At 69.4% G+C, this 53,964-nt stretch carries 52 protein-coding genes and 1 pseudogene; 26 read left to right on the forward strand and 27 right to left on the reverse strand.

Annotated elements, in window-relative coordinates; genetic code table 11:
- The 4 genes from ETD85_RS18165 to ETD85_RS18180 form a co-directional block, all read right to left on the reverse strand.
- Positions 1–1,320, reverse strand: a 1,320-nt coding sequence (locus ETD85_RS18165; RefSeq protein ID WP_138690911.1) for an IS256 family transposase, incomplete at its 3' end; no start/stop codon positions are given.
- 50 nt (positions 1,321–1,370) lie between these two features.
- Positions 1,371–2,075: an NAD(P)H-quinone oxidoreductase gene (locus ETD85_RS18170; protein ID WP_338087150.1), complete on the reverse strand. Its 705-nt coding sequence runs from the start codon at positions 2,073–2,075 to the stop codon at positions 1,371–1,373.
- A gap of 94 nt (positions 2,076–2,169) precedes the next feature.
- Positions 2,170–3,144 (reverse strand): alpha/beta hydrolase, encoded by a 975-nt coding sequence (locus ETD85_RS18175; protein ID WP_138690912.1) that lies wholly within the window; start codon positions 3,142–3,144, stop codon positions 2,170–2,172.
- A 286-nt stretch (positions 3,145–3,430) separates the two neighbouring features.
- A complete protein-coding gene (locus ETD85_RS18180) occupies positions 3,431–4,219 on the reverse strand; it encodes a helix-turn-helix domain-containing protein (RefSeq protein WP_138690913.1) in 789 nt (262 codons plus the stop codon).
- Positions 4,220–4,306: 87 nt separating this feature from the next.
- On the opposite strand from ETD85_RS18180, the gene ETD85_RS18185 reads away from it, so the two are divergent.
- Entirely contained in the window at positions 4,307–4,708 is a 402-nt protein-coding gene (locus ETD85_RS18185; RefSeq protein WP_240779215.1) for a nuclear transport factor 2 family protein, read from the forward strand.
- A gap of 273 nt (positions 4,709–4,981) precedes the next feature.
- On the opposite strand, the gene ETD85_RS18190 is transcribed toward ETD85_RS18185, so the two are convergent.
- The 3 genes from ETD85_RS18190 to ETD85_RS18200 all read right to left on the reverse strand — a co-directional run bounded on the left by ETD85_RS18190 (position 4,982) and on the right by ETD85_RS18200 (position 7,062).
- Entirely contained in the window at positions 4,982–5,407 is a 426-nt protein-coding gene (locus tag ETD85_RS18190; protein WP_206058388.1) for a VOC family protein, read from the reverse strand.
- A 536-nt stretch (positions 5,408–5,943) separates the two neighbouring features.
- Positions 5,944–6,291 (reverse strand): DUF6461 domain-containing protein, encoded by a 348-nt coding sequence (locus ETD85_RS18195; protein ID WP_138690915.1) that lies wholly within the window; start codon positions 6,289–6,291, stop codon positions 5,944–5,946.
- A gap of 33 nt (positions 6,292–6,324) precedes the next feature.
- Positions 6,325–7,062, reverse strand: coding sequence for an SDR family oxidoreductase (locus tag ETD85_RS18200; protein ID WP_138690916.1), 738 nt, complete (start codon positions 7,060–7,062; stop codon positions 6,325–6,327).
- 92 nt (positions 7,063–7,154) lie between these two features.
- On the opposite strand from ETD85_RS18200, the gene ETD85_RS18205 reads away from it, so the two are divergent.
- On the forward strand, positions 7,155–8,054 hold the full coding sequence (locus ETD85_RS18205; RefSeq protein WP_138690917.1) for a LysR family transcriptional regulator: 900 nt from the start codon (positions 7,155–7,157) through the stop codon (positions 8,052–8,054).
- Here the strand turns inward: ETD85_RS18205 and ETD85_RS18210 are convergent.
- Positions 8,051–8,308 (reverse strand): hypothetical protein, encoded by a 258-nt coding sequence (locus ETD85_RS18210; RefSeq protein WP_138690918.1) that lies wholly within the window; start codon positions 8,306–8,308, stop codon positions 8,051–8,053. The two genes, ETD85_RS18205 and ETD85_RS18210, sit on opposite strands and share 4 nt — an antisense overlap.
- 56 nt (positions 8,309–8,364) lie before the next feature.
- Entirely contained in the window at positions 8,365–8,823 is a 459-nt protein-coding gene (locus ETD85_RS18215) for a MarR family winged helix-turn-helix transcriptional regulator (protein WP_138690919.1), read from the reverse strand.
- A gap of 126 nt (positions 8,824–8,949) precedes the next feature.
- Here ETD85_RS18215 and ETD85_RS18220 point away from each other — a divergent pair, with 126 nt between their 5' ends.
- On the forward strand, positions 8,950–9,294 hold the full coding sequence (locus tag ETD85_RS18220) for a DMT family transporter (RefSeq protein ID WP_138690920.1): 345 nt from the start codon (positions 8,950–8,952) through the stop codon (positions 9,292–9,294).
- Positions 9,295–9,335: 41 nt separating this feature from the next.
- Complete coding sequence (locus ETD85_RS18225; RefSeq protein WP_138690921.1) at positions 9,336–9,656, forward strand: DMT family transporter; 321 nt, start codon at positions 9,336–9,338, stop codon at positions 9,654–9,656.
- A 27-nt stretch (positions 9,657–9,683) separates the two neighbouring features.
- On the opposite strand, the gene ETD85_RS18230 is transcribed toward ETD85_RS18225, so the two are convergent.
- Positions 9,684–10,793 carry an NAD(P)/FAD-dependent oxidoreductase gene (locus ETD85_RS18230; protein ID WP_138690922.1) on the reverse strand — a complete coding sequence of 370 codons (1,110 nt, stop codon included), beginning with the start codon at positions 10,791–10,793 and terminating at the stop codon, positions 9,684–9,686.
- 117 nt (positions 10,794–10,910) lie between these two features.
- Between ETD85_RS18230 and ETD85_RS18235 the strand changes: the two genes are divergently transcribed.
- Together ETD85_RS18235 and ETD85_RS18240 are read left to right on the forward strand one after the other, a co-directional pair.
- On the forward strand, positions 10,911–11,969 hold the full coding sequence (locus ETD85_RS18235; protein ID WP_138690923.1) for a LacI family DNA-binding transcriptional regulator: 1,059 nt from the start codon (positions 10,911–10,913) through the stop codon (positions 11,967–11,969).
- 129 nt (positions 11,970–12,098) lie between these two features.
- Entirely contained in the window at positions 12,099–13,481 is a 1,383-nt protein-coding gene (locus tag ETD85_RS18240; protein WP_138690924.1) for an amidohydrolase, read from the forward strand.
- 41 nt (positions 13,482–13,522) lie between these two features.
- Here the strand turns inward: ETD85_RS18240 and ETD85_RS18245 are convergent, their stop codons facing one another.
- Entirely contained in the window at positions 13,523–14,809 is a 1,287-nt protein-coding gene (locus ETD85_RS18245) for an alpha/beta hydrolase family protein (RefSeq protein ID WP_138690956.1), read from the reverse strand.
- 565 nt (positions 14,810–15,374) lie between these two features.
- Here ETD85_RS18245 and ETD85_RS18260 point away from each other — a divergent pair.
- Positions 15,375–16,214 carry a prephenate dehydratase gene (locus tag ETD85_RS18260; protein WP_138690925.1) on the forward strand — a complete coding sequence of 280 codons (840 nt, stop codon included), beginning with the start codon at positions 15,375–15,377 and terminating at the stop codon, positions 16,212–16,214.
- 75 nt (positions 16,215–16,289) lie between these two features.
- On the opposite strand, the gene ETD85_RS66855 is transcribed toward ETD85_RS18260, so the two are convergent.
- Positions 16,290–17,036: an aromatic-ring hydroxylase C-terminal domain-containing protein gene (locus tag ETD85_RS66855; RefSeq protein ID WP_276617230.1), complete on the reverse strand. Its 747-nt coding sequence runs from the start codon at positions 17,034–17,036 to the stop codon at positions 16,290–16,292.
- Positions 16,936–17,607: an FAD-dependent monooxygenase gene (locus ETD85_RS65800; RefSeq protein ID WP_240779216.1), complete on the reverse strand. Its 672-nt coding sequence runs from the start codon at positions 17,605–17,607 to the stop codon at positions 16,936–16,938. The genes ETD85_RS66855 and ETD85_RS65800 overlap by 101 nt, the downstream gene beginning before the upstream one ends.
- 261 nt (positions 17,608–17,868) lie before the next feature.
- Here ETD85_RS65800 and ETD85_RS18270 point away from each other — a divergent pair, with 261 nt between their 5' ends.
- Both ETD85_RS18270 and ETD85_RS18275 read left to right on the forward strand, forming a co-directional pair.
- Complete coding sequence (locus ETD85_RS18270; protein ID WP_138690926.1) at positions 17,869–18,570, forward strand: cytidylate kinase family protein; 702 nt, start codon at positions 17,869–17,871, stop codon at positions 18,568–18,570.
- Positions 18,571–18,741: 171 nt separating this feature from the next.
- Positions 18,742–19,521, forward strand: a complete 780-nt coding sequence (locus tag ETD85_RS18275) for a maleylpyruvate isomerase family mycothiol-dependent enzyme (RefSeq protein ID WP_138690927.1) — start codon at positions 18,742–18,744, stop codon at positions 19,519–19,521.
- An 85-nt stretch (positions 19,522–19,606) separates the two neighbouring features.
- Here the strand turns inward: ETD85_RS18275 and ETD85_RS18280 are convergent, their stop codons facing one another.
- From ETD85_RS18280 to ETD85_RS18300, 5 genes are all read right to left on the reverse strand, one after another.
- Positions 19,607–20,146: an LOG family protein gene (locus tag ETD85_RS18280; protein WP_138690928.1), complete on the reverse strand. Its 540-nt coding sequence runs from the start codon at positions 20,144–20,146 to the stop codon at positions 19,607–19,609.
- 132 nt (positions 20,147–20,278) lie between these two features.
- Positions 20,279–20,704 (reverse strand): hypothetical protein, encoded by a 426-nt coding sequence (locus ETD85_RS18285; protein WP_138690929.1) that lies wholly within the window; start codon positions 20,702–20,704, stop codon positions 20,279–20,281.
- A gap of 5 nt (positions 20,705–20,709) precedes the next feature.
- On the reverse strand, positions 20,710–23,130 hold the full coding sequence (locus ETD85_RS18290; RefSeq protein WP_170246734.1) for a PKD domain-containing protein: 2,421 nt from the start codon (positions 23,128–23,130) through the stop codon (positions 20,710–20,712).
- 195 nt (positions 23,131–23,325) lie between these two features.
- Positions 23,326–28,185 (reverse strand): DUF4132 domain-containing protein, encoded by a 4,860-nt coding sequence (locus ETD85_RS18295; protein WP_138690931.1) that lies wholly within the window; start codon positions 28,183–28,185, stop codon positions 23,326–23,328.
- Between the two features lie 176 nt (positions 28,186–28,361).
- On the reverse strand, positions 28,362–28,688 hold the full coding sequence (locus ETD85_RS18300) for a hypothetical protein (RefSeq protein WP_138690932.1): 327 nt from the start codon (positions 28,686–28,688) through the stop codon (positions 28,362–28,364).
- Between the two features lie 382 nt (positions 28,689–29,070).
- Between ETD85_RS18300 and ETD85_RS18305 the strand changes: the two genes are divergently transcribed.
- Complete coding sequence (locus ETD85_RS18305) at positions 29,071–30,321, forward strand: serine hydrolase domain-containing protein (RefSeq protein ID WP_138690957.1); 1,251 nt, start codon at positions 29,071–29,073, stop codon at positions 30,319–30,321.
- Positions 30,322–30,422: 101 nt separating this feature from the next.
- Here ETD85_RS18305 and ETD85_RS18310 read toward each other — a convergent pair whose 3' ends face one another.
- From ETD85_RS18310 to ETD85_RS18325, 4 genes are all read right to left on the reverse strand, one after another.
- Positions 30,423–30,749 (reverse strand): hypothetical protein, encoded by a 327-nt coding sequence (locus ETD85_RS18310; protein ID WP_138690933.1) that lies wholly within the window; start codon positions 30,747–30,749, stop codon positions 30,423–30,425.
- 29 nt (positions 30,750–30,778) lie between these two features.
- Positions 30,779–31,135: a hypothetical protein gene (locus ETD85_RS18315; RefSeq protein ID WP_138690934.1), complete on the reverse strand. Its 357-nt coding sequence runs from the start codon at positions 31,133–31,135 to the stop codon at positions 30,779–30,781.
- A 260-nt stretch (positions 31,136–31,395) separates the two neighbouring features.
- Positions 31,396–31,776: an STAS domain-containing protein gene (locus ETD85_RS18320; protein WP_138690935.1), complete on the reverse strand. Its 381-nt coding sequence runs from the start codon at positions 31,774–31,776 to the stop codon at positions 31,396–31,398.
- Positions 31,777–31,863: 87 nt separating this feature from the next.
- A complete protein-coding gene (locus ETD85_RS18325) occupies positions 31,864–32,223 on the reverse strand; it encodes an STAS domain-containing protein (protein ID WP_138690936.1) in 360 nt (119 codons plus the stop codon).
- 51 nt (positions 32,224–32,274) lie between these two features.
- Here ETD85_RS18325 and ETD85_RS66860 point away from each other — a divergent pair.
- Positions 32,275–32,583, forward strand: a pseudogene (locus tag ETD85_RS66860) (winged helix-turn-helix domain-containing protein); the annotation flags it as partial.
- Positions 32,584–32,827: 244 nt separating this feature from the next.
- Here the strand turns inward: ETD85_RS66860 and ETD85_RS63175 are convergent.
- Positions 32,828–33,148: a hypothetical protein gene (locus ETD85_RS63175; protein WP_170246733.1), complete on the reverse strand. Its 321-nt coding sequence runs from the start codon at positions 33,146–33,148 to the stop codon at positions 32,828–32,830.
- A 449-nt stretch (positions 33,149–33,597) separates the two neighbouring features.
- On the opposite strand from ETD85_RS63175, the gene ETD85_RS18335 reads away from it, so the two are divergent.
- The 3 genes from ETD85_RS18335 (at position 33,598) to ETD85_RS65810 (ending at position 35,793) form a co-directional block, all read left to right on the forward strand.
- Positions 33,598–33,900 carry a hypothetical protein gene (locus tag ETD85_RS18335; RefSeq protein ID WP_138690938.1) on the forward strand — a complete coding sequence of 101 codons (303 nt, stop codon included), beginning with the start codon at positions 33,598–33,600 and terminating at the stop codon, positions 33,898–33,900.
- A 364-nt stretch (positions 33,901–34,264) separates the two neighbouring features.
- Positions 34,265–34,768, forward strand: a complete 504-nt coding sequence (locus ETD85_RS18340; RefSeq protein ID WP_206058387.1) for a recombinase family protein — start codon at positions 34,265–34,267, stop codon at positions 34,766–34,768.
- A gap of 665 nt (positions 34,769–35,433) precedes the next feature.
- Entirely contained in the window at positions 35,434–35,793 is a 360-nt protein-coding gene (locus tag ETD85_RS65810) for an STAS domain-containing protein (RefSeq protein ID WP_240779217.1), read from the forward strand.
- Positions 35,794–35,872: 79 nt separating this feature from the next.
- Here the strand turns inward: ETD85_RS65810 and ETD85_RS63180 are convergent, their stop codons facing one another.
- Positions 35,873–36,016 (reverse strand): hypothetical protein, encoded by a 144-nt coding sequence (locus tag ETD85_RS63180; protein WP_170246735.1) that lies wholly within the window; start codon positions 36,014–36,016, stop codon positions 35,873–35,875.
- Between the two features lie 1,340 nt (positions 36,017–37,356).
- Here ETD85_RS63180 and ETD85_RS18360 point away from each other — a divergent pair.
- Positions 37,357–37,536, forward strand: coding sequence for a hypothetical protein (locus tag ETD85_RS18360; protein ID WP_138690940.1), 180 nt, complete (start codon positions 37,357–37,359; stop codon positions 37,534–37,536).
- A gap of 397 nt (positions 37,537–37,933) precedes the next feature.
- Here the strand turns inward: ETD85_RS18360 and ETD85_RS18365 are convergent, their stop codons facing one another.
- A complete protein-coding gene (locus ETD85_RS18365; RefSeq protein ID WP_138690941.1) occupies positions 37,934–38,839 on the reverse strand; it encodes a hypothetical protein in 906 nt (301 codons plus the stop codon).
- A 668-nt stretch (positions 38,840–39,507) separates the two neighbouring features.
- Here ETD85_RS18365 and ETD85_RS18370 point away from each other — a divergent pair.
- Entirely contained in the window at positions 39,508–40,083 is a 576-nt protein-coding gene (locus ETD85_RS18370; RefSeq protein ID WP_138690942.1) for a GNAT family N-acetyltransferase, read from the forward strand.
- A 1,462-nt stretch (positions 40,084–41,545) separates the two neighbouring features.
- Here ETD85_RS18370 and ETD85_RS18375 read toward each other — a convergent pair.
- Positions 41,546–42,232, reverse strand: a complete 687-nt coding sequence (locus ETD85_RS18375; RefSeq protein WP_240779218.1) for a FadR/GntR family transcriptional regulator — start codon at positions 42,230–42,232, stop codon at positions 41,546–41,548.
- A gap of 145 nt (positions 42,233–42,377) precedes the next feature.
- Here ETD85_RS18375 and ETD85_RS18380 point away from each other — a divergent pair, with 145 nt between their 5' ends.
- The 10 genes from ETD85_RS18380 (at position 42,378) to ETD85_RS18425 (ending at position 53,399) form a co-directional block, all read left to right on the forward strand.
- Positions 42,378–43,751, forward strand: coding sequence for an amidohydrolase family protein (locus ETD85_RS18380; RefSeq protein WP_138690943.1), 1,374 nt, complete (start codon positions 42,378–42,380; stop codon positions 43,749–43,751).
- A 17-nt stretch (positions 43,752–43,768) separates the two neighbouring features.
- The gene (locus ETD85_RS18385) at positions 43,769–44,101 is read left to right on the forward strand and encodes a cupin domain-containing protein (protein ID WP_138690944.1); all 333 of its coding nucleotides are present in this window, start codon (positions 43,769–43,771) and stop codon (positions 44,099–44,101) included.
- Positions 44,098–45,054: a cyclase family protein gene (locus ETD85_RS18390; RefSeq protein ID WP_138690945.1), complete on the forward strand. Its 957-nt coding sequence runs from the start codon at positions 44,098–44,100 to the stop codon at positions 45,052–45,054. Before ETD85_RS18385 ends, ETD85_RS18390 begins: the two co-directional genes overlap by 4 nt.
- 143 nt (positions 45,055–45,197) lie before the next feature.
- Positions 45,198–46,769 carry a bifunctional 3-(3-hydroxy-phenyl)propionate/3-hydroxycinnamic acid hydroxylase gene (locus ETD85_RS18395; RefSeq protein ID WP_170246736.1) on the forward strand — a complete coding sequence of 524 codons (1,572 nt, stop codon included), beginning with the start codon at positions 45,198–45,200 and terminating at the stop codon, positions 46,767–46,769.
- Positions 46,766–47,593, forward strand: a complete 828-nt coding sequence (locus ETD85_RS18400) for an alpha/beta hydrolase (protein ID WP_138690947.1) — start codon at positions 46,766–46,768, stop codon at positions 47,591–47,593. Before ETD85_RS18395 ends, ETD85_RS18400 begins: the two co-directional genes overlap by 4 nt.
- Positions 47,590–48,441 (forward strand): dioxygenase family protein, encoded by an 852-nt coding sequence (locus tag ETD85_RS18405; RefSeq protein ID WP_138690948.1) that lies wholly within the window; start codon positions 47,590–47,592, stop codon positions 48,439–48,441. Before ETD85_RS18400 ends, ETD85_RS18405 begins: the two co-directional genes overlap by 4 nt.
- Entirely contained in the window at positions 48,438–49,286 is an 849-nt protein-coding gene (locus ETD85_RS18410; RefSeq protein WP_138690949.1) for a fumarylacetoacetate hydrolase family protein, read from the forward strand. Before ETD85_RS18405 ends, ETD85_RS18410 begins: the two co-directional genes overlap by 4 nt.
- Entirely contained in the window at positions 49,283–50,770 is a 1,488-nt protein-coding gene (locus ETD85_RS18415) for a CoA-acylating methylmalonate-semialdehyde dehydrogenase (RefSeq protein ID WP_138690950.1), read from the forward strand. Before ETD85_RS18410 ends, ETD85_RS18415 begins: the two co-directional genes overlap by 4 nt.
- Positions 50,767–51,948 carry a CaiB/BaiF CoA transferase family protein gene (locus ETD85_RS18420; RefSeq protein ID WP_138690951.1) on the forward strand — a complete coding sequence of 394 codons (1,182 nt, stop codon included), beginning with the start codon at positions 50,767–50,769 and terminating at the stop codon, positions 51,946–51,948. Before ETD85_RS18415 ends, ETD85_RS18420 begins: the two co-directional genes overlap by 4 nt.
- The gene (locus ETD85_RS18425; protein WP_138690952.1) at positions 51,945–53,399 is read left to right on the forward strand and encodes a carboxyl transferase domain-containing protein; all 1,455 of its coding nucleotides are present in this window, start codon (positions 51,945–51,947) and stop codon (positions 53,397–53,399) included. The genes ETD85_RS18420 and ETD85_RS18425 overlap by 4 nt, the downstream gene beginning before the upstream one ends.
- A 16-nt stretch (positions 53,400–53,415) precedes the next feature.
- Here ETD85_RS18425 and ETD85_RS18430 read toward each other — a convergent pair whose 3' ends face one another.
- Positions 53,416–53,802, reverse strand: a complete 387-nt coding sequence (locus ETD85_RS18430; RefSeq protein WP_138690953.1) for a hypothetical protein — start codon at positions 53,800–53,802, stop codon at positions 53,416–53,418.
- Positions 53,803–53,964: the final 162 nt, after the last annotated feature.

Here is a 53,964-nt window from a genome sequence, read left to right on the forward strand (position 1 = left end):
GGTCGGGTGGAGCTGGGTGGGCGGGTGGAGTAGGGCTCGGCGCAGGTCGTGCAGGGTGCGCAGGCCCTTGCTGGTCATGGTGAAGCCGCGCCAGCCCCGTGAGGCGCGGTCCAGGACCGCCCAGACCAGGGACACGCAGCTGGTCTCGCCGGGGAAGCGGCCGATGACCTTGACGCGGCGGCGGGTCTCGCCGAAGGTGCGCTCGATGAAGTTGGAATGCCGCACGCGCTTGTGGTGCTCGAGCGGGAAGCGCAGGTAGGGGGTCAGGCTCTGACGGTCGGTGAGCAGGCACTTGACCGCTGCCGGATAGCGGCCGCCCCAGGTCTCGGCGAAGGCGTCGATGCGCCGCTGCACCCAGTCCACGAGGTGCTGGCCGGGCTTGACGTCATCGCCCAGCTCGCTGAGGTCGAAGATCTGCCAATAGGCGGCCTTCACCTCGGCCTGGTCGCCGGCGCTGACCTTGGCCAGCACATTGCGGGCGCGATGAACGAGACACCTTTGGCGCAGCGAGGGCGCGAACACCTGCTCAGCGGCGCTGATCAGGCCGGGCGCGCCGTCGGAGATTATCAGCAGCGGCGGTTTGAGGCCGCGGGCGATCAGGTCGGTCAGGAAGTCATGCCAGGCGTCGGTGGACTCGGCTGCGGCGGCGGCCAGGCCGACGAAGACGGGCTTGCCGGCGGTGGTGATGCCCCAGGCGGCCAGGATCGGCTCGGCCCGTTGCCCGTCGTGCATCTTGAAGTGCGAGGCGTCCAGGAACAGGTAGTCCAGCTCCACGCCGGTCAGATCGCGCCGGCACCAGGTGTCGTACTCGGCGACGATGGCCTGGCAGATGGTCGAGACCGTCGACTTGGACAGGGCGGCTTCCGGACCGAGCGCATCGGCCAGCGCGCCTTCGACGTCGCGTACGGACAGGCCGCGCACGAACGAGGCGATGACCAGGGTTTCCAGCGCGTGGGTGCGGGTGACGCCGGTGCCGAACAGGCGGGAGGTGAACTTGTCGGTGGTGCCGCGCAGCTTGGGCCGGGCGATGGTGATCGGCCCCGAGGTGGTCTTGACGGTGGTCGGGCAGTGCCCGTTGCGGTGGCCGGGTCGCACCAACGGCCTCTCATCGCCGCTGTCCGAGGCGATGGCGGTGGTGGCGCGCTGGTAGCGGGCGCGGCCGAGGAAGGCGTCCACCTCGGCTTCGACGGCGGTCTGGATGATCAGGCGGGCGCCGAGCCGGGCGACGTCCTCGATCACCTCGACCAGGTCACGACCTTCGGTGAACAGGGCGTCGATCTCGGCGCGGATGGCTTGAACAGGCGGTAGTGTGCGTGCCACGAGCGTAGGTCCTTGCGTAGTGCGAACTTTGGACGGTTCAGCACGGCAACCTACGCTCGTTCACTTTTACACCGCATCTCGGACGCGACCCGGGCGGCGTCGGCCATGGGCAGGGTCTGGTCGATGACGAGTCGAACGGCTCCGTTCTCGATCATCGGCCAGACCTGGCTGCGCACTTCGGCGACGATGGCGGCCAGGGAGCGGATGTTGCGTTCGAGGTACTGGCCGCCGATGACGTCGAGGATCACGTCATAGGGGCCGCGTGCGGTGAACTCCTGGGTGCGGTAGTCGATCGCCAGATCGGCGCCCAGCTCTCGTGCCCGGGTGGCCTTCTCGGGGCTGCCCACGGTGGTGATGACGCGGGCTCCCAGTGCCTTGGCGATCTGGATGGCCATGGTGCCGACGCCCCCGGCCCCGCCGTGCACGAGGAGGGTTTCGCCCTCCTGCAGCCGCGCGGTCATGACGATGTTGGACCACACCGTGGCGACCGCTTCCGGCAGGGCCGCCGCCTCGACCAGGCTGATCCCCTTGGGCACGGTGAGCAGTTGCCCCGCGGGGACGGCGACCTTCTGCGCATAGCCGCCTCCGGTCAGCAGCGCGCAGACCTCGTCGCCCACCTGCCAGCCGGTGACGCCCCGGCCGACGGCGCTGATGCGGCCGGAGACCTCCAGCCCCGGATACGGCGACGTCCCCGGCGGCAGCGGGTAGAGGCCCATGCGCTGCATGAGGTCCGCCCGGTTCAGGGCGCCGGCCACCCATTCCTCGGGCGGTCAAGCCGCGGGGCTGCGGCCCCGGGCCTGTTCGCACTGCGGCGGCGTCTGCGCCCAGGGTTGTGGATCTGCGGCTGCCTCAGCTGTCGTGCAGCGCCGTTCTCAGGGCGTCGATCGCGAGGTGGCGGGCGACGTTGGCGGCTCGGGTGTCGCGCAGGCTGTCCAGGAGGAGGAAGTCGTGGACCATCCCGGCCACCCGGACCGAGGTGACATCCACACCGGCCTCGCGCAGCTTGTTGGCGTACTGCTCGCCCTCGTCGCGGAGCACGTCGGCCTCGTCGGTGATGACCAGCGTGGTGGGCAGCCCCCGCAACTGCTCCAGGGAGGCCTGCAGCGGGGAGGCGTACACCTCGGCGCGCTTGGCGGGGTCGGGGGTGTAGGCGTCCCAGAACCACTTCATGCCGTCGCGGGTGAGGTAGTAGCCCTCGGCGAACTGCAGGTAGGAGGGCGTGTCGAAGTCGGCGTTGGTCACCGGGTAGAGCAGCACCTGGGCCTTCAGGTCGATCCCGCCGCGCTCCTTGTTCATCAGCGCGAAGACCGCCGACATGCAGCCGCCGACCGACTCGCCGGTGACGGCGACGCGTGAGGTGTCCAGGCCATGGTCCGCGCCGTGTTCCATGACCCACTGGCCCACGGCGTAGTTCTGCTCCACCTGGGTGGGATACGGCGCCTCCGGCGCCCTGTCGTAGACGGGAAAGACGCCCGCGGCGCCCGCGCCGACAGCCAGTTCGCGAAACAGGCGGTCGTGGGTCTTGTCGTCGCCGAAGACCCAGCCTGCGCCGTGGATGTAGAACACCACCGGCAGCGGGCCGCTCGCCCCCTTGGGCCGGATGATGCGGGTGCGGACCGTGCCCCACCGGCCGGCGTCCACGTCGACCCACTCCTCGTCGACGTCCGGACGAGGCACGCTGGGGTCGCTCTGCAGGCCGAGCAGGATCTCACGGCCCTTTTCCGGAGGCACCTCGTAGATCCGAGGGTGCGGGTCGGTCGCCTCGGCCAGCTCTTTCGCGGCGGGTTCGAGATACGGGGTGATCGGCGGTGGAATCTTGGTCATGTTCACTCCATGTCACGAGCGCATGCGTGCACTGTCGCGCGGCTTAATCGCCGCGACCGGTGATTGCCCCAGGACAAATTGGGACAATGACGCAAGTCCTACCCGTGCTGACGAACCAGTCCCTTCGCACTTCAAAGCGCATTCCAGCCGTTGGCGACTCTTTTGCTTTCGCGGCCTGATCGGGACGGGCACAGGCCGGCAGCGCGGCGACTATGGCAGCCAGGCCATCGCGGAGATCACCGGCGCCTTACGCACTCCAGGCTCGTGTATTCGCAGGCCAAGCGCCCTACCCTGCTGCTGATCTGGTCTCGGCGTCGGATCGGGTGAAGTAGGCGGCGCTTTCGGCGTCCGCCGGGTAATACGACTCGACCGCGACCTCGTCCAGGGTGATGTCCAGCGGCGTGCCGAACGAGGTGGTGGTCGAGAACAGCCGGATCTCCCGTCCGCCGAAGCGAAAGATCATCGGGATCGCGACCTCGGACTCGATCGGGTGGCTCGCGTCGTCGAAGCCGGGCGCCAGCAGCTCGTCGTAGAGCGCGGTGAGCTCGGGGTCGGGAGCCGCGGCAAGCTGCCGGCTGATCCGGGTACGCAGCAGCGAACGCACCTCGGCCAGGTTCACGATCCGGGGAGCGAGCCCGCGCGGATCCAGCCCCAGCCGCACCATGTTGATCGGCGGCCGGAGCAGGTCGGGGGCCACGTCCGCGAGGAACGGTTCGATGGCGCGATTGGTCATCACGATGTTCCAGCGGCGATCGATGACCAACGCGGGAAACGGCTCGTGGGCCTGCAGCACCCTGGCGATCGCGTCCCAGGCCGCCGACAGCGCCTCCCCGTCGAGCGGCCGCTCGGCGTAGCGGGGTGCGAAGCCGGCGGCGAGCAACAGCCGGTTGCGCTCACGCAACGGCACGTCGAGCTGCCCGGCGAGCCGGAGGATCATGTCGGCGCTCGGGTTGGACTTGCCGGTCTCCACCAGGCTCACGTGGCGGGCCGAGACGTCGGCGGCGATCGCCAGATCGAGCTGGCTGAGCCGCCGGCGATGCCGCCACTGCCGCAGCAGTTCCCCCACCGTGTACATGGCCGCCGATGCTACTCCTCAGGGAGCTGGACGCCATGAAATGCCAGTTCATCGACAGCCGTCGCGACGGCGGGAACACTGCTCACCATGACCGCACAGAGCATGACCACAGACAACAAAAGCATCGTCCGGCAGGCGCTGACGGCACTGGTCGCGACTGGTGACGTCGATGCGCTGGCGCCGTTGCTGAGCGACGACTTCGTCCATCACCGGCCGGACTCGACCTTGACCAAGGCGGAATGGCTCGCCGCCGTACGCGCCGCGCTCATCCCGACCGCCGGCCTGCAAGTCGAGATCCAGCACGTGCTGGGCGACGGTGATCGCGTCATGATGCACTCGCGCCGCTGGCTGCCCGGTGCCGAGCCCGGAATCGTGGTGGTCGACATCTGGCGGTTGCACCGTGGGCTGATCGCCGAAGCGTGGGAGATCATCGAGCCGGTGGCCCAGGCGTCCGCCCATATGACGTGGTGGGAACCCCTTGATCACTGACCCGGCCCCAAGCTCGAGGCCGTGAGCGCGCCGCCTGCACCGCGACCATCTGCCGGGGCCTGGCCGTCACGCTCCTGATCGGGCTTCCCTGGCTCCACCTTCAGTTTCGGCAACTGCGGCTCGCCGAACGGCGACCTCGCTGGCGATCATCTCGCCACGCTGAGCCCACCCGCGGCAGACCCGTTCGGCACCGGCGCCGCCCGCACCTGGAGCAAGTCGTTCCCCACCACCTACCCGCCACCGTCGGCCGCCTCGGCCCGGCCGCGGATGCTGTCAGTTGAGCTGCTCGGCCAGCGCGATGATGATCCCCTCGGGGCCGCGGACGTAGCAGAGCCGGTAGCTGTCCTCGTACTGGGCCAGCTCACCGACGAGTTCGGCGCCGTGAGTGCGCAGGCGGGCAATGACGTCCTCGATGTCGTCGACGGCGAACATGACGCGATGCATGCCCAGCGTGTTGTGCGGCGGGTTGTGCGGTCCGGGGTCGATCGCCGCCGGCGTGTGGTATTTCGCCAGTTCCAGCCGGCCGTGGCCGTCCGGGGTCCGTATCATCGCGATGTCACAGCGAACGCCGTCGAGTCCGACGGAACGGTCCGCCCAGGGGCCCTCGATCTGCGCCTTGCCCTCCAGTTCCATGCCGAGTTCTACGAAGAACGCAACGGCAGCCTCAAGGTCGTCGACGACAATGCCGACGTTGTCCATCCGATGGAGCGTCATGGTGGTTCTCCTTCGTCGCGCGACCCGTTGTGGGTCGGTGGTGAGTTCCCGGTACGTGGACATATCGGCGACCCTCCAGGTGCTCTCACCGCCAAGTCTGCTCAGGAGGTGTCACATGCGTCCAATGCCACTATTGGCGAAAATCCATAGACAACTTTAATGAATGCTTGATCTCGTCAGGCTCCGCGTCCTGACCGCGGCCGCCGCCCATCCCATGACCACCCAAAGGATGCTGTGCGAGGATCGAACTGCCCGCCGACCGCAGGAAGCGACGCGATCGCTCTCGTGCATGCGGGGTCTCCTGGGCACTCGCGAACGGTTGACGCGGGCAACCGTAGCCAGGGGGCGGTATATCGCGGGTCTGTCGCACGCTCGCCGCCTGCCCCCGCCGTCGCCGATGCCCGCGGCCGCCACGACGCGCCGATCGCCGGATCAGGGTGTCCCGCGATGAAGGTCTTCCTGCGGCAGGTCGGCAATCGCGCCCACCAGGAGTGGTCCGTTCAGCAGGTCGGCGGTGAACGTCATGCCGGTGAGGCGGGCCGCCATCGGAACATCCGCGCAAGACCGTGCTCGTACGGCTGGTCCCACTCCTCGTCCGAGCCCTCCTCCACCGGCAGGCCGAACTCGCGCATGAGGCCGACCAGCCGGTCGGTGTCGGCACCAGGGCGACGCTCGGGAAAGGTCGGATCGAAAGCCGTGATCAGTATGCCGTCCGCGACGTGGTGAAAGTAGTCGCAGGCGTATTCATGCCGTAGGACGGACACCACGTCGGTGCCGGCCGACAGTTGCGCCAGCGTCGGACCGTTCGTCCCCGACCAGCCGCACGGCTCCACCGCCGCGCACCCGTCGCCGGGTGCGGCCCTCGGCATCGAGGACTCGCGACAGTTGAACAGGTGACTCCATCACCACGGAATGACGCCGTCGTCCTCGAAGAACGAGCCGGTCGGGCCGCCGTCGGGCAGTGTGGCGAGCCGGATCGCGGTGGCTGCGCCCTGCTCGGGAGTACGGGGCCCGTGGAAGCCGGTGAAGTCGGTCGCGACCAGGCCCGGGCAGGCGGCGTTGATCAGGATGTTCGTACCGGCGAACTGCCGGGCGTACTGCACGGTGACGGCGTTGAGGAACGACTTCGACGGCGCGTAGGCCGCCATGATGGGGCCGATCTCGACGTCCGGGTCCGCCTGCCGGGTCAGGGAGGCGACGCTGCTGGAGACGTTGACGATGCGCGGCGACGTCGAGCGCCGCAGCAGCGGCAGCAGCGCGTTGGTCACCCGGATGACACCGATGACGTTGGTCTCCACGACCGCGCGGACCACGTCGAGGTCGAGCGTGGTCGGGTCCTGCACCCACCCAGGACCCACCTCTCCCGAGATGCCGGCGTTGTTGACCAGGATGTCCAGGCGCCCGGCCTGCCGTTCGACCAGCTCCGCGGCACCGGTGACGCTCTGGTCACCGGTCACGTCCAGCGGCACCCCGAATGCGTCCACCCCGGCGGCGCGCAGCTTCTCAACGGCGGTCTCGAGCCGGGCCCCGTCGCGGGCTCCCACGCCCACGCGGTGCCCGAGGGCGCCCAGCCCGGCCGCAATTTCGTACCCGATTCCCTTATTCGCACCGGTCACCAGCGCGATCTTCGTTTCGCTCATGCCGTCGATGCTCGCGCGCGGACAACAGGTGCATCCAACACCGATACGGTGGCCTGTCATACCCGGTAGGTATCACTGAGTATGCTGTGGCCGTGGACACCCTGGAGACCCGCGAGTTGAGGTACTTCATGGCCGTCGCCGAGGAGCTGCATTTCGGCCGCGCCGCCGAGCGCCTCGGCATGGCCCAGCCACCGCTGTCCCGGGCGATCCAGCAGCTCGAACGGCGCCTCGGCGTCTCACTGCTGGAACGTAACCGCCGCGGCGTCTCCCTGACCGGCGCCGGGGAGGTGCTGCTGCACGAGGGCCGCGCAGCCCTCGAAGCGACCGCCGCCGCCGCTCGCCGCACTCGTCGCGCCGGTGGCGCCGACCGGCCGGGCGGTCCCCGCAATCGCCTGGTGCTGGCATTGAAGGCCGCCGGGTCTCACGATTTGCTCCAGCAGCTTCTCGACGCCTACGCGGCCGAGCCCGATGCCGCCGAGATCGAGGTGCTGCCGTGCGGCATGTGCGAGCAGGCGGAGCTGCTACGCGATGGCCGCGCTGATGTGGCGCTCATGCACGCGCCGTTCAACTCCCTCGCCGGGTTCGACAGCGAGGAGCTGATGACCGAGGGACAGATCGCGGTCCTGCCCGCCCGGCACCCCCTCGCCGCGCGCAAGACTCTGTCCCTGGACGAGGTCAGCGACATCCCCGGTCTTCCGCTCGCCCGCTGGCCCCGCCACGGCACCTACCCGCCCGGCCCGGGCCCCGAGATCCACGACCAGACGCAGCTGGCCCAGCTGATCGCCCTCGGACGCACCGCGGCCGTCTTCCCCGACTCCGCCCGCGCCTGGCTGTGGGGCGAGCACGCCGCCGTCCCCCTGACCGACGCACCGCCTGTCGTCACCCACATCGCCTGGCCCGCGCACAGCCGCTCCCTCGCCCTCGCCGGGCTGGTCCGCACGGCCGCACAACTACGACCCTCCCTTGCCTTTCAGACTGGAGCGCGTCCCTAGTCCTCAGCGGTGAACGCGATCTTCAACGCGACCGGCAAGCGCGTTCGCGAGCTGCCGGTGATGCTCGACCAGCTGATGTAACGGCTGCTACCCCGCCGCACTGCGGCTGCCACGGCCGGCGAACACACGTACACCATCAGGCTGGTCGGGAACTCGGCGGTCGAGTCGGTGACCACCAGCCGCGTGGTCACCGTCCTCCAGCCGGCCGCGTAGCATCTCGACGACCGGGTGACGGCGATCCGGATCGCCGTCACCCGTGTCTCCCGTCCCACGGCGAAGGACCGCAGAGTCCCCGCGTGGGCGTAGGCGCTCAGCGCGCGGCGCCCAGCGCCGTGAGCGCGGCGGCGAGTTGCGGGTCCGCCTGCCTCGCTTCCTCCAGGGCGGCGGCCAGCGTCTCCTCATAGGTGCGGCTCGCCTCGGCATGTCTCGTCCGGCCCGTCTCGGTGATGACGGTGTAGACCCCCCGCTTGTCGTCCGGGCACAGATCCCGTACGGCGAAGTCCCCCATGCTCAGCCGCGCCACCAGGCGGGTCACCGAGCTCTGGTTGAGCCCGACCTTGTCGGCCAGCTCCTGCATGCGCAGCTCGGAGGTGGGGGAGGCGGCGAGATGGCCCAGCGCGCGGAACTCCGACAGGCCGATGCCGTGCCTGCGCTGCAGCGCGGCGGCGAGTTTGTTCTCCACCCGGGCGTGCAGGAGGAGGAGGTGCTGCCAGGTCGCGGCGAGGTCCGAGACGGGCGGCGCGGCAACCGGGGTGGGGGCGGGAGTCATGAGACCTCTTCGTGCTTACGACCTTCCCGATCTTTCCTGAGACCGGCTTGACAGAAGCATACATGTACATGCAACATTCTGTCTCGTCCAAAAACTTGCACGTACATACAAATAGGAGCACCCCACATGGCCTGGATCTACCTGCTCATAGCGGCCGTCTTCGAGGTCGTCTTCGCCCTCGCCACCAACGCCACCGAGGGCTTCACCCAGCTGTGGCCGTCCCTGCTCACGGCCGCGGCGGCGGCCGGCGGGATCTTCTTCCTGAGCCTGGCGCTCAAGACGCTGGACGTCGGCGTCGGCTACACCATCTGGACCGGCATCGGCTCGGTCGGCACGGTCGTGCTCGGCGCGGTGATCTTCGGTGAGGAGTTCACCGTCTGGAAGGTGCTGGCCTTCGTCCTGATCATCGGCGGCGTGCTGGGCCTCAAGCTCTCCGACCGCCTGACCGCCGAGAAGCCGTCCGCGGCCTGAACACCCTGTCTTGTCACTTCGCGCCCGAAGGAAACCCCATCATGGCCTGGATCTACCTCTCCATCGCGATCGTCTTCGAGATCGGCTTCGCCCTCGGCACCAACGCGACCAAGGGCTTCACCCGCCTCTGGCCGTCGGTCTTCACGCTGCTGTCGGCCGCCGGCGGGATCTTCACCCTGAGCCTGGCGCTCAAGACGCTGGACGTCGGCGTCGGCTACACCATCTGGACCGGCATCGGCTCCATCGGCACGGTCATCCTCGGTGCTCTCATCTACAAAGAGAAGATCACCCCCGCCAAGCTCGGCTCGTTCGCCGCGATCATCGGTGGCGTCGTCCTCCTCAAGATCGCCGCGGGGATCTGAGCCGCGACGCCATCCCGCCCGCCTGGCTCACCGAGCGCGCTCGCCTACGATCCGCCCCGGGCCGAACCGGGCCAGCCGGCTGTCACGCTCGCCGTGTGCGATCTCCAGTGCGGCGAGCCGGCCGAGCAGCGGCCCCAACGTTCCGCCGCTGTGGGTGACCAGCAGGTAGAGGCCGGGACGTCCCGGGACGTGCCCGACGACAGGGCGGTCGTCGCCTGGGATCGAGCGGTAGGCGACTCGCGCTCCTTCGATGGGGACGCCCGCGAGGCCCGGCAGGTACTTGACCGCGCGGGCGAGGATCTCCCTGCCGACATCAGGGACCGGGTCGAGCGCTCCGTCGATCGGCACGGCGCTGTCGAACTCCTTCGTACGCGCCATCACGCGCCCGGCGCCGTCGGGCCGGAAGTTGACGTCGGGGGTGTGCACCATCGAGGTCAGCACGACGGGCGCCGGGCCGGTGTAGATGTTGAAGCCGAGACTCGGGGCCATGGGGAGCTCGACGCCTGCCGTCCTGGCCACCTCGTCCGACCAGCGGCCGGCGCAGATCGCCACCACGTCGGCGCTGACGGTCGTGCCGTCCACCAGCGTGACACCCGTGATCCTGTCGCCGTCGATGATCAGGGAGGCGACCCGCGCGTTCGTGTGGATCTTCGCGCCGTGCACGGCGGCGCGGTGTGCCAGCGCACCGACGAGCTGCGTAAGGTCGGCCAGGCCCTCCCATGGGTAGTGGGCGACCTGTGTGACGTCGTCGGGCACCCTGAGGTAGGGCTCGATCTCGTTGACTCGCTTGGGGGAGAGAAGCTCGACCGGATACCCCCATGAGCGCAGGCGCTCGGCATGCGCACGCAGCTCATCGGTCCTGTCCGGAGTCGTCCACCTCAGGTTGCCGCTGGCGTGGTACCACGGGGCGTGGCCGAACTCCCGGGCGAGCGTGGCGTGTTCGGCCATGCCGTGGACGTTGAGGACGTGATATTCGAAGGGTTCCTTGCCGCCGGAGTTCAGCCAGCCGGCCCCCACCGCCGAGGTCGCTCCGCCGAGCCGGCCGGCCTCGAACAACTCCACGTCCGCCCTCTCGGTGGCGAGGCGGCAGGCCAGCGCGGTGCCCAAGATGCCGCCGCCAACGATGATCGCCTTCATCAGTTTCAGCCTCTACGGGATGGGTGTAACTAGTTTCATCATGACGCTCCGGATTCCGCAATAGGTCCCCGCGTTCGAGGGAGATTTCGCCCGCCTCGGCGGTGCTATGGTCAACGCGTGTCGACACGGCAGCCTGACGATGCCTCCATGCACGGGACGTCCTCGGTGCTTCGCCGCCGTCCGACCATCGCCGATGTGGCCCGGCTCGCAGAGGTGTCCACGGCCACGGTCTCCCGGGTGCTCAGCGGTGTGGCCAAGGTCAGCGCCGGGAAGCAGGCGCAGGTCCTTCGCGCGATAGAGCAGCTGGACTACAACCCGAGCGACCTGACGCGCGCGGTCTTCAGCGGCCGTTCCACCGGCGTCGGCGTGCTCGTGGCCGACATGCGCAACCCCTACTACGTGGACCTGGTGCGCGGGGTGGAGTCGGTCATCACCGAGGGTGGCGGGCTGGTGTTCCTGGCGAACGGCTCCCGCGACCCCGAGCGGCAGCAGGCCGTCCTGCGGGCGATGGACGCCCAGCGGCTCCGCGGGCTGGTGATCACCGCCAGCCGCGGCATCGACGAGGGCATCGTCCGCAGGATGGCGGACCGAGGTGCCGAGATCGTCTTCGTGACCCGGCCCGCCGGCATCTCGCACCCGCGCATCCACAGCGTGCGGGTCGATGACGAGGCCGTCGGGGCGCTCGCCTGGGGGCACCTGCGTGATCGCGGGCGCCGCAATGTCGCCGTGGTGATCCAGTCCCTGGACACCGTGACGCAACGCGCCCGCCTGCGCGGCATCCGGGACGCCGCGCGTTTGGACGGTGTCGACCTGGGCGACGACCGGGTGGTCGAGCTGCAGTCGCTGGACGAGCCGGCTCTCGGGCTGAACGCAGTGCTGAAAGCCCGGGGCAGCGCCGGACGCGGGCCGGTCGACGCGGTGTTCGCGGCCACCGGGATCGGAACGCTGCGCGCCTACCAGGAGCTGGTGGAGCTCGGCGTGCGGGTGCCGGATGACGTCGCGTTCGTCGGCTTCGACGACTTCCTCTGGGCCCCGTACCTGGCCTCCCCGCTGACGGTCGTCACCCAGCCGTCGCTCGAGATGGGAACGCGGGCAGCCCAGCTCATCATCGACGAACCGGGCACGGCAGTGGAGCACGTACTGGCGCCGGGCCTGACGGTGCGCGCCTCCACCTGACTGTCACGTCCGAGCCTTCCATGAGACATTTGAGCGTGGCATGAAACTAGTTACACAAAGCATCGGCCCCGCCGGCGCTGACGACCTCGCCTCATGCGCTTCTGACCACGCACCGAGAAAGGGACCCCCATGCTCATTCTCAACAACGGCCTCATCGTCAACGGGGACGGGCGCACGGCACCCTTCACGGGTTCGATCGTGATCGAAGGAAGCCGCATCGCGGCGGTCGGACCGGCCGGCTACACCGGCGGGGTCGGGGACGTGGTCATCGATGCCGGTGGCCGTCTCCTCATGCCGGGGGCCGTCAACCCGCACGCCCACGCCGTCGCACCGGGCCCCCGGTTCGCCAGCGGCACCCCCGGCGTCTCGGTGGAAGAGGCCCTCGGCAACCTCCGGTGCCACCTCGCTCAGGGCCACACGACCGTCGTCGACCTCGACGGCTTCAAGGTCCCCGAGGAGACCGCGCTGGTGCGGGGACGCCAGCCGGTACGCGTCGAGAGCAGCACGATCCACTTCGAGCCGATGTTCACCGCGGCCGACGCCGTGGACGGAGCCGGACTGGACGACGTGCACCGCGCGACGACGGCGCAGAAGATGGTTGCGACAGGCGCGGTGGTCATCGGTGAGGTCGGGGCGGGCATGACGCTCGGCGGCGGCGGCCAGGACTACATGTACATTCCCGCCGCCCTCGAAAAGGCCACCGGCGTACGGATCCTCCCGGCACAGGCCAAGGCGCTCAAGTACGCCGTGCTGGGCCGGCATGTCCGGCCGGGCAGCCCCGACCGTCAGAAGATCGCCGACCTGCTGCGACAGCAGGGACTGGCCGATCTCATCGGGGTCGACACCGTGATCACGCTGATCGAGGAGTCGGTGCTTCCGAGCTTCCAGGTCGCGCTGGACGGGCTGGTGGCGTCGGCCGACCTCGCGCTCGAACTCGGCGTGCCCACGCTGGTGCACAACTCCGCGCCCTCGGACGAGGCCGCCCGCGAGGCCGCGCGTATCGCCAAGGAGCTCTTCATCGGCGGCCACACGAATCACGGGACCTTCAGCTCCGAGGAGGCAGTGCGGAACGCACGGTGGATCAAGGAGCAGGGCGGCTTCGTCGAGATCGACACCTTCGACGCGTGGGGGCGCAGGGAGCTGCACGCGACCCCGGAGCACCTGATCGCGTTGGTGCAGGAGGGCCTGGTCGACATCATGGCCACGGACTACGCGGCCGGGCACTGGGACGGCATGTTCGAGATGGTCGACGCCGTCGCCCGCGTGGGGCTCGCGCCGCTGGAGCAGGCCGTCGCCATGGCCACCGGCAACGTCGGCAGGGCGCTGCCGCGGGTGGGCGCCGAGCGCGGCGTGCTGAAGGCCGGGCTGCTCGCCGACGTCGTCATATCGGCACCACGGAGTCCGGCTGAGGTATGTTGCGTCGTCATCGGCGGCGAGATCGCCCTCGCACGCGACGAGTTCGCGGCTCCCGGGACGAAAGCCCGCACCGCGGCCGGCTCGGCGCGAGGCTGAGCGCCTCCCGGTCGGCCGGCCGCGGTCGAAGGCGGGCTCGCCTACTCGATGAAGTCGATGTTCGGGTGCCGCGGCGATTCGCCGTCGAACAGGTGCCGGTCCCATCCGCGAAGGTGCAGATCGAAGAACGCGCTGATGTAGTCGCGTTGCGCGGCCAGCGAACGACGAGGATCGATGGTGCCGATGAGCGCCTCCCGCTTCTCCGGCGCCACGCGCGCGCCGAGTTGCGGCACGATGATCTGCAGATCGGTGTAGGCCATGTGCGTGCTGCCGCCGCGCAGGAGCAGATCCCGCTTCCAGCCTCGCTGGACGGCCCAGAAGTCCGCCCAGCTGCGGTCGAACTCGGGATGCCGGTGCGTGTGCTCAAGCGGTTTGCCGTTCTCGTCGAGGCCCTCGGCGCCCATCAGGAGGAACGGCCTGTCCAGGCCGCGTTTCGTGACCTCGCCCGGCACGTAAGGACTTCCCGGGGGGTAGCCGATCGCGGTGGCCATCGCGCCGTCCAGGTTGATCCCGGCGTCGACCCGGCGGTCGTGGACCATCGTCTCGCCCGCGGTGAACCCGCCGTAGGAGTGCCCGTAGGCGCCGACCCGGGACAGGTCGAGCGAGCGGCCGAGCCCGCGGGGGAGCGGCCGCTTCCCCGCGTCGGGGTTCACGCCCCGGGTGATCTTCGTGAGCTGGTCGAGGACGAACCGGCTGTCGGCGACCCGGGCGTCGAGCGCCTTCTTCTCGAATTCGGGGATGCCATCCCCGGACACCGCGAGCTCCAGCCGCCCGTCAGGGAATTCGACCGCCGCGCTCTCGTAGGTGTGCGAGAGCGAGACGACCACGTAGCCGTGGCTCGCCAGGTCGTCGACGATCGCGGTGTACGTCTCCCGCGGGAAGCCGAAGCCGGGGGAGAAGAGCGCGACCGGCTTCGGCGCGCCGTGGGCCACGGGGACGCCGGTCTCGGCCCTTCGCTTCGCCGATGCCCAGTCGATGGAGCCGGCCGGGAGCTCGAGGTAGTCCTCGCCCGCCAGCGCCTGGTCGATGACGGTGCTCATGCCGGGCGTGAGCCACAAAGCCCGCGGGCCCTCGGATAACCGGTCCGCCGGGTAGGCGACGGTGACCATGAGCTCCCGGCGCCGCTCCGGTTTCCACGGATCGGGGCGGGAGGGGTCGACGAGGTGGAGGTCGGTGGTGCCGACGTCGTACTGGCCGGTCAAGGCCGGCGCGCTGAGCTTGGCCTGCTCCGCCGCCGCGGCGGGAGCGGTCGCGATGAGCCCGCCCGCGAGCGCGAGGCCCGCGATCAGCGCCGAACCCCGCACCACCCTGGTGTGCCTGGATGACACTGCTGGAGTCCTTCCGGATCGGGGCGGCCAGCGGCCACCTGCCTTCGACTCTGACAGCGGCCCGGCACCACGCGCATCCTCCTTCGGATGGAGCCGTGCTCCTACCCGTGAAGGGCACGGGAGGCCGGCGCGGCTCAGGGTACGGCGCCACCGGGTCAAGCGGCCGGGACGGCCGTCTTGGTCAGTTAGCTCACCTGCCAGCGGCTGAGCGACCCAGGCCAGGCTCACGCGCTGCTCGTCTACACCGCCGTTCCCGGCAGCGAGAGCTACGAGAAGCTGCAGGTGCTGTCCACCATCTGCGGTGCGGCGTGGATGCCAGGCCATGCCGAATCGCCAGTGGTGGCAGCGGCAGCGGGATTTCCAGCAGGCGCAGTCCCAGCGCGCGCCACACCGGAGGCGGTCGACGCCCGCTGACCGAACCGGGTCGCCGCGTTCATGCCGGTCAAGGCCACGCCCCGGGGGTGGGAGATCGAGCGCGTACGCCCCGGGACGCGGCCACGAGCCTGGCGGGCGACACGGACCGTCGCCGGACGAGCCGCACCCGGCCGCATGGAAAAATGCCGGGGTGACCGCACGACGTATCGCCTACCAGGGTGAGCCCGGCTCGAACTCCCACATGGTGTGCAAGCACCACTACCCCGACTGGCATACGGTGCCGTGCGCGTCCTTCGAGGACGTGTTCGCGGTGGTGGAGAACGGGAAGGCCGAGCTGGCGATGATCCCGATCGACAACTCGATCGCCGGCCGGGTCGCCGACATCCACCACTTCCTGCCGACCTCGGACCTGCACATCATCGGCGAGCACTTCCTGCGCATCCAGTTCAACCTGATGGCGCCGCCGGGCGCGAGCCTGGACACGATCAAGACCGTGCACAGCCACGTGCACGCCCTCGGCCAGTGCCGCCGGATCATCCGCGAGCACGGCCTGGTGCCGGTGATCGCCGGTGACACCGCCGGCGCCGCGCGCGAGGTGGCCGAGGCGGACGACCCGACCCAGGCGGCGATCGCGCCGCCGCTCGCGGCGGAGATCTACGGCCTGCACATCCTCGCCCGCGACGTCGAGGACGAGGAACACAACACCACCCGATTCGTGGTGCTCAGCCCGGACTTCGTGCAGGCACCGCGCGGGCGGGGCCCGGTGGTCACCTCGTTCGTCTTCAACGTCCGCAACCTGCCGGCCGCGCTCTACAAGGCGCTCGGCGGGTTCGCGACCAACGGCATCAACATGACCAAGCTGGAGAGCTACATGGTCGGCGGCCACTTCACGGCCACCCAGTTCCTCGCCGAGGTCGACGGGCACCCCGAGGATCCCGGCCTGAAGAACGCGCTGGAGGAGCTGGCGTTCTTCACCACGGGCGTGAAGATCCTCGGGGTCTACCCGGCCGACCCGGCCCGCGCCAACTGAGCCGCTTCGGAACCGCCGGAAGATCGATCCCCCTGCCACTCGCCTTCTTCGCACGGCCGAACGATGGCCGGGGGATTACCGGGGTGTGCCGAACCAGCCGGAGAGTGCTTCTCGCAGCGCCGGCGTGGCGGTGTCGGCGGGTTCGTCGATGGATGCGGCCCAGGCGATGTGGGCGTCCGGGCGGATCAGCAGGGCGTCGGCCGGGCGGTGATCGGTCTTGGCGGTGTGGATGACGACGCGATCGTCCCATTCACGAGCGGTCCGGCGGAGGTCCGGGCGGTCGGCGAGGTCGAGGAGGACGGGCCGGGCGGCGTGCATGAGCTCGGCGACGCTGGCGATGCCCTGGTCGGTGTGCAGGGTGAGGTCGGGGGCGAAGGTACCGGCCAGCGCGTGCCCGCCGGAGCCCGGCATCGGGTAACGGATGTCGGAGCCGGCGACGAGCGCGCCCATCCGGCGCAGCGGCTGCTCGTCGATGAGCAGCTCCTGGAAGACCTCGCGGAGCGCTTCGGCGGCGGGGTCGTGCCCGCGCCGCAGCGCCACCTGGGCTCGGGTGTGCAGCATGGTGCGGGCGCCGGCGAGGTGGCGTTCGTCGTGGTAGGTGTCCAGCAGGCCGGCCGGCGCCCAGCCGTGGACGTCGGCGGCCAGCTTCCAGGCCAGGTTGACCGCGTCCAGCAGGCCGGCGTTGAGTGCCACCCCGGTGGCGGGGAACAGATGCGCCGCATCACCGGCCAGCAGGATCCGCCCGTGGCGGTAGCGTTCGGCCTGGCGGGCCTTGAAGGTGAACCGCGACAGCCGGCTCGCCTCTCCTACCGGCAGGTGCACGCCGAGCACGCGGGGTGAAACCCGCGCGGATCGTGCCGAAGCCCGGGCCGCTGAGATCGCCGTTGCCGAGCACGGTCACCTCATCGGGCAAGGTGACCTGAGCCAGCCGGTTGACCTCCGGATAGGCGGTGCCGGGGAACGGAATGCCGGCCCAGTCACGGACCCGGCTGCGTGCGCCGTCACAGCCCACGAGGTAGCGGGGGGTGACCTGGTACGGCCCGTCCGGACCCCGCACCTCCACGATCACGGCGGCATCGTCCTGGCTGACGTCGATCACCTCGTGCCCGCGGCGGATGTCGATGCCGAGTTCGTCGGCGCGTTCGTCGAGCAGCCGCTCCAGCAGCTGTTGCGGGAGCGGCAGGGCGTGCATCGGGGGATCCGCCAGCTGGGTGAGGTCCAGATGCACACCGCCGAACGGGAACCGGGGAGCCAGGACAGGGTCGGTGCAGGCTGCTCGGAATCGTTCCAGCAGGCCCCGGTAGCGAAGCAGCTCCAGGATCTGGCCGCCGAGACCGCCGGCCTTCGGGGTGTCCCGGCGTTGCGGCTTGCGCTCCAGGACCAGCGGTCGCACGCCGGCCAGGCGCAGTTTCGGCGGCCAGCATGAGACCTGCCGGGCCGGCGCCCACGATGATCACGTCGGTCATTCGATATTCCTCAAGTTCGGGTGCTTCAAGTTCGGGGAAGTCTCGCAGGATCGGTCATGACGGCAACCAGGCCGGTCTCCGCGCGCACCCGATCTCCAGCCTCGCGAGGTGCTGACCTCGTCGTACGCGAGCCGGCAGCCGCAGCCTGACCTGCGGTGCCAGACAGAGACACCGGGAGAGAGGCAGCAATGGACCAAGGCACCCGCGGCGAGCTCATCAGCCGGCTGGCCGAGGCGATCAGGTCCGTCACGACCGCGCACCCGCTGCGGGTCGCCATCGACGGGCCGCCCGCCGCCGGCAAGACCACGCTGGCCGACGAGCTCGCCGTCGCCCTGCGCGCGCAGGATCGCGACGTCATCCGCGCGACCATCGACGACTTCCTCTTCCCCCGTGCGCAGCGCTACCGACGCGGCCAGTACTCGGCCGAAGGCTGCTACTTCGACGCCCACGACCGCGCCGCACTGTGCCGGGTCCTGCTCGATCCGCTGGGCCCAGGCGGAGACCGAAGGTTCCAGCACGCGGTCTACGACAGAGACACCGACACCCCGTCGTCCCCGCCCTCCACGACCGCTCCCGCAGACGCCGTGCTGCTCTTCGACGGCGTCTTCCTCCTGCGCCCAGAGCTCATCGAGCGGTGGGACCTGCGGATCTTCGTGTCCGTCGCGTTCGAGCGGACGGTGGATCGCGCCCGGGACCGAGGCACAGCGCCGGCCGGGTCCACCGCCGGCACCGCCGAAATCGAACGGTCCTGGCGCGACCGCTATATCCCCTCCCAAGAGCTCTACTTCGCCACAGCCCGCCCGACCGACCACGCCGACATCGTCGTGTACAACGATCAGCTCCAACGGCCGGCCTGGGAAGTCCGGCCGCACTCACCGATACACAGGTAGTTGACGATTCCTCACGAGAACGACCGAGTCGGCGAGCGCCAGGTCGAGCCCCCTGCGTCTTGGTCCTCGCCACCGGAACAGCCCGCAAATCAACGGCTCCGGCTACGCTCGGCAGCGAGTGACCCGGCCCGCGAACTTCGGGAAGACCACAAAGCACTTGGAGGTGCAGCGATGGACCCATCCGCGTACTTGAAGGCCGTTGTCGAGCAGACGAGCACGTTAGCCGATTGGGTGCACGGCAGGGACGCGGCGACCCCGGTGCCGACCTGTCCGAAGTGGACGCTGGCCGATCTTGTCGACCATGTCGGCGGGACCCAGCGGATGGTCACCATGCTCGTGAGTGAGCAGATGACCGAGCCGAGCAGGGCGTTCGCCGGCTACGTTCCGGGTCCGGCCGATTCGGGTCAGTGGCGCGATTGGCTGAGCGACGGCGCGGCCGAGGCGCGACAGGCGTTCGCCGCGGTCACCGATGACACGCCGGTGTGGGATCCGTCCGGCGGCGCCGCAGGCGTGCCGTTCTGGTCACGTCGGCTGCTCGGCGAGGCTTGCGTGCATCGCGCGGACGCAGCTGCGGCGCTCGGCCTGCCGTACGAGCTGGCGCCGGAGCTTGCCGTCGCGGCCCTCGACGACTGGCTGGACACGATGACTTCCCGCGGCTACTGGGAGAACAAGCCGGGCTTCGCCGATGTGATGCGCGGGAGCGGTCAGACTCTGCATTTCCACGCAACCGACGCGCCAGGGGAGTGGGTGGCACGCCGGGAACCGGACATGGTGGTGCTGGAGCGCACGCACACCGAGGCGGACGTCGTGGTACGCGGCTCGGCCGTCGAGCTCCTGCTCGTGATCAGCAGGCGCCGCCCGCTGGATGCGGCTCCCACGCTGGAGTTGCAGGGGGATCGGGCGCTGCTCGACCACTGGATCGAGCACATGGACTGGGTCACCGAGGGCTGACCTGCGCTTGCCCGCAACCTCGCGCCGAGAGCTCCATGGATGAACGAGCCCGCGCGGGCGCTCGGCCGCCTGGCCTTTCCGGCGGTCAGTGGATGCCGAGCGACTCCTCCAGGTAGGCCATCGCCCCCACGGGTTCCTCGGCGAAGAAGACCAGGTCGGTGAGGGGGCGCGGGAGGAATCCCTCGGACTCCATCCGCTGGAACTGGAGCTTGAGCCCGTCGTAGAAGCCCGCTGTGTTCAGCAGCACGACGGGCTTCTCCGTCCGCCCGTGCTTCTTCAGCTCCAGGATCTCGGTGGCCTCGTCCAGCGTGCCGGTGCCGCCCACCATGATGACCACGGCGTCGGCCTTGTCCAGCAGCAGCCTCTTACGCTCGGCGAGGTCGGCGGCGACGATCATGTCGTCCACGCCGCGGCGCGCCTTGTCGACCAGGAACTCCACCGAGACGCCCGTCAACCGCCCGCCGGCCTCGTGCACCCCGTCGGCCAGCACCTTCATCAGACCCACGTCCGAACCGCCCCACACGAGCGTGTGCCCGCCCTTCCCGATCAGCTCGGCGAACTCGCGGGCAGGCCGGGTGTAGATCTCGGACAGGTCGGCGGCGGACAGGAAGACGCAGATGTTCATGGGGACCACCGTAAAGGGTGTCCGCTGCGAAGAGGACAGTGGTGGTACGGGGGATCGGACCTGCGCCCAGGTCAGGAACCCGCGGTTGGCGTCGGTCAGGGCGGAGAGGTACTCCGGTCATGCGTCACATGGTCAGCCGCCCGGTGTACCGTTCCCCGCCTCTCCCGAGCCCGCCACGGGCCAGAGCTGGAAAAGGTAGGACCGGTCGCCGGTCCGGCGGGCCCGCAGGCGGTAGGTCCCCGGGCCGCCGAGGTCGAGCCAGGGCGCGTCCGGCTCGACCAAGGGGTTGACCTCCAGCTCCCCGCTATCCAGCCGTACCAGCGCCTCGTCCTGTGACGGCCCCGGAGGGGGCGCGTCCCACAGTTCGACCACGACCGCCGCTTCGTGCGGCGACCCGTCCTGGCTGACCACCGTGATGACGTTGCGCCCGGTGAACAGCCAGCGGGACGGGTCGCCGAAGACCGGCACGGCCTCCTGGGGGCCACCATCGTCGAGCAGGTCGAAGCTCTGGTGGTCCACCAGGACCGTGGTCTCCAGCCGGTTCAGCAGGTTAGCCATGGTTACTAGTTATGCGCCTGGACCGAGCCGTTCGCCAGTTCCTGCGGGCGTGCGGCGTCCAGGTCGTAGCTCGCTCCCTTGACGTTGTCGTAGTCCACCGACGACTCGGGGTAGGCGCCTGCCGACAGCGGCCAGACGACCACACGGAATGCGTCGGGTGAGCCGTCGTAGGCGTAGGCGACGAAGCCGCGGCCATCCGAGGTCTCGCCCTTGAAGGCGATCTTGTCGTCCGGCGTGACGACCAGCCACTCCAGCGACGCCGAGTCCACGTCGATGCCCTGTTGCACCCGATAGGAGAGCTTGCCGTTCGACGGGGCGGGGCCCTCGTCGTGTGGCAGGTACTTCGGGTTGAACTGGACGTGCGCCTTGCCGTCCGGGGTGGCGAGCTGGCCGCCCGCGGTGGCGAACCCGGCTTCCGGATCGTAGACGATCACCATGACGTCCTTGAGGTCGGTGCCGGTGTCGTCGTCGGTTACCTCGGTCTTGATCGTGTACATGCCCGGGTGGGCGTAGGTGTGCGTGCTCTCGCAGGTCAGGTCGGCTCCGGCGTAGGTGCTGCTGGTGCCGTCGTCCCAGTCGGTCACGCAGTTGTGGGTGTCGTTGGCGCCCGGCTCACTGTAGACGGCCTGCAGCTTGACCGGGGTGCCCGCGCGGAACACCTGCCACGGCTTGGGCTGGTGGATGCCTGGCGTGTCCGGCGGAGTGGTGGGTTCGTCGTCGGCCGCTGGAGTGGTGGGTTCGTCGTCGGCCGCGATCACCGGGCGCGGGCCCATGGCCGGTGCGACGTTGCTGAGCCGTACCGTAGCGCTGTCGCTCACCGCCGGGTTGATCCCGTCGCTGGCCGTCAGCGTCGCGGTGAACGTGCCGTCGTCGGTGCAGGCCACCGACGTGGCGCCGCTGCTGGCGTTGGCGAAGGAGCAGGTCGCGCCCGGGTCCACAGCCGGACCGGGGGTGAAGCTCCAGCTCACGTGCGGCGTGCCGGATTCGGGGTCGCTGGCGCTGCCCTGGAGCGCGATGAACGCGCCCTCGTCGCCGGAGATGTCCGGGCCGGCGTTGACGGTCGGCGGCAGGTTGACCGGCGGAGTGCCGCCACCGCCCGGAGGCTCGTCCTCATCCGGCGGCACGGCCTCGCACGCGTCGGAGCCCTCCTGCGGGGTGTCCTTGATGTGCACGTAGAAGCCGTCGGAGTGGTAGAGGATCCGGTCGTCGCGGTAGTACCGCTTGAGCGCGTTGCCCGCGCACCCGTTCACGGTCTTCTGCACGCCGAGGACGGAGAACTCCCAGTTGAGGTTGGACGCGCCCTCAACGGTGGTTGCGAAGGGATACTCGTCGCACTCCTGCCCCTTGGAGGTGTCGTAGTCGCTCTTGGGGATCTGCGCGCACGCCCTGTCCTTCTCGCGGCCGTTGGCCGTCCACACCGGCCCCTGGTACGGCACGCGGTGCAGCGCGAGCAGATCGTCCCGGTTACCGGGGTGGAACTTGCCCGGGATCAGCTTGATCCCATCCTGTTTGGGATAGGTCTGCCACGGCTGCCCGTCCCGTACGCAGAACGGCTCGGCCTGCGCGCACTGGATGTGCCTGGCCACCTCGGCGACCCTGGTGTCCTGGACCGAGTACTGCAGGTGCGGGATCACGTCGTCGAAGATGCACGCGCCGCGCCGCATCTTGCCGAAATAGTCGGCCGAGTCGCAGCGGATGTTGTGCTTCTCGGCCGGCAGCCCCGGCAGCGTGACGTTCCAGGAGTCGATGATGTAGCCGTCGAAGGCCCATTCGTGCCTGGCGATCTGGTCGGTGCCCACGGTCGGCAGCGAGGTGATCGACCAGGAGGTCCAGCCGTCGTCCCAGTCCTTGAGCTGCTTGCCGGTGTGCGCGTAGCTCTGCTCGCAGCCGCTGGCGCCGCCCAGGCAGCTGATGCGCTGGAAGAGCATGGATTCGGGCCGGATGTAGCCCTTGGTCGTGGGCCAGTAGACGGCCTTGCCGGCTTTGAAGAAGACGGTCACGCCGCGGGTGCGGTCGTCGCGGCCGTAGGCGACGGCGTCGAAGTCCATGGTCACCGTGGACATCAGCCGGCCGCCGACCACGCGGCCCGCGGAGAGCTGGTATCGCTGGCACCACATGAACCGGTTGTAGACCCGGCCGGTCGAGTCCCTGGCGTCGTCGCTGTCGAGACAGTCCTCGACGTCGGGCCCGGTGGGCTCGGCCGGCGGAGTGCGCGGAACGGAGGCGGCCGCGGTGGCGAACGGGTCGCGATAGGTCAGGTCGGGCTCGCGCCCGCCGGTCTTCCTGAGGTCGGATTCGACCCCGAGTTTGCCCTGGTCGTCGAGGGTGAGCTTGCCGGTGTAGGAGAGTGCTCCCGCTTCCTGCTGGGGCGGCGGCTCCGCCTGGACCGGGCTCGCATGGAACGGCACGGCCAGGATCAGAGCCATGGGTAAGCAGAGCAGGGCACGCCGAAGTCGGCTCATGAACGTGTACTCCCCGTAACAGTAGAGCGGCCGGGAATCACGACCGCCGCTCGCGAGCGTACGACGGCTTGTCATGATTTGCCAGGATCGATCAACAAATCTGATCGCTTGCGCCGACCGGGTGGAGCGGGCCGCCCCACCTGTACACCTCCGGGAACGTCACTCCAGCCGGGCCGCGGCCTCCAGCGGCTCGGACGAACGGAGGAAGCGCAGGTCCTCCATGACCAGGGCGGCATCGGTGGCGCCGCCGCGGCGGAGGGCCGGGGCCAGCGCGTCCAGGTCGGACCAGCGGGACGGGCGGAGGTGGACGCGGTAGCCGGCCCCGGCGGGCTCCAGGGTGAGGGCTTCGCCGATGGCGAGCCTGCTCCCCGGGAGGTGGGCCGCGCTCGCTCCGGCGGCTCGTTCCAGGGCGGTGACCGAGGTGACCCCGGCGGCGATGGGCAGGGTCGTGTCCGGGCCGGTGACGTGTTCGTGCAGGTCACGCAGGCGGGCGGCGGCGGTCGTACGGGCGGGGTGGCCCTTGGGCAGGCGGTCGGCCAGGAGCCTCGCAGCGCGGGCGACGTGACCCAGCGGCGGTACGGACGGACGCTCGCCGAGCAGGGCGATCAGCGGCTCCAGGGCGTCCTCGGCGCCGGAGGCGAGGGTGACCCACTGCTTGGTGGTGAGCGGGGCGAGCCTCGGGTGGCGTTCCGTCCAGTACGCGACCGCCCGGTCCAGGTCGGGGCCCGTACGCCAGAGGTCGGCCGGGTCGTCGGGCATGAGCAGCTCGACGACTTCGACCGACTCGTCGGTGGTGGTGAGCGCCTCCAGGGAGAGCGCGGCGATGCGCAGCTCGATCTCGGTCAGGTCGAGTTCGCGGGCGCGGGCGGCGTCGGCCTTGCGGAAGGCGGCGACGCGGCCCCGCGCCCAGCCGTCCGGCCAGGAGAGCGTGCGGGCCGAGGTGGACAGCAGGATCAGGCACTGGGCCGGTGAGAGGCCGGTGGCCTCGGCGAACGCTCGTACGGTCGCCTCCCGGTCCACCGGCGGCGGGCCGTTCTCGGCGATCAGGCGGAGCGCCCGCCGGAGCCGGTCCGGGTCGCCCCAGCCCCGGCAGGTCCGCAGCTCGACGGCGCGGTTGCGGGTGAACAGGAGCGGGTCGGGGCCGTCCGGGGTGTGGAGGAGCGCCGTGACCGCGTACCCGTGTCCCACCTGCTCGTAGTCGGCGATGGCGGCGGCCGCGATGGGGCCGTGGCCCGAGCGGATCTGCCCGAGGTCGTACTCCGGGCGCAGCCGGGCGACGTGCCAGGTGCCGTCGGTGCGGAGGAGCTCGGGGACGGCGGCCAGTCTCAGCAGTCGCGCGCGCCCGCCGCCGTCGCCCCACGCGGCCCCCAGGACGGCGGCGCCGAGGCGGCCCAGCGTGTTCTCGACCCCCACGACGGCCGAGGTGTCGAACGTCGCGATCTTCTTGTCGTACGGCACATCGACCGCGGCACGGGAGAAGTGGACGATCCTCTCGTACGCGGACTCAGGCCCCGGATCGTCCGGCTCGGGGGACTTCCCGGACCGGACGGCGGGTGCCGCGGAGGCGGGCGCCGGGCGCAGGTGGAGCGGCGGGGTCAGCGCCAGGCGTGCCAGCAGGGCGAACGCGCGCTCGCGGCATTCGACGGCCGTCCACACCAGGAACGTGACGCCCTTCCAGAGCGACTCGTCGGTGATCTCCGGCAGGAGCGGGCGGAGCCGTCCCGCCAGCTCGTCGCGGGCGGCGTCCTTGTCCGCGTACCCGCTCTCGGGGTCCAGCACCCGCATGAGGCCGGCGGCGAGCGCGGCGTCCGCGACGTCGATCAGGGCCTGCGCCTTCTTGTCGTCGACGGCGCGCAGCGCCCTGGATCCCTCGGGGTCGCGCGGCCGCATCGCCGACCACCGGCCGGGCGGCGCGACCAGGCGGGTCCCGGACGCGTAGCGGTGGTGCTCGACCGTGCCGATGTTCTCGGCGCCGTCGTGCTCGGGCACCCTGCCCCAGCCGCGGACGTAGCGGCCGATGGTCCGCCCGGCCGGATCCCGCAGCTCGATGATCCGGCCCTGGCCGCGCCACACGGTGGCCTCGGCGCCGCCGGGGAAGGCGATCCGTTCGCCGTCGGCAGGCACGACGCGGCGGGCGGCGGGGTGCGCGCTGTCGTGCGGGCAGTGCGGGCCGCCGTGGTCCAGCACGGTCACCCGGCCGTTCACGACGATCAGGCAGCGGTCGTAGAGGTCGCGCGCCTCGGTCCGTTCGTGGGACCGGCTGGAGACGGGCTCGTACGTGCCGAAGCCGTGGGACGGGCCGGCTCCATCCGCTGTGACGACGGAGGCCCGGAACTTGTGCTCCCAGAGCCGGCCGGACTCGATCAGGAGCAGGTCGGCGCCGCTCTCCTCCAGGTAGTCGGTGATGGTGTTGACGTGGCCGGGGATGAAGGCGGGCAGCTCCAGCTCGTCGAGGACGCCGCCGCTCAGCGTGGTGGCGAGGGCGCGGGCCGGGTCCGTGCCGGTCGCGATCGTCCGGACGCTGTCCAGGAGGGGGCCGGGGACTCCGGCGATGGTGAAGCGTTCGGCGTCGCACAGGGCGGCGTGCGCGTCCGGAAGGCCGTGATCCGGGACCCGCTCGGCATGCTCGGCCAGGATGGCGGCGACGATCCGCGCCGTTCCCGGTGTCGAGGTCAGGACTCGTACGGTCTCGGGGGCGGTCTGCTTCGGGACGGCGGGCTCGGTGACGTTGAGCTGGTTGGTCACGTTGCCCACGATCGCGTCGCGCAGCAGCGGAGCCCAGTCCGGGTCGGCGGCGACGGCGGCCAGGTCGGTGCCCGCTCCGGAGGCGAGCCGGTCGTACAGCTTGAACGTGTGCAGCAGCCGGGGCCGCGCGAGCGGGACGCCGCGATCCAGGAGGAGATCGAGGAGCGGGAGATCGGCGGCGGTCTCCTCCCAGTGGTTGACCTCGTCCTCGTCCACTCCCAGCACCGCCTCGTGGCCGTCGCAGGTGAGACCCTCCGCGCGCAGCCGCGTACCGGCGTCGTGCAAGAGGTCGCCGAGGCCGGCGACGGGGAGCGCGAGCCCCGCGTACAGCTTCAGGAAGCGGCCGAGCCAGTCCTTCGCCGCCGCCCCCGCCAGCCCTGGGGACGTGGTGAACGGGGCGGTCAGGCCCGCGCTCGCGAGGTTGCCGAGGAGGAGCGACACTGCCGCGTTCTTCGCCTTGGGGGTGTCCTTGGCGGGCAGCGGCAGGATGCCGAGGAGCGCGCGGCCGATGCCCGCGTCCGCCCGTGCCATCGGGCCGAGCAACGCGAGGACGAACTTCCAGAGGGCCTGCGGCGCCGACTCCATGCAGCCGCTCTCCAGCAGGGCACGTACGGCGCGTTCATCCTCGGGCCCGCCGAGCGCGTGCCCGGCGGCCTTCGCCAGCGCCGCCCAGCCGTCGGCCAGGGCCAGCGCGCCGTCCGCGCCGTCCGGGACCTTCTCGCACCACTCGGTGAGCAGACTGCGGTGCCAGCGGTACGCGCCGGGTGCGGGATGGCGGGTGGCGAGCCGCTTGCCGTGCTTCTTGAGCGTGGCTGTTCCGGCGGCGTCCGGTCCCGCGGCGAGGTGCGTGGCGACGAGCGCGGCCTCGTCGACCGGCAGCGCGTGCGCCTCCTCGGCGGCGCGGGCCTGGTCGAAGAAGGCGGCGGCGAAGCGGGCGCTGCCCGCGGCGGCCAGGATCCGCGCGCACTCCTCGTAGAACGGCGGCAGCAGCTCGGGCGCGTGCGTCTCCAGGTCGTCGCCGGTACGGGTGAGCGCGGTGCGCGCGAGGCCGGGCTTGCGGGCGGCCAGGCCGCGGGCGGCCCGAAGGTCGGTGTGCGCGGCCAGGATGCGGGCGCGCTGCGCCGGGTAACGGCGCAGGGCGGAGGCGAGGAAGCCGAGCGGGCCCGCGTGCACGGTGCCGACGCCGGTCTCCGCCATCGGGTCCAGGCCGTACAGCGACTTCTCGGCCTTATCGCCGTCGACGGCCGCGCGGCGGACGAGCTCGACGACCGGCTCGTCCAGGACGGCGTGCTCGTAGCGGACGGCGACGCACGTGTCCTCGTCTGAGCAGGCGGGCGTGCCCGGCAGCACCGCCCCGGCGCGCAACAGCACGTCGCGCGTCGGGTCGGCGATGGCGGAAGGCGCCACCGTTCCGGGCTCGCCTTGGCGGGCGTCGCAGTAGCAGGAGTAGGCCTCGGCCGCCTCCACCACCGGCTCCGTCTCGTCCACGGTGCGGTCCGCGTACAGAGCCATGAGAATGCGGACGCCCTCGGACCAGGCGATGTCGCCGATCTCGCGGCCGCCCGAGGTGAAGCTCAGGCACGCCAGGTAGGCCGGGCTCATCGGCCCGCTCCAGTGCAGGTCGATCTCGATGCCGAGCGGCTCGGGCGCGTGCACGGTGAACCGCGCCCGGTCCCCCCTGATGCGCCCGCCCAGCTCGTGCACGCGGCGCTCGAACGCGGCACCGCTCTCGTAGCGGCCGTCCATGTATCCGAAGATGTCGACCACGCCGAACGTACGGTCCATGCTCGCGGGACGCGTCCACACCTCGCGGCGCACCTGCTCGACCACCTGCGTGAGGTGCCGTCCCCGCCAGAGGAGCAGCTCGTCGCCGAGCAGCAGCGGGTGCGGGATCGCGAAGGCGTCCGCGCCCGTCCACGCGCCCTCGCGCAGGAGAGCGCAGCGGCCGAGGTCGGGCGCGCCGTCGACGATCGGGGCGATGACCAGGTCGGTGAGCGTCTCGCGCCACACCGGGTCGTCCCACACGGCCGCGAACACCGTGGCCGGGACGGGGAGCGAGCGCACCATCCAGGACTCCACCTGGTCGTGCACCGCCCGCACGCGCTCGCCGAGCCGGTCGCAGAGGGCGGCGAGGCGTACCGCGGCCGGATCCTTCCTGACGTTGGCGGGGACCTTGGCCGGCACGTGGCCCGCGGCCGTCCGGCAGGCGAGCACCGGCCGCCGCGTCCCCTTGACGGTGAGCTCGTCGCCCGTCGCGATCCTGATCCATCCCATGGCGCACCATTCTTGATCATCCCTGCGACATTCTGCGGGAAACGGATGATCTACCTGCCCTTGCCGGCGTCCGGCGGGAGGACAGCGGAGGTGTAGCACGCCGAGGTGACGATCTGCGCCGTGATTCAGGGCTGGTCGGGGGTGCACGGTGGTGTCCCGGCCGGCCGCGTGCCTGGTCAGCCTAGGCAGCTGAGCGTCACCAGGGCGTGGTAGAGCACCGGGAAGCCGGGGCGTACTCCGCCCGTGATGATCCCGTCCTGCAGCATGCTGCAGTCGTCGTAGGTGAATCCCGCGGCCGCGGCCTGCGCGTCAGCCTCAGCGATGGCGGCGGACAAGGCGGCTTCCTGGGTCGGGCCCGATCCCATGCCCCCGAACTCCTGCGTCACGGGAACCACGTCGGGCGGGTCGGTGGCGTACGACTCGGCCGAGGCCACCGTGGCTCCGGCCAGTGCCGTCGCCGCGCTCACCACGGCGACGGTGATCAGCTTCCGAAGAACGGTCATTGCGCGAAACCTCCTGCTCATAGGCGCGGGATGGTCCGCCACCTGTCGGGCGACCTGCGACATCGCTGGATCCGCCTCGACGAGGCTGAGCGGTCGGGATTCAGTATCAGCGGGCCCGGAGGAGCCGAATAGATTAGTCGGATTAATCTATTCGGCTGCCTGCCCAAGGTCTTTTCAGCCTGCAGAGGTTGACGCCGGTGACAAGGCCGAGCCGCCGTCCCGGCAGTGGCCTCGCATCACCTGTACGCCCCGAGCAGTGATCACCTAGCGTCGCCGGTTCCGGACCCGACGCAAAGGCCTTTTCCGCCATAGAGACCTTGAGTTCGCTGTGGTAGTAAAGATCTCCTCTGTGACAGATGTGATCAAAGGGGAACGCGTGACGATGATCAGCAGGCGGCGGGTGCTTCAGGCCGGGGCCGGGATGGTGCCCGCGCTCGTACTCGGTACCCGGTCCGCGGCGGCGGAGGCGGCGGCGGCGATCCCGGTGACCGGGGTCGTGCCTGCGCAGCTGGCCGGCTTCGACGCCGCCATGAAGACGTACATCACCGAGCGCAACATCTCGTGCGCCCAGCTCGCGGTGGCCAAGAACGGCAAGATCCTGCTCGCCCGCGGCTACGGCTCGTACGTCCAGAACGGCGCGACCGTCGCCGTGCAGCCGACCTCACTGTTCCGGATCGCCAGCCTCAGCAAGAGCCTGACGGCCGCCGCGCTGACCAGGCTGGCCCAGGACGAGAACATCGACCTGAACGCCAAGGTGGCGCCCATACTCGGGCTGTCCACCACCGCCGACTCGCGGCTGGCCGACGTCACGTTGACGCGGCTGCTCCAGCACACCGGCGGCTGGGACCGTACGACGACCTATGACCCGCTCTTCCACGACGCCACGATCGCGGCCTCCCTGGGCACGTACTTGCCGATCGACCGCGAGGACATCATGAAGTACGTGACCGGCCGGAAGCTGGACTTCGCGCCGGGCACCAAGTACGTCTACAGCAACTACGGCTACCTGCTGGCCGCGCGGGTGCTGGAGGAGATCTCCGGCATGACATACCAGACCTACGTACAGAAGAGGCTGCTCGACCCCATCGGGATCACCCGGCTGCGCCTGGGCAGGAGCCTGCGCTCGCAGGCGTACGCCACCGAGGTGCCGTACGTGTCGCAGTACACCTCCAAGAGCGTCGTGGACGACTCGGGCGCGACCGTGCCCTCTCCCTACGGCGGCTTCAGCATGCCGAACCAGGGGGCCAACGGCGGCTGGCTCGCCTCCGCGGTCGATCTGGTGAAGTGGGGCTTCGTGTTCGACGGGGCCGGGCCGGTGCTCGACGCGGCGTCGATCTCGAAGGTGTTCGCGCAGCCGGAGATCGGCGTGCAGCCGGGCGGCTGGTGGTACGGCCTGGGCTGGCAGGTCCGCAACAACAACGTCGGCACGCTGAACACCTGGCACAACGGGTCGCTGCCCGGCACGTTCAGCTTCTTCGCGCGGATCCAGAACGGCGTCAGCTACTGCGCGATCTTCAACCGGCGGGAGGAGACGGGCACGCCCGACTTCGACACCATCGACCCCATCCTCGGCCAGGCGACCGGCGCCGTGACGACCTGGCCCACCACGGACCTCACCCCCAACTACTTCTGACCGTCCCGCCACCCGCCGCCCCGCACCCGGCGATGCGGGGTGGCCGGCCCAGAATTACGAGGGATGACACCCGAGCAGCCACCAGGACGCTGTATCGGATGTCAGGCGCTGCCGCCGCCCTGCTTGCCCCAGCCCGTCAGGGTGTCGGTGAGAGGGCACGCGACCTGCGCGGTCGAGCCGGCGCTGGTCCAGGGCGACTCGAACCACTTGTCCTTGTACCACTTGCTGGTGCAGAGGGCGATCGCCTTGAACGGCCCGGTCGTACGGCATCGGACATGCACCTCGGCCGGTCGCCAGTCGGCGTGCGGGGTGATGGTGCAGTCGGCGGCGGCCACCGTGGACGTCGAGGCTTGGGCCGCCGTGAGCGGCGCAGCGCTGAGCATGATGGCGGCGCCCGCGAGCGCCACCAGTTTTGTCGGCAGTCTCATCGTCGTCAGACCTTTCGTGGAAACGGGAATCACCAGCGAAGCCCCAGCCGTGCCCATGCGCCGATCGCCCGTCCCGCGTCGAGTGTGGGGACCCCGGCCCGGACGTTTCTGCACACCCACGAGCGAGGCGGGTCGCTGTGGAGGAATTCCGCCGAGCAGACTTTTCCGCCGTCGATGTAGAGATTCCAGCGGGTGAGAACGGGCGTGTTTCCGCTTACGTCGACGTCGATCGAGATCGTTCCGCCGGGAAAGCGGGTCGGGTAGAGGTCCATGGTGCACCACGGCTCGCCGCCGCTGGTCGACGGGCAGTATTTCGTCCCCCCGGCGGCCTGGGCCGGCGCGGCCAGCGTGGCCACGACGGCGGTGCTCGCCACGGCGGTCGTCACCAACCTGCGTAGTGGTCGCATACGGCGATTTCTTTTCTGGGAACTTGCCGGGTAGCCCCGCATCGTCGGTTTCATGGCCTGAGTATGTGCGTCCCCATATAGGCGAGACAGGTCAGCAACCGGACATTCATCGGGCATAAGCCGGCTTTGAAAAGGAATCGCCGGCCGGGCATGATCAAGCGCCCTCCTGGGTTCGTTGCCTGACCGCGTGGGTTGTCGCGAGAACGGTTGTTGCCGGGAGGATGGGGGAGGAGCCGGGCTCACTGCCGGTGGGTGGCGGGCGACAGGTCTAGGGCGGTGAGGATGGTGGCCAGGGCGATGTCGGTACTGGTGTGCACGCGAAGGTGTTGCCCTACCTTGGTGATCTCGATCAGGCGGGCCGGTGGGCCCTGTAGGGCGGTCAGGTGGACGGTGCCGCCGTGTTGCTGGGCGTAGGCGAAGGCGTCCAGCAGGACGCGTAGGCCGCTGCTGTCCATGAAGGTCACTTCGGCCATGTCGAACACCAGGTGATCGGCGGGTGTCTGGCGGGCTTTGCCGATGAAGTGGTGGAGCTGTGGCGTGCCGGCCAGGTCGATCTCTCCGGCCAGCGTGATCACGGTGACGCCGGTGAGGTGCTGGTGGTGCATCTGGAGTGCGGACATCGAATCCTCTTTGATCGGCTAGGCGAAGCGGAGAACGCTCAAATGAACAGGCGGCACTGTCGGTGGGATCGCCCTGCTGGGCCCCGGCTATGCGGGCTCAGCGGAAGAGGCGTCGTCGATGGCCTGCGCGGCGGCGATCGCCTGCTCCACCTGGTCGTGAACGGTCATCGCCTGCCACACGCCGGTGATCTGCAACAGCCGGGCGGGCACGTCGTGCACCGCGACCAGATGTAGGGGCGTGGCCGCGTTGAGGCGCAGCAGCACGCGCAGGCCGCTGCTGTCCATGAAGGTCAGCCCGCGCAGGTCCAGTATCGTCGGCACGCGCGGCTGCACACCGTGCTCGATCTGGGAGGTGAACCAGTCGGCGTTGCTGGCATCCAGCTCGCCGGTCACCGTGATCAGCCTCGCGCCGGTCAAGGGCCGGCGCTCCAGGCTTAGGGGGGTCATGGGGCTCCGCCTTGGGTCAGCCGGTCGGCGGCGGACGCAATGGTGATGGACATGGCCCTTTCCTCGCTCGTGACCACCTGGGGGCGGCGGTGGACGTCACCGCCGTTACCTGAAAGGGTAAGCCCGAGATGCAATACACGAAAGTCGGTTCGCCATACATTCCGGCATGAAGTTTCGTCCTCCCGGGTCTGCACCAGCCTTCGAGGAAGAAGGGCGACCTTCCTCACTCACCACGCGCGGGTCCTGATCGAGATCGCTCGCGACCCCGGCGTCCGGATGCGCGACATCGCCGCCAGCATCGGCATCACCGAACGCACCGCGCAGAACATCGTGCGCGATCTCTACGAAGCCGGCTATCTGACCCGCGAGCGCATCGGGCGGCGCAACCGCTACAGCCTCAACCTCGACCGGCAGTGGAGCGCATTCTTCGTCGGTGGTTTCCGATGGGTACCGTGTGCGACACAAGCGGCGCCTTCGCCCTCATCGACGCCGACTACACCCGCCTCACGATCATGTGGCTCACCGGCCTGGCCGAGGTCATGCCGCTGTAGGACAGCCTGCAGGAAGCGCTGGCCGCCCAGGCCTAACCCGCTGCGGTGCTGGATCACCAGCTCAGCGGGAACCATTGGATCTGCTGGACAAGCAGGAAGAACAGAACAGTGCTCACCGCGAAGAGCCCGGCGGCCACTGGCCTTCTGCCTACCACAGCGGTGATCATCCCAGCCAACGGTAGCCCCAGACCGAACAGGCAGGTGGCTACGTCGAATACGTCGGCGGCTCCCTCGTCCGCCGGACCGGCCTCATCGACAAAGAACCCAAACGCGAGAGCGAGAAACAACAGCAAAGGCGTGGCAAGCAGCCACAGGCAGGCGATCAGGATCAGACCCACGTCCAGGCGGTGGCCGGGCCTCGTGGTCAAGCGCATGGCTCGCATGATCCCGCTACACCTCACTCCAAGGGGTCGCCTGCTCACTCAGTTGAAACGACAGAGGCTTGTTCTGTCATTCCAGGAGCCCAGCAGTGCGCAACCCGCCGGGCCTGCACTCCAAAGTCTCCACCGAACCCGGGGCGATTCACCTTGATGTCCATGTGGTCCATGGTCTTCTCGATGCCCTTCAGACGGTCGGCGATCTCGAGTTGCCAGGATTCCGGACTACAGCCGATATCCGATGGAGTGCTCGCTGATGATGCCTGCCAGGGCGTGGAACTGGGCGTGGGCGATCCGCGCGGGGGGCTGCCGTGGCGTTGATGATGGTCTGCCCGCTACGTCTTATCTGCGAAAACAACACAATGTAGCAATTGGTTACGTTCCGTGTTCACGGCGGGTGGCTATCTCCTGAGGCGGACCTGTCCGCCCTGGAAGGGAGCACCGTCATGCGTCGTCTTCTCCTGGCCCCGGCCGCCGCCGCCCTACTGGCCGCCACGCCGCCCGCGTCGTCCGCCACCGTGCGGGCCGCTGCCCCTCCACCCGGCTGCACCGACGCCCGCACCGGCGCGCCAGTGGCCTGCCCGGACCTGACGGAGGGAGGCCGCCCTCTCTGGGAGCGGTTCAGTCCGCATCACTATTGCCCGCCGGAGGGATGTGCCAAGGCAGGGCCGTATGACCCGGTAATGGCACGCCCGGCCGTGCTGGAGTGGGAGGACCCCTACAACCCCGGCGCGAACCCCCGCAACTAGACGCTGCCGTCATATGCGAGCCCCGCCCCGCGAGTGACGGAAGCGGGGACAAAATGGCCGAAGGGGCGCACACTGGGCCGGTGGACGCCTCCCGGGGCCAGTGGTGGACCGATGTCGAGGAGTACCGGCGCCGCGTCGCGCACGCCGCAGAGCGGGCACAGAACGCGCGGGGCGCAGCAGAGCGGGCTGCCGAGCGTCTGGAGGCCGCCCGCGAGCGGGCGGCGCGGTGGCGTCGGCGAGCGCGGGCGGCCCGCGCGGGGTGGTGCCAGAACTCACCGACAAGTGAACGCCCCCTGAAACGGAGCGGCGCTCTACCCGCCGGCAATGTGAGGGAGAGTGGGGGGCGGAGTTTGCCATAAATAGCGTGCTCGCCCCGGCCTGTCAGGTGATCGTCAGGGTGAACGGTGGAGTAGATGCTGGAGACGGTGCCCAGACCCGCGGTGCACAGCAGAATGCTCGCCGACGGTGCGGCGTTGACCTGAGGGACGCTGCTGCCGGCATCGGCCTGGAATTCCTCACCGGCGAACTGCAAAGCAGCCATGACCCGTCCGGCGTGGTGTTCACCGTGCTTGCGGCTCTGTCGGGGATGGAACGCGAGTACATCTGCGATCGCAGCCTGGAAGGCCACGAATCCGCCTGCACCCCGCGCGGCAAGACCATCGGCGGCGCCGTCACCGACGAGGCCCTGCTGTTCATGGCCCTGCGCCTGCGCGGCCAGGACCACAGCCTGTACGACATCGCCGCCCGCCTCGTTATCGCCAAGGGCAATAAGAAGGGCCGACACCCCTCACCGGCCACCGTCCTGCGCATGCTTCGCGACCACGATAAGGCGAACGCCACGGCGACATCGGCGTCGGTCCCGGGATGATCCACCGCGGGTTCCAGACCACCAACTCCAGGCCCGCCCTCGCCACGGCGAATGAGGTGTATTGACTTCATTGCTTTCAGCGAGAAATGGTGAGGTTCCTCGGAAACAAGGAGGTCGTCGTGCGTCCGAGTACGAAAGTCGCTTTGACGCTTATGGGAGCTTTTGTGCTCTTTTTGACGGTCAGTAGCGATGCGGTCGGACTTTGGGCCCTCTCGCTCGGCATCTTCCTAACCTGCCTGCTCATCGCGTTCGTGTTTCGTGACTCTCCGGACGGAAGTGCTGGCCAAGGCGGGAGTGCCGACCGCCACGGAGGCGCTGGGTATGACGGAGGCGGGAGAAGTGGAGACGGGGGATTTGGCGATGGCGGAGACGGGGGCGAGTAGGAGGCCGGAACAGAAGCGCTTGAAGGGGGTGGTGACTGCTAGGCGGGGATGACCAAGCTGGGGCGCACAAGGGGGCAGACCAAGTACGAGAGCAAAGGGCAGCGTCCTGCCCTACCTGAGAGATCGCCTGCCGAAACTCCTGGCCAGCCGCACCGGCGAAAGCCGGTGCCGTTCATACAGCCAAGTGCCGGCGTCCCCACAGCGGCGCGGCGCGGCCGCTTGAGCTCGAACAGAGACCTCCGCGGGCGTTCAGCGCACCCCGGGCGCGCATACGATGACGCCGTGACGACATCCGCCGACGATCGGGATGCTGCGACGTTGCGCCTGACGTCGTCCTTCGCCGGCCCCATCATGGTGATCACCGTCGAGGGGTACCTGGACGCTACCCGGCGTGAGCAGTTCGCCGAGTGCCTGTCGCGGGCCGGGCCGTCGATGATCCTGGATCTGTCCGGGGTGACGTTCATGGACTCCCGCGCGCTGGGTCTGATCATCCACCATTGGCAGGCCAGTCAGGCCACCGGCGGCGCCTTCGCCCTCATCGGCGTCGAATATGCCCGCCTCAGGGTCATGTGGATCACCGGCCTGGCCAAGGTCGTGCCGGTGTATGACAGCCTGGAGGAGGCACTAGCCGCCCTGGCCTGACTCGCTCGGTGGATGGATTGCCAGCTCAGGTCGGGGGCATGTCCATCACCGCCCAGTTCGGGGAGCGTCGCCGACCGCCTCAGCCGAACTCGACCCGCACGGCGACGGCTGGACCCTGCACCAGCTGCGGCACAGCGCGCTGCCCCATCTGGCCGCCGCCGGCCGCACCGCCTCCGAACTCCAGGCCAAGTCCTGCGGCCAGCACCTGTCCAGCTTCGGCCACTACGTCCGCTTCGGCGAAGAAACCTCCGCCCGCATCCCCGCCGAGCACGATCCGGCGGCCCGTCGCCGGGCTCGTTGATCTACATGTGTGCTGATCAGGGCTAACGGCCCCGAATGTACTGCGTGGCCGCTTCGTTAACGACAGGCCGAGTCGCCGCGGACCTGCGCGACGCCGGAATCGTTGCCGCCAACCTGCCGACGACCATCAGCCCGGTCCTTGCAACCGGGCGTCACGTGCCCGGCTGGATCGCCGACGCCGTCGCCAGGATTCAACGTCGGCCGTGCGCTGACCCCTACGGCTCAGCCTGACGTTTCCGGTGCTCATCTCATGCTGCCCGTAAGTTTCGTTCGGAGGTCGAGACGGCGGCTCGGGCGGTGGCGGGGTCGAGCGAGGCTCCCTTGTGCGGATGAAGCCGTACCTCTCCAAAACCTTGGCCAGACGCTGCCCATCCTCGGTGAGGCATAAGCCGACTCCTGCGCAGGCCTTTTCGGCTGCCGCCACCTCGGCCGGGACCTTCTCCGGAGGAGGCGTCGGCCCCGCGCCGTGGATGCCGACAACGTTCTCCAAGCCCGTCACCCACTGGCGGGGCGGCATGCCCGCCTTCTCCCGCTCCTCACGCGCGCGAGCCACCAGAAACGCCCATGTCTGGTTCCATCGGATCCATGCCACAGGCTCGCGCCGCCCCGACCCGCCGCAGTCGCCGCACGACGTCTCGATTTCCTGTAGCAACCGTCCCACGGTCGACCCTAAGTGCTCATTCGGTTGCGATGAGTCGCTCATAGAGTGTCCTGATCAGAAACGTTCATCGGGTGGCAGTGCGCCATCGTTCTCGATCGGACAGGCGTGCTGCTCCTGTCCCAGCACTGGGGGTGAACCGGCGCGTGGTCCGGTGCGAGGTCCGGTGGGTCGGTTACAGCGTTAGTGATCTCCAAAATCCTTGCCGTCCAGGAAAATCCGGCCGCTTTGGGACTCTTCCGGGTTACCGCTCCCCGAGTCGATTATTACTCTATGGAGTCAAATGACTCCGGAAAGTAATCGGCGATGGAAGGATCGCCCATGGCCCCCGTCAACCCGAATGATCCCATCGAGAGCATCGACGCCCACATTCGCACTGGCCCCGACGACGCCAACTATTACGGCGGCTTCAACGGTCAGGCATACCTCGGAATCGCCGGACGCGAATTCTGTCTCGACCTCCCAAGCGTCGACGACGGCGAGCCGGGCAGCACGACCACTACACCTTCGGCCCTGCGCACAACATCGAGTCGCCCGACTACAACAACCCCGCCAACCCGAAACTGTTCTTCAAGGACCTGCTCAAGCGCGACGTCTACATCCGCGTGAACCCCGACACCGACATGTGGCATCTCGCAGAGGTCCGCGTCACCGTCAAGGGCGTTCTCGGCTCACAGGCCAGCTACATCGCCCTGAAGGGCGATCCCTCGATCTGGCTCGGCAATACCTCCGGCCTCATCCTTTGCCTCGACAGCACCGACAAATCCGAAGGCGGCGACGCCTGACCCGAACGGCAGCGACGGCGTGCGTACAAGCCCGCCATCGCCAGGCACGTGAGGGCTTCATAACAGCGGCCGATGGCCGACGTCACCGGGCGCCCGGGCGGCCGGGAGTGGGCCGCGGCCTCCTCCGAGGCCCCGGCCCTGTCCGTCGTAGTGCCCGACGACGAGGTGCACGACGGCCGCGACCGCGTCAACCCGCTGTGGCTACCAGGTCGCGAGGCCGGATGGAGTGCCTGGCTTGCCACATTCCCGGGCCGTATGGGACGCCCACGCGAGACAGCTCGGGCGTCACCAACCTCACGAGATGGCACACCTAGGGTCCACTCCATCGAGGGCCGCCGCGGGGCCGGTGCGGGCCTTCCCGCCGGACGACGGCCGCCGCCGTGCGCTCATGCCCGGGTCAGCACCCGTCGATCCGCGCTGCGGGAACGGCGGTGGCAGGGGCCGCGGGTAGGCCGGGCTGGGCCCAGAGCAGGTAGGAGACGGCACCGACGTCCGCGGCGGAGCCGATCCAAAAGACGCCGGTCTGTTTCGGGACGGCGAGGCCGTAGTGCCCGGCGTTGGTCCTGACGCACCAGGAGCGGTCCTGGGCTCCTGTCTGCCAGTCCTGGAACGCGCTTGTCCAGGCCGTGGAGGGCATGGACATGCAGGCGTGCAGCGTCGGCCGACCGGTCCCGGTGAACCGCGTGGCCGTCGCCCCGTTGACCAGCTTCGGACCTATGTCGAAGCCGAACGTCTTGACCTGGATGTCCGCCGCGCGGGCCCCGGGCGAGTCGTCCGGGGAGATGCGGCCGGTGTCGAGGTCGAGGGAGCCGTCGAGGTCGCCAGGGACGGTGCCGCGTAGTGCGACCTCGTCGCCGTTCCCGGCGTCGGTGACCGTGACCTCCGCCGCGGTCCCGCGCGGGATGATCACCTTGATCTGCCGCTCCTTGACGTAGAGGTCCACGTGCTTGAGCTGTGCGCCGTTCACGCTGACCTTGAGCTCGTGATCGGTGGCGAGCTCGAACACGCTCGTCTTCCGCTGCCCGTGGAGCGTCTGCTCGATCAGCAGCCACGTCTTGTCCTTCGGCACCGCGTGCTCGATGAGGTATCGCGCCAGGGCATCCGCGGCGAACAGGCCGAGACTGACCGCGATTCCCGGGATCGTCTTCGGCACCACCTCGGGCAGGACGGCCAGGACGATGGGCGAATAGGCCTCGTAGACGCCGGCGATCGCCTTCGGGGCGCAGTCGCTCTGGTCGCAGCCCGAGATCAGGCCACCGATCAGGACGCAGGTGACGACTACGGATGCTGTGTGTCGAGACATGATTCGTCCCCCGCCGGTCGCCTGGCCCCGTTCCAGGATCGGCCTGCGGCCGCGCGCTGGCAAGAGCACGGCGGCTCCGCCATCAAGGAGGCATGGGTCCACAACCGGTCCGTCCCGTACGGCACCGAACTCGACTCGCCCACCTACGCCGGCACCGGCCACCACACCTGCCGCGATGGCGCATGGGGCGCTTCAACGCCGAAGCTCAACAACGCAACGAAGCAGCGATCCGAGCTGCCATGGATCGGCTGCTCCGTGGCGAGATCCCGCCGGCGGGCGATGTGATCTGAAAACCCTCGCCGCCCAGGCAGGCGTGACCCGCACCGGCTTGTACGCCGAGGGGACCGGCCCGGCCCCTGCCAACACCTCGCCGAAGAGTTCCAACGCCGTCTGTCGGGCCTGCAGGAAGCCGGAGAGATCCCCGACCCGCGAGACGCGCAGATCACCCGGCTCAAAGCCGACAAGGCCGCGCTCAAGGAGCGCCTGGCTGCCAGCGAGAACGTTCAGCGGACCATACAGACAAGGTTCGGGAACTACGGCCCGGAGGCGAGCAGGTCACTGGCCCTGCTGATCGCTTTCTTGACACTCGGGCGCCACCGCCAACCACAGCGTCCCGACCGAACCTTCGGTGCGCAACCACGCAGTCTCGGAAATGCGACAATCGAGGAATGTCGATCTTCCTGGAGACCAACCGCCTGACGCTGCGCCGTTTCACCGATGCTGACGAGGACAACCTGGTTGAACTCGACAGTGATCCTGAGGTCATGCGCTTCCTCAGCGGCGGCAAGCCGACTCCCCGCGAGGAGATCCGCGGCCGGGTCCTGCCAGTGCTCTTCGGCTACTACGAGCGATTCGAAGGTTTCGGGTTCTGGGCGGCGGAGGAGAAGGCCACCGGACGGTTTCTGGGCTGGTTCCACTTCCGACCGGGCAAGAACGCACCACGTGACGGCGAGATCGAGATCGGCTATCGGCTACGCAGGTCGGCCTGGGGCAAGGGCTACGCCACCGAGGGGTCGCGTGCGCTGATCCGCAAGGGTTTCACCGAGTTGGGGGTGGAACGGGTGGTCGCAGAGACGATGACGGTCAATCTCGGCTCCCGGCGCGTGATGGAGAAAGTCGGCCTGAGACTCATACGCACCTTCCACCGCGACGGACTGGACGCCATCGAAGGCTTCGAGCACGGCGTGGTCGAGTACGCGCTGGCCAGAGCTGATTGGGAGCGTGAGCTTCGAGGTGTTCGCTAAGATCTCATCGGCCTGATTGAGACGTGCGGACGCTCTCGATCCGAGACGCCAGCGGCCAGCCGAGCCCTGCAAATAGCAACACGACCTGCATGGGACACGGCCACTGCGGCGACAACCGCCGATGAACTGTACGAAGTTGGTGCCGAGCGCGGCAACCTGGTCGATGGCGCCGATCCAGTCATCTCCGGTCATGACCCCATGCGTGCCGTCGGGGCCCGCTTCCGCATGGCAGTGGTGGCATTGGAGTTGGCAGAGGCGGCTCACATCCATCCAGACGCGAAACGCAGACGCTCGCCAGGCTTAGCAGGGTCGGAAGGTGCGTGAAGATGGTCGGGTAGTGCAGAGGACGTTGGTCACGGCTGTTGACCTGACCTTCCTGCTCGGGAGTGGTGCCCTTTCTGGTCGGTGTCCTGGGTCGGGTAGTCCCCGGACCGGCGCGGGAGGAAACGCTCGTGAGCAAATCGGGGACATGCTCGGGGATCTCCACGTGCCGATCACGTACTGCGTGATCTTTCGATGGTGGGGACCGGGCACCGCAACGTTCGTCTCCAGCCTGCCGAGGTCGGTGCCGCCGATCTTGGCCCAGGGCCAGCGACTTGACGATCTGTGGCCTGGGCACCGCCAGCGCTCCAGTTCCCCACCTTCGACCGCGTCAAGGGAGGGCGGTTGCGATACTGAGCAACCCGCTACGTACGGTCACGACGAGGTTGGGCTCCGGTAGGAGGCGTCATGTGGTGGAGCAGGCACAGTGAGCGACTTGCCGAAGAAGTCACCGCTGAGGAAATCCCGGTGGCGGCCGGTAGTTGCGGCGGTTCCCAGGCATCTGCTCGTCCCTCGGTGGTGGAGCACTCCAGATGGTGAGCCGTGGGGCGTCTGGCCGGTGTGCGACGGCATGGCCATTCCGGACGCGTGGGCGCGGGCCGCTTACGGGAACGTGTCCTTGGTGACCGAGGTGGACGCATGCAGGCTGACCTCGCTGACGACGGCAGCCTTGTCTCCTACCGGTTCGGTGCCGAGTCGGTCACGTCGCTCGACGTGAGTTCGTACCTGACCGATGCTGCGCTTGGGCCGCCTGGATGCGATGGGGCTGCGGCCGACGCCGCTCATTCTCTCGGCGGTCAAGAACGCCGGCGGGGGAGCGGATGGCCGCATCGGGTGGGACCGTGGCATGTTCACCACAGCCGAGGTGCCCCGCGAGAACTGGCACGGGCCCATGCCGGGTGGAGCCGAGGATTCTGGTGGGGAGAGTCGGGACCGCTATCCGGTGGCGCGCATCCGGCCGTTCAGCGATGTCGCCGCCATGCTGGAACTCGCGGCGCCAGGCATCCGGCATCAGTACGAAGACCGTGACGACGGGCAGCGCGCCGCGCACATGTCACATGCCGATGGCTCGTGGGCTCACGCCGGCAACAAAGCCGCGCCGATCTCCGGTCGGGTGGGCGCGGCTCCTCCTCGTCCAGTCTTACGGCATAGGAGTGTGGTGGCACTCGACTGCTGCCGCGGTCCGGGCGACGTCGCCCGCGATGATGGCCTCTACCAGCTCGGCGTGCACCTGCAATCGCACGCGGAGGTAGTCCGCGGAGCGGCCGGTGTCGTCAAGGTCGGCACGCTCGGACAGATCGCTGATGAAGTGGGTCATGCTGAGGTAGACGGCCTTGGCGACGTGGTTGGGAGTGATCTCGGCGATGCGTTCGTGCAGCGCCCAGTTGGCGCGCAGGAACGGGTCGGTGCTGGTCGTGGCGCGTCTGAGAGTAGTCATCAGTTTGCGCAGGTCGGAGATGTCTTGTCGGCTCCGGTGTCGTGCCGCGTCGGTGGCGATCAGAGGTTCCAGGGCCTCGCGTACCGCGATGGCGTCGGCCACGGTGGTGGGCATCTTCCGCACGGTCAGCAGGGTGTGACGGAGCCGGACGATCGGGTTGGGCTGAGCCACGAACAGGCCACCGCCGCGTCCGGGGCGGATCTCGACGCCGCCGCGATCGCTGAGCAGTCGCGCGGCCTCGCTGATGGTCGCGCGCCCGTAACCGGAGCGGTCACGGAACTCCTCCATCGTGCCGATCAGATCGCCAGGACCGAGGCCGCGTTCGACGATCATCGACTCGATGTCCGCGGCCAGCGCCTCCGCGCGGGTCAGGGGTTCAGCGTTAACCACCCGAATAGTTCTATCAGATTCCTGGCCATTCCGGCAGTCGGGCGGTACGCTCCGGCAAGAAACATAACACCCTAAATATCCGGGTGGTTATGATCGTCGACTAGCCTGCTGGCCAGCGACTTTGTCCCGCACCGAGGAGGTTGCGATGAACCGTGTGCTCGTCAAAGGCGGCACCGTGCTCACCATGGAGCCGGGCGACCGGCCACGTCTGGCCGACGTGCTGATAGAGAACGACGTGATCGCCGCGGTAGGGCCGGGGCTTGAGGCCGACGCCGAAGTGATCGACGCGACCGGGACCATCGTGCTTCCCGGGCTCGTGGACACCCACCGGCACGTCTGGCAGGCGGGACTGCGCGGGCTGACCGGGGACTCCGTGCTCAAGGACTACTTCCGCAGCATCAGGTTCCAGGCCTCCGGGGTGTACCGGCCCGAGGACGTCCAGGTGGGCAACCTGGCGGGGATGCTCGAGGCCATCGACGCCGGAGTGACGACGGTGCTCGACTTCTGCCACGCGGTCAGCACGCCGGACCACGCCGACGCCGCGATCGAGGGCAGCCTGGAATCCGGGATCCGCACCCAGTTCGCCCTTGGTTTCAGCGACGTCCCCGGCCAGGACGCGTCCCTGGCCGGCGCCGAGGGCAGGCTCGCGCTCGCGACCAGGCTGCGTGAAGGACGCCTGGCCGCGGATGACGGGCTGGTCACCCTCGGGATCGCGCTGTCGGACCTGCCGGAGGTCGGCATCGACCGCATCCGGACCGAGCTGACGGGCGCACGGCGGCTCGGACTGCGCAGCACCACCAACGGCCTGGCGATCCTGTTCCATGAACCAGTGGACGATCTGGCCGTGTTCGGCGAGGCCGGCCTCCTCGGCCCTGACCTGGTATGGGTGCACCTCAACTACGCCACCGCCGACCAACTGCGCATGGTGGCAGACTCGGGCGGCTCGGTGGCGACGTGCACCGAGGCCGAGATGGCCATGGGCATGGGACGCCCGGCCACGGAGCGGGTGCTGCAGGCGGGCGGGCACTGCACGTTCGGCTGTGACGTCACCACGTCCGTCTCCGGCAGTCTGCTGCAGCAGGCACGCACCGCGATGCAGGTGGGGCGCCTGCTCGCGGCCGATGAGGGAATGGCCGCCGGACGCGCACCCGAATCGGTGCCGCCGTCGTGCGAGACGATGCTCAAGGCCGCCACCATCTGGGGCGCTGAGGCGCTGGGCCAGTCCGCTCGCATCGGCAGTTTGCGGGCGGGCAAGCAGGCCGACGTGATCCTCATCCGTGCCGACGCCGTGAACACCGCTCCCGTGCACGACCCGTACGCCACCGTGATCACGCAGTCGCACCCCGGCAACGTCGACACCGTCATCATCGCCGGCCAGGTACGCAAGCGCGCCGGCGTGCTGACCGCGGACTGGGGATCGGTGCGCACGCGACTGGAGGAGTCCAGGGAGTACGTCGCCGTGACGGTGGAGAAGACCGGCGGGTTCTTCCCCGATCCTCCGCTTGACCTGCCCTGGTAGTCGAAAGGAACGCTGTCGTGCATCTCGTGAGAGCGGCCGAGGCGGTGCCGTACGCGCCGCCTGGCCACCACCATGTCACCGCCCGCCGCCTCCAGGGCCTCGACGCCGGGGGGCCTGGGGGCTTCTCCGTGGGAGTGTCGCACTATCCGCCCGGCTCGACGGTGGACACCGCACCGACCGCGGCCGAGACCGTGTACGTCGTCCTGGCCGGCGAACTGGAGCTGACCTGCGACGGAAGTATCCATACCGTGAGCCGCCACGACTCGGTCCATCTCGCCGCGGGCGAGGTGCGGTCACTCCGCAACGCCTCGGCTGCCGACGCCACCCTCCTGGTGGTGCTGAAGCCATGACCGAGCTTCCCGAGTACGACGATCTGCCGCCCGCGCCGGACGGCGGCCGCAGCGCGTGGGGTCTGTTCGGTGAGCGGGACCAGTTGGGGCTGGTGAACCTGCTCACGCCCGAGCGCACGGCCGCCGCCGCGAAGCTCGTCCGCAGAGGCGTCGGCTTTCCTCTGGACGCGCCGCTCGGGATGTTCTCCCCGCCGCTCAACAGCAACCGGGGAAACCCGCGCCACCAGGTGATCGCCCAGCCGGGCGGCATCGGCTTCGACGACGTGTGGGACAACGTGTATCCGCAAGCCGGCAGCCAATGGGACTCGCTGGCGCACATCGGCTACAGCCGCCAGATGTACTACAACGGCGCGACCGCAGAGGACATCGTGTCCGGACGGCGCAACACGATCGACCGGTGGGCGGAGCACGGCATGACGGGCAGAGGGGTCCTGCTGGACATGCCCGCGGCCATGCGGGCGCTCGGCCGGCCCTACGATCCCGGCGCGACCGTCGAGTTCGGTCCCGAGGAGCTGGAGGCGGCCAGGCGGATCGCCGGCGTCGAATACCAAACGGGGGACATCCTCCTGCTGCACACCGGCTTCACCGGCTGGTACGCCGAACAGCCGGACAGCGTGCGAAAACGCCTGCCGCGCGATCTGCACGCACCTGGGCTGGCGCATTCGGAAGACGTCTGCCGTTACCTGTGGAACGCCCATTGCGCGGCCGTGGCCTCCGACACCTTCGCGGTCGAGGCGTGGCCTGCCGACACCAGCCCGCAGGCGGCGCCGTTCGGCTTCATCCATCAGATCCTGATCGGCAGCTTCGGCATGGCTCTGGGGGAGTTGTGGTGGCTGCGCGACCTCGCCGAGGACTGCGCGCGTGACGGCGTCTATGAGGGGATGCTGGTCAGCGTGCCCGCTCGGGCGCCGGGCGGGATCGCCTCGACGCCAAACGCAACATTCCTGAAATAGCCGGTAACACGCTCTTGACCTGTTGGTTGCGGAGCGGCACACTCACATAAAACACCCGAACCTTTAGAGGGTTAGCGGGATCTCGGAGGCTTCAGAGCTTCTCGTCCGGCGACGGAGCGCGCCGCATCTTCTGGGAGAGACACGTGCCTGACATCTACGACGTTGCGATCGTCGGTTACGGGCCTGCGGGCGAGGTGGCGGCGGCCACGCTCGGCGCGGCCGGACACCGCGTGGTGGTGTTCGAGCGGCATAGGGAGCTGTATCCGCTGCCGCGCATGGTCACCTTCGACGGCGAGGCGTGCCGTACCGTGCAGGCGACCGGCTCGTCCATCGACAAGGCGCTGAGCACGGCCGTGACGTTGAAGGCGTGCCACTTCGGGGACGCCGCCGCCGAGCCCATGCTCACCCTGGACTGGAGCGGCGCGCAGTGCGGGTTCCCCGCCCACTCGTCGATCTTCCAGCCGGACGTCGAGGCCGTGGTGCGGGAGAAGGTGGACACGCTGCCGAACGTCGAGGTGAACCGAGGCGCCGAAGCGATCGGCCTGACCCAGCATGACGACTTCGTCGAGCTCACGGTGCGTCCCAAGAAATCCACCGATCCGGCCGAGGAGCGGACGATCCGGGCCCGGTACGTCATCGGCGCCGACGGCACTGCGAGCTTCGTCCGCGAGGCCGCCGGGATCACCATGCGTGACTACGGGCTGCACGAGCGCTGGCTCAACTTCGACATGAACAAGCTCGTTGACCTGCCCGAACGGTTCGACCGGCTCATCATGATCATGGATCCGAAGCGGCCGCACATGTACATGCCGCTGGGCACCACCCGCCAGCGGTTCGAGATCCGCCTGCACGAGGACGAGGATGAGGAGGCGATGTACGACCCGCAGGTGGCCTGGGACTTCCTGCGTGAGGAGCACGGCCTGAACGAGCAGCAGATGTCGATCTGCCGTCAGGTCGTCTACCACTTCTACACCCGGGTGGCCGAGCGGTGGCGCACCGGCCGGGTCTTCATCGCGGGCGACGCCGCCCACACCATGACCCCGTACATGGGGCAGGGCGGCTGTTCCGCCATCCGTGACGGCCGCAACATCGGCTGGAAGCTCTCGCTCGTGCTGTCCGGCGCCGCCGGCGATGACCTGCTGGACGACTACCAGGCCGAGCGGGAGCCCCATGTGTCCGCGATCGTGTTCGCCAGCGATGGGCTGTCCCGCCTGGTCAACATCGTCGACCCCGACGAGGCCGGGCGGCGCAACCATGCGCTGCGCAACAATCTCAGCCCGCCCCCGCCGCCGTTCCCCAAGCTGGAGCACGGAGTCCTGCACCGCGAGTCCGACGGCTCGATCGCCGCGGTGACCGGGTCGCTGTCCCCGCAGGGCCGCCTGCGCAAGGGCGGCGTGGAAGCGCGCGGCGACGACCTGCTCGGCCACGGCTTCCAGCTCATCTCGCGCCATGCCCCCCAGCTCTCGGCGGCACAGCTGCACACCTTGGAGGCGGTCGGCTGTTCCGTCGCCGTCCTGGAGGACCCCGCCGACCCGAACGCGGTCACCGACCTCGACGGCGTCTACACCCAGTTCCTCAAGGACCACCACGCCGACGCCTACATCACCCGTCCGGACTGGTACGTCTTCGGCGTCGCCCTGGACTCCGGCCTCTCGTCGCTGGTCGACGAACTGGCCGCCCGGCTCCACCTGACCAACGAAAGGCAGTCCGCGTGACCCACGTGCGCACCGAGTCCGACATCGAGTACGCCCAGGCGGACGGTGTCTCCCTCGACCTCGACCTCTACTTGCCGGCAGTCGAGGGCCCGGCGCCGGTCGTGCTCTACCTGCACGGAGGCGGCTGGCAGGTGGGTGACAAGCGCGACGGCGCCGCCGAGCGGCTGGAGCTGTTGGCCTCCTACGGCATCGCCGTCGCCTCCGCCAACTACCGCTTCGCCGCCCAGGCGACCTACCCCGCCCAGGTCCACGACGTCAAAGCGGCCATTCGCTGGCTGCGCGCCAACGGCGGCCAGTACGGCCTGGCCACCGAGAGGATCGGCGCCTGGGGCGCGTCCGCCGGGGCGTATCTGGCCAGCATGGCGGGACTGACCGCCAAGAACGTCGAGCTGGAAGGCGCGGTCGGCGACCACCTCGACCAGCCCAGCCGCGTGGATGCGGTCGTGCACTGGTTCGGCCAGAGTGATCTGCTGGCCAACTCCCGCCGCACCTGGCTGGAGAAGGAGATCCTCAACCCGCCGTTCGAAGGGCCGCTGCTCGGCCTGGCCGACGTCGCCGACGACGTGGCCGCGGCCCGCGCCGCCAGCCCGCTGTCCTGGGTGAGCGCGGATGCGCCGCCGTTCCTCATCGCCCACGGCGATCGGGACAGGGTCACGCCCGTCTCCGAAAGCCTGGCCCTGCACGACGCCCTCGTCCGCGCGGGGGCCGAGTCGACGATGATCCTGCTTGGCGGCGCGGGGCACGAGGGTGAGGAGTTCGATCGCCCTGACCATCTGCGACTGACGGCCGCGTTCCTGCTCAGCCACCTGGCAGGCGCCGCATGACTCCGCTGCTGCGCCAGGTGCTGAGCCAGGTCAACGGCCCGGACCCGCGGCTGAACGAGATCGTCTCCGCGCTGGTCACGCACCTGCACGCCTTCGTGGAAGAAGTGCGCCCGACCGAGCGGGAGTGGCTCGCCGGGCTCGACTTCCTCATCGAGACCGGCCAGATGTGCACCCCCGAGCGCAACGAATTCATCCTGCTGTCCGACATGCTCGGCCTCACCACGGCGGTCGACGACGTCAACCACGTCGGCCCCAAGAACATGACGCCGTCGTCGGTGGAGGGCCCTTTCCACTCGCCGGCGCCCCAGCGCGAGCTCGGCGCCTGGATCAGCTTCGGACCGGAACGCGAGCGCGGCGTGCCGACGGTCGTGCACGGCCGGGTGCTCGACTGCGACGGCACCCCGCTGGCCGGCGCCCAGGTCGATCTGTGGCAGGCCAACGACACGGGCCTGTACGACACCCAGGACGACACCCAGGACAGCGGCAACCTGCGCGGCCTGTTCACCACCGACGCCGACGGCCGCTACTGCTTCCGCACGATCCGGCCCAGCAGCTACCCGGTGCCCACCGACGGCACCGGCGGCCGACTGCTGCACGCCATCGGCCGCCATCCGATGCGCCCGGCCCACCTGCACTACCGGGTCACCGCCGCCGGCTACCGGCCGCTGACCACCCATGTCTTCCTGGCCGGCGACCCCTACCTCGGCTCCGACGCCGCGTACGCGGTCAAGGACGAGCTGATCTGCCACCCCCGCGAGCGCACGCAAGGGTGGGAGATGGCCGGCCCCTACGAGGAGATCGAGTTCGATCTCAACCTGGTACCTCTCCACTGGAAGGAAGGGCAGTGAAGCTCGCCGGAATCCGGCTCCCCGGAGATGACAGGGTCCACGTCGCGCGACTGGACGGGGAGACCGTCCACGTCGTGACCGACGTGGCCCGGTTCTGGCGCGACGCCCGGGGCTGGACAGCCAAGGCCGCCCGGCTCAGCGGGGCGGGACTGCCCGCCACGTCGGTGCGGTTCGCGCCGCCCGTCCCCCCGTCGGCGCGGGTGATCTGCGTCGGGCTCAACTACCGCGCCCACGCCGCCGAGGGCTCCCACGAGGTGCCCGAGTACCCGACCCTGTTCGGCCGCTGGACGGCCTCGCTCAGCGTCGGCGACGTGCCCGTACCGGTCCCCACGGGAGAAGCCGGCCTGGACTGGGAGGGCGAGGTGGCCGCATACGTCGCCGAACCCCTGGTCGACGCCGACTCCGCCACCGCGCATGCGGCCGTGCTCGGTTACTCCACCTTCAACGACCTGACCGCCCGCCGCGCCCAGAAGCTCACCACCCAGTGGACCCTCGGCAAGAACGGCGACCGCAGCGGTCCCATGGGCCCGATCGTCACCGCCGACGAAACCGGAGACCTGCGCGACGGGCTGCGCGTCCAGACCCGCGTCAACGGCACGACCGTCCAGGACGGCAACACCCGCGACATGATCTTCGAGGTTGGCGACGTGCTGTCCCTGATCAGCCGCACCTTCCAGCTCAACCCCGGCGACGTCATCGCCACCGGCACCCCCGACGGCGTCGGCTACGTCCGCACCCCGCCATGGCTGCTGCAGCCCGGCGACGTCGTCGAGGTCGAGATCGACCGGCTCGGCACGCTGCGCACGCCCGTCGCCGGCCGCAACCGACAGGAGGACCCGCGATGACCATCCCGCACTGGATCGGCGGCAAACGCGTCACGGGCACGAGCGGGCGCACCGCCCCGGTGACCGACCCGTCCACCGGCGCCATCACCGGCGAAGTGGCGCTGGCCTCCACCCGCGACGCCGACACCGCCATCGCCGCCGCGGCGGCGGCCTTCCCCACCTGGCGCGACACTTCGCTCGCCCGGCGCACGCAGATCATCTTCGCCTTCCGGGAACTGCTCAACGCCCGCAAGGGCGAACTCGCCGAGATCATCACCGCCGAGCACGGCAAGGTGCTGTCGGACGCGCTCGGGGAGATCACCCGCGGTCAGGAGGTCGTCGAGTTCGCCTGCGGCACCCCTCACCTGATCAAGGGCGAGTTCACGGAGAACGCCTCCACCCGCGTGGACGTATCCTCCATCCGCCAGCCGGTCGGCCCGGTCGCCATCATCAGCCCGTTCAACTTCCCCGCCATGGTGCCCATGTGGTTCTTCCCCGTCGCGATCGCCGCCGGGAACACCGTGGTGCTCAAGCCCAGTGAGAAAGACCCGTCCGCGGCACTGTGGATCGCCGAGTTGTGGGCCGAGGCGGGACTGCCGGACGGCGTGTTCAACGTGCTGCAGGGCGACAGGGAAGCAGTCGACGCGCTGCTGGTCTCGCCCGCGATCAAGGCGGTCTCCTTCGTGGGCTCCACCCCGATCGCCCGCTACGTCTACGAGAGGGCCACCGCCCACGGCAAGCGCGTCCAGGCGCTGGGCGGGGCCAAGAACCACATGGTGGTGCTGCCCGACGCCGACCTCGACCTGGCCGCCGACGCTGCGGTGAACGCCGGCTACGGCTCGGCGGGCGAACGCTGCATGGCCATCAGCGCGCTCGTCGCGGTCGGCGCCATCGCCGACGACCTGGTGGCGAAGATCGCCGAACGCACAGTCAAGCTCCGCACCGGCGACGGGATGACCGGCGTCGACATGGGACCGCTCATCACCCGCGCCCACCGCGACAAGGTGGCCGGATACATCGATGAGGGGGAGGGCGCGGGCGCCCGGCTCGTCGTTGACGGCCGGGAGGTGGCGGCCGAGGGCGAGTCCGGCGGCTTCTGGCTCGGCCCCACGCTGTTCGACCACGTCACCACCGACATGAGCATCTACACCGACGAGATCTTCGGCCCCGTCCTGAGCGTCCTGCGGGTGAACACCTACGAGCAGGCGGTCGAGCTGATCAACGCCAGCCCGTACGGCAACGGCACGGCGATCTACACCAACGACGGCGGCGCGGCTCGGCGCTTCCAGAACGAGGTGGAGGTCGGGATGGTCGGCATCAACGTGCCCGTCCCCGTCCCCATGGCCTACTACTCCTTCGGCGGCTGGAAGAACTCACTCTTCGGCGACCTGCACGCGCACGGCATGGAAGGCATCCGCTTCTTCACCCGAGGGAAGGTCATCACCAGCCGCTGGCTCGACCCGAGCCACGGCGGCATCAACCTCGGCTTCCCGGAGAACACGTGAGCCACGGACCGCTCGCCGGGATCGTGGTGGCCGACCTGACCCGCGCCCTGGCGGGACCACATGCCACCATGATGCTCGGCGACCTCGGCGCCACCGTCATCAAAGTCGAGACCCCCGGCGCGGGGGATGACACCCGTGGCTGGGGGCCGCCCTTCCGCGACGGCGAATCCACGTACTTCCTGTCCGCCAACCGCAACAAGCGCTCCATCGAGCTGGACCTCAAGTCCGACGACGGCAGGCGCACCCTGGAAGCGCTCGTCCGCAAGGCCGACGTGCTCGTGGAGAACTTCCGCACCGGCGTGCTGGAACGACTCGGCTTCGGCCCGGACCGGCTGAGCGAGCTGAACCCGCGGCTCGTGGTGCTCAGCATCAGCGGCTTCGGCCACGACGGCCCTGAGGGCGGCCGGCCCGGCTACGACCAGATCGCCCAGGGCGAGGCGGGGCTGATGTCGCTGACCGGCTCGGGTCCGGACGACCCTCAGCGCGTCGGGGTGCCGATCGCGGACCTGCTGGCCGGCATGTACGGCGCCTACGGCGTACTCGCCGCCCTGATCGAACGCCAGCACACCGGGGCCGGCCAGGTCGTGCGCACCTCCCTGCTGGCCGCCGTCGTGGGCGTGCACGCCTCCCAGGGCACGAAGTGGACCGTGGCCGGCGAGGTCGGTCACGCCCAGGGCAATCATCACCCGTCCATCTGCCCGTACGGGCTGTTCCACACCCGCGACGGCGCCGTGCAGATCGCCATCGGAAGCGAGGGACTGTGGCGGCGGTTCTGCACCACGTTCGGGCTCGACCCGGACCGGCCCGGCCTGGCCACCAACCCCGAGCGCGTCGCCAACCGCGCCACGGTCATCGAACTCGTCGAGGAACTGTTCGCCGGCCACGACACCGCGCAGCTCCTCACGACCCTCGCCGAAGCCGGCATACCGGCCGGCAAAGTGCGTGATCTCAGCGAAGTGTACGAATGGGACCAGACCCGCAGCCAAGGGCTTCTGCTCGACGCGTTTCACCCCACCCTGGGGCCGATTACCGTTCCCGGTCCACCTTTGAGGTTTTTCGGCTCCGACGGCACGGAGCAGACTTTCGCTGGGCACACGGCGCCCCCGCTGCTCGGCGCAGACAGCGCGGTCATCCGCGCGTGGCTTGCCAACGAAGCCACGCTGGAGGCGGACACATGATACGGCGCCTGACCGCCCGCGAGCTGATCGACGCCCTGCTGGAGGAGGGCACCTTTGATACCTGGGACATCGAACCCGTGGATGTGGATCCCGATCAGGCCTATGCCGCAGACCTTGCCGCTGCTCGCGAAAGAACCGGGCTCGACGAATCAATCATCACTGGCTGCGGCTTACTTCACGGACGCCGCGTCGCCATCGTCGCCGGTGAGTTCGGGTTCCTGGGCGGTTCGATCGGTGTAGCCGCAGCCGAACGCCTGGTGTCAGCTGTGGAACGTGCCACCGCAGAAGGCCTGCCTCTTCTCGCTGCCCCTGCCTCCGGCGGCACGCGCATGCAGGAAGGCACCGTAGCCTTCCTGCAGATGATCAAAATCTCCATGGCCGTTGCCGCGCACAAGAGCGCTGGATTGCCCTACCTCGTATACCTGCGCCACCCCACGACGGGTGGCGTGCTGGCGTCCTGGGGTTCACTGGGGCACATCACCCTGGCCGAACCCGGCGCGCTGATCGGCTTTCTTGGCCCGCGCGTCTATGAGGGCCTGCACGGCTCCCGGTTCCCCAAGGGGGTGCAGACGGCAGAGAACCTGCATGCACATGGGCTGGTGGACATGGTGGTCTGCCCTTCGAAACTGTCCTCCGTCGTGGACCGCACTCTTCGCATCCTCAGCTCCTCCGCGGAGAGAGTGAGCGCACCGCCGACCACCGGCCCGTCGCCCGACAGCCCTGCCTGGGAGGCCGTGCTCTCCACTCGACGCTTGGACCGTCCCGGGGCACACCGCCTTTTGCAGAGTACGGCGACGGACGTGATGCGACTCGGCCCCGCAGGCGGTGGAGTTATCTTGGCCCTGGCTTACTTCGGAGCAGTTTCCTGTGTGTTCGTCGGTCAGGAACGCACTGGGGACACCTTTGACGTGGCCGCCCTTCAGAAGGTTCGCCGGGGCATTCGGCTTGCTGGAGAACTGCGGCTGCCACTGGTCACCGTGATCGACACCCCAGGGGCCGAACTGTCCAGCGCGGCTGAGGAAGGCGGTCTGGCGCGCGAGATCGCGCACTGCCTGACCGAACTGGCCACCCTGCCGTCTCCCACAGTCTCTCTACTGCTGGGGCAGGGGACCGGCGGGGCGGCGCTGGCGATCCTGCCTGCTGACAGGGTACTCGCCGCCCAGCACGGCTGGCTGGCACCACTGCCTCTCGAAGGTGCGAGTGCTCTCGTACATCGGACTCCGGATCGGGCATCGGACCTCGCCAGCGCTCAGCACATCCGGTCCAAAGACCTAGCCGATTCCGGCCTGGTTGATGACATCATCCTGGAATACGGTGATGCAGCGGACGAGCCTGAGGACTTTTGCCACAGAGCAGCACAGGCATTGCGCTACGAACTCGCGTGTCTGACGGCCATGGACCCGACCACGCGGCTCAAGGAGCGACAGCGCCGCTACCGCAAGCTGGCTTGATGGCGAGGTGGAACGATCACCAACCACTCGGCGCGAGCCGGTCAGCCTCATGCTGCTTGGTGAACTGCGCGCGTACCCACAGGTAGCTGAGCAACGAGAGCCCGGCGCACCCGGCGATCGCCATGACGACCAGGCCCGCCGACGGCGGGCCGGCCAGCAGGCCGCGCAGGGTATCGACGAGCGGGGTGAACGACAGGTGCCGAGCTATGGGCCGCACCCCCGGCCCCTTCTTGCCGGCCGGCACGAGCCCGATGATGATCCCGATGGCCACGAGGCTCGCGAGCATGACGTCATAGCGGGCCAGCAGGCCCCGCATCGTGTGGCGGAAGTCGATGCCGTCCAGGACGATCTGGTCCTCGTCCGCCTTACGCGGCGTCGCGGCCGCAATCACTGAGCCATTCATGGTCGTTACGATCGCGGACCGCTCTGATGCCCGGCCGGTGTCGCGCTGACACGGTCGCTGACACGGCCGGTCCCGGCGCAGGCATGGGCCTCGCCTCGGAGCACATGCCTGATGGGGCCGGCCCCAGTCCCAGCCGGGACACGCCGCGCAGCCCGCCCCCAC

The organism is Nonomuraea zeae (genome assembly GCF_005889725.1).
Lineage (GTDB): Bacteria > Actinomycetota > Actinomycetes > Streptosporangiales > Streptosporangiaceae > Nonomuraea > Nonomuraea zeae.

Bases quoted from the DNA above. Each gene is read 5' to 3' on its own strand.
- ETD85_RS18175 (WP_138690912.1), bottom strand. From the start codon at position 3,144: ATGACCAAGATTCCACCGCCGATCACCCCGTATCTCGAACCCGCCGCG.
- ETD85_RS18180 (WP_138690913.1), bottom strand. From the start codon at position 4,219: ATGTACACGGTGGGGGAACTGCTGCGGCAGTGGCGGCATCGCCGGCGG.
- ETD85_RS18185 (WP_240779215.1), top strand. From the start codon at position 4,307: ATGACCGCACAGAGCATGACCACAGACAACAAAAGCATCGTCCGGCAG.
- ETD85_RS18190 (WP_206058388.1), bottom strand. From the start codon at position 5,407: ATGGACAACGTCGGCATTGTCGTCGACGACCTTGAGGCTGCCGTTGCG.
- ETD85_RS18195 (WP_138690915.1), bottom strand. From the start codon at position 6,291: ATGCCGAGGGCCGCACCCGGCGACGGGTGCGCGGCGGTGGAGCCGTGC.
- ETD85_RS18200 (WP_138690916.1), bottom strand. From the start codon at position 7,062: ATGAGCGAAACGAAGATCGCGCTGGTGACCGGTGCGAATAAGGGAATC.
- ETD85_RS18215 (WP_138690919.1), bottom strand. From the start codon at position 8,823: ATGACTCCCGCCCCCACCCCGGTTGCCGCGCCGCCCGTCTCGGACCTC.
- ETD85_RS18220 (WP_138690920.1), top strand. From the start codon at position 8,950: ATGGCCTGGATCTACCTGCTCATAGCGGCCGTCTTCGAGGTCGTCTTC.
- ETD85_RS18225 (WP_138690921.1), top strand. From the start codon at position 9,336: ATGGCCTGGATCTACCTCTCCATCGCGATCGTCTTCGAGATCGGCTTC.
- ETD85_RS18230 (WP_138690922.1), bottom strand. From the start codon at position 10,793: ATGAAGGCGATCATCGTTGGCGGCGGCATCTTGGGCACCGCGCTGGCC.
- ETD85_RS18240 (WP_138690924.1), top strand. From the start codon at position 12,099: ATGCTCATTCTCAACAACGGCCTCATCGTCAACGGGGACGGGCGCACG.
- ETD85_RS18270 (WP_138690926.1), top strand. From the start codon at position 17,869: ATGGACCAAGGCACCCGCGGCGAGCTCATCAGCCGGCTGGCCGAGGCG.
- ETD85_RS18275 (WP_138690927.1), top strand. From the start codon at position 18,742: ATGGACCCATCCGCGTACTTGAAGGCCGTTGTCGAGCAGACGAGCACG.
- ETD85_RS18280 (WP_138690928.1), bottom strand. From the start codon at position 20,146: ATGAACATCTGCGTCTTCCTGTCCGCCGCCGACCTGTCCGAGATCTAC.
- ETD85_RS18285 (WP_138690929.1), bottom strand. From the start codon at position 20,704: ATGGCTAACCTGCTGAACCGGCTGGAGACCACGGTCCTGGTGGACCAC.
- ETD85_RS18290 (WP_170246734.1), bottom strand. From the start codon at position 23,130: ATGGCTCTGATCCTGGCCGTGCCGTTCCATGCGAGCCCGGTCCAGGCG.
- ETD85_RS18295 (WP_138690931.1), bottom strand. From the start codon at position 28,185: ATGGGATGGATCAGGATCGCGACGGGCGACGAGCTCACCGTCAAGGGG.
- ETD85_RS18300 (WP_138690932.1), bottom strand. From the start codon at position 28,688: ATGACCGTTCTTCGGAAGCTGATCACCGTCGCCGTGGTGAGCGCGGCG.
- ETD85_RS18305 (WP_138690957.1), top strand. From the start codon at position 29,071: ATGATCAGCAGGCGGCGGGTGCTTCAGGCCGGGGCCGGGATGGTGCCC.
- ETD85_RS18310 (WP_138690933.1), bottom strand. From the start codon at position 30,749: ATGAGACTGCCGACAAAACTGGTGGCGCTCGCGGGCGCCGCCATCATG.
- ETD85_RS18320 (WP_138690935.1), bottom strand. From the start codon at position 31,776: ATGTCCGCACTCCAGATGCACCACCAGCACCTCACCGGCGTCACCGTG.
- ETD85_RS18325 (WP_138690936.1), bottom strand. From the start codon at position 32,223: ATGACCCCCCTAAGCCTGGAGCGCCGGCCCTTGACCGGCGCGAGGCTG.
- ETD85_RS63175 (WP_170246733.1), bottom strand. From the start codon at position 33,148: ATGCGCTTGACCACGAGGCCCGGCCACCGCCTGGACGTGGGTCTGATC.
- ETD85_RS18335 (WP_138690938.1), top strand. From the start codon at position 33,598: ATGCGTCGTCTTCTCCTGGCCCCGGCCGCCGCCGCCCTACTGGCCGCC.
- ETD85_RS18365 (WP_138690941.1), bottom strand. From the start codon at position 38,839: ATGTCTCGACACACAGCATCCGTAGTCGTCACCTGCGTCCTGATCGGT.
- ETD85_RS18370 (WP_138690942.1), top strand. From the start codon at position 39,508: ATGTCGATCTTCCTGGAGACCAACCGCCTGACGCTGCGCCGTTTCACC.
- ETD85_RS18380 (WP_138690943.1), top strand. From the start codon at position 42,378: ATGAACCGTGTGCTCGTCAAAGGCGGCACCGTGCTCACCATGGAGCCG.
- ETD85_RS18390 (WP_138690945.1), top strand. From the start codon at position 44,098: ATGACCGAGCTTCCCGAGTACGACGATCTGCCGCCCGCGCCGGACGGC.
- ETD85_RS18405 (WP_138690948.1), top strand. From the start codon at position 47,590: ATGACTCCGCTGCTGCGCCAGGTGCTGAGCCAGGTCAACGGCCCGGAC.
- ETD85_RS18415 (WP_138690950.1), top strand. From the start codon at position 49,283: ATGACCATCCCGCACTGGATCGGCGGCAAACGCGTCACGGGCACGAGC.
- ETD85_RS18425 (WP_138690952.1), top strand. From the start codon at position 51,945: ATGATACGGCGCCTGACCGCCCGCGAGCTGATCGACGCCCTGCTGGAG.
- ETD85_RS18430 (WP_138690953.1), bottom strand. From the start codon at position 53,802: ATGAATGGCTCAGTGATTGCGGCCGCGACGCCGCGTAAGGCGGACGAG.